A 57,197-nucleotide genomic window follows, 5' to 3' on the forward strand; every position below is an offset into this window, starting at 1 on the left:
TCCGTCGGCCGCCTGCTCGAGCGCGACCCCCAGCTCGCCGAGCCCTGCAGTGAGGCCGTCGAGGTAGCGCGCCGTGATGCTCGCCCCGAACTGCTGGGCGAGCCCGCTGCCGACCGCCTGCACCACCGAGCCAGCCAGGTAGCTGTGGGCGTCGTCGGTCTCGATCGAGAGCCGCGCCTGCACCGGATCGGGGGTGCCGATCGTCAAGAGCGACTCTGAGAAGGTCGGCGGAATCGTCAGCACCGCGTACACGTCGCCCCGCGCGAGAGCATCAGCAGCCTCATCGGCGCTCGTCACCCGCCACGAGAAGCCGTCGTTGCCCGGGGCGGTCAGCTCGGTGACCAGTTGGCGACCGGCGAAGACGAACTGCTCGTCGCCGTTGTCGTCGACGATCGTGAGGAGGGTGTCGTCGTTGACGACGGCTGCGGGGATGCGCTCGAGCGCGGCCGAGTCGTTGCCGACGGCCGCGAGCGCGAGGCCCACGAGGGCCAGCGGCACGGTCACCGCTGCGGCGAGGGTCAGCCAGCGGCGCACACCGCGCAGGCGAGGGCGGGTGAGTGTCGACGTCATGAGAGGTCGCTCCTGTCAGCAAAGGCGGGTCGAGGCTCGAGCACCACGGTCGTGGTCTCGGCAGCGGTGTCAGAGCCGGGCTCACGACCCCACACCCGCACGACCGCGGGTGGCGCGAGCCGCTGCACGAGGGCGTCGGCGAGGTCGATATCGGCGGCGGTGAGGGCATCATCGCGATGGTCGAGCACGATCACGGCCGTGGCGTCGAGCGTCGCCACGGCAGCGAGCACGAGCGCGCGTCGGCGAGCGTCGAGCGAGACGACCGGCGTCTCGGCATCGCGCACAGCACCCGCATCGAGTCCGAGCGCGTCGATCGTCGCGGCGAGTCGCGACACCCAGCGCCGTGAGCGCCTCGGCGCGCGCGGGTATCCGGCGGCGAGCGCCATGCGCTCGCTCACGAGCGCGCCGATCGACACGGTCGAGGCGAGCCGGTCGCCGCTCACGTCGACGAGCGTGACGCGTCGCGAAGCGCGCCCCGCCTCAGAGGGCAGCACCGCATCGGCTACGACAGCGCGCCCCGTGGTGATCGGAAGATACCCCGCCAGGGCGGCGCCCATGAGTCGACGGGTCGCCGAGTCGCCGACGAGGTCGACGCGAGCACCCGCGGCGGCGACGAGGTCGAGCCGGGCATCCGACCCCGTGACGGTGACCGCCTCGGCGACGATGACAGAGTTCTCGTGACTGTCGGCCCACGCACGGTGGTCGCGGTGGTGTCGCAGCTTCTCGCCCTCGACGTCGAGGTCGGGCAGCAGTCGGTCGAGCCACCTCGGAAACCACCAGGCCGCGCGCCCGAACAGCGTCATGAGGGCCGGGCCGAGCGTCATGCGCACGACGAAGGCGTCGACCGCGATGCCGACGGCGAGCCCGAGCGCGATGGGCTTGATGAGCCCCGCGCCTTCTGGCACGAACGAGGCGAAGACGAAGAACATGATGAGCGCGGCGGCGGTGACCACGCGAGCACCGTTCGCGAAACCGTTGTCGATCGCGAGCCTCGCATCGTCGGTGCGCACGAACTCTTCGCGCATGCCAGACACCAAGAACACCTCGTAGTCCATCGCGAGGCCGAAGAGCACCGCCATCAGGATGATCGGCATGAAGCTCAGAATGGGGCCGGGTTCGGCGTGCAGCAGCTCGGCGCCCCACCCCCACTGGAAGACGGCCACGGCTACTCCCATGCCCGTGCCGACCGAGAGCACGAATCCGAGCGCCGCCTTGACGGGTACGAGCACCGAGCGGAAGACCGCCATGAGCAGCATCACCGAGAGCCCGACGACCACGAGGCCGAACGGCACGAGCGCGTTCGTCAAGCGGGTCGAGATGTCGATGCCGACGGCGGTGACCCCGGTCACGGCGAGCGGCGTGCCGAACTCTGCCTCGAGCTCGGGTGCGAGCTCGCGCAGCTCGGCGACGACCACCTTGGTCTGCGGGTCATCGGGCGCCGTCTCAGGGGCGACCTGGAAGATGGCTGTCTCGAGACCCGGTGACGGGATGCCCCGACTCACGCTCGCGACCCCCTCCACCTGCTCGAGCTCTGCCCTGATGGCCTCGAGGTCGTCGAGAATCTCGGTCGACTGGGTGATGTCGAGCGTCACCAGCAGCGGGCCGGCCGTGCCGGGGCCGAAGCCCTCGGCGATGAGGTCGTAGGCTTCGCGCTGCGTCGAGCCCGCCGGCTCGCTGCCGCCGTCTGGCAGGTTGAGGTCGAGCGACAGCGCCGGAATCGACAGCACCCCGAGCACGGCGACGACCGAGATGCTCGTGAGGATCGGGCGCTTCATGACGCCGCGCACCCAGCGACGGCCCATCGTGGGCGCCGAGGTGTCGGTCGGGTGCGCGCGCTTCCAGGCGCGCGAACCGGGCTTCGGCGCGAGCTTCGCACCCGCGATGCCGAGCAGCGCTGGCAGCAGCGTGACAGCGCCGATGATGGCGATGAGCACGGCGAACGCGGCACCGACCCCCATCACCGAGAGAAAGGGAACCCCGACGACGAGCAGCCCGAGCAGCGCGATGATGACGGTGACTCCCGCGAAGACGACCGCGCTGCCTGCGGTGCCGACCGCGACGGCGGCCGACTCGGCGGCGTCCATGCCGCGCGCCAGCTGCCCTCGATGCCGAGACAAGATGAACAGGGCATAGTCGATGCCGACGGCGAGCCCGATCATGACCGCGAGCAGGGGCGCAGAGCTCGAGACCGGCAGCACCGAGGCGAGGGCGAGAATGCCGCCTACGACGGTGCCGACGCCGATGAGTGCGGTCGCCAGCGGCATCCACGCCGGTCGAATCGACCCGAAGGTGATGATGAGCACTGCCCCGGCGAAGAGCACGCCGAGCACTTCGACGACGGTGAGACCCACCGTGGTCTCTTGAAAGACTTGGCCGCCGAACTCGACCCGCGGCTCGACAGTGTCTGCCGTGGCGACGAGAGCGTCGAGGGTCGCCTCGCTGACGTCGCGAGACGAGCCGATGAGCTGCACCCGGACGAGCGCGATCGACTCGTCGGCGCTCACCTGGCCGTCGGCGAACTCGTCGAAGGGGCCGAGCACCGACTCGACGCCGTCGACGGCGGCGATCTCGGCGACAAGCGCGTCGATCTCGTCGCGCACGGCCTCGTCGCTGATGAGCATGCCCTCGGGAGCCACCACGACGGCGTTCACGCTCGCGCCGGCGACGGCCGGAAAGAGCGCGTTCAACTGGTCGAGCGCGACCTGCGATTCTGTGCCGGGGATGCTGAAGGTCTCGTCTGTCTGCCCGCCCAGCCCGATTCCCGCACCGAGCGCCGCTGCGAACAGCACGAGCCAGGTGACGATGACGAGCCGCGCGCGGCGGTAGGCGTACCGGCCGAGCCGGTAGAGAAGCGTGGCCATCGAGAACGGCTCCTTAGCGAATGGTCGTGTCGGCGGGCACGAGCAAGTCGTGCAAGATCTCGAGCAGTGCAGAGCGCACCTCGTCGATCGGAATCTCGCCGTTGAGACCCAGTCGCTCGGCGGCCGCCAGGGTGTAGGCGACGCCACCGAATGCCACGCCGAAGCGCAGCTTGTCTTTCGTCGAACTGCTCGCGAGCCTGAAGAGCTCTGCCACTCGCAGCATGATCAGGGTTGCTCGGTGCATCACCGGCACATCGTCGAGGGTCGCGCCCTGGTTGATGACGAGGGGCACCACTTGGCGGTGCTGCAGCAGCAGGTCGACGAAGCGCTCGACGAAGTCTGAGCGACGCAGGCCGCCCGCGCTCTCGATGGTCTCGAGCAGGGTTTCGAGGTCATCGAGCGCGGGGCTGACGATGTCGGCGAGCAGCAGCTCTTTCGAGGCGAAGTGATACAAGACGCTCGCCTTCGAGGTGCCCGCGAGGTCGGCGATGCGCTGCAGCGAGGTCGCCGCATAGCCCGAGGTGGCGAACTCGGCGAGCGCTATGGCGCGAAGGTCATCGTGCAAGGGCATGCTCACACCGTAGTTGACCGATTGGTCAGTATCTGGCCGATCGGTCAGTTTCCTGGCGTGCTCTGGGAAGAGTCTCAGACTTCTGCGCCCCGCGCGCACAGCCGATACCGTTGACACTCGACACGGGAGGTCGCATGCGCAAGTTTCTCTTCAACGGAGCGGTACTCGGTGCCGCCTTCTCGGCCATCGGAGTGATCAACCAGACTCGCACCGGTCCGCGCGACTGGCGCCTCGCCCTCATGTGGGTCAGCTGGGGCATCAGCGTCGCGATCGCCGTCGGCTCGGTCATCGAAGAGAGCCGCGAGACCGATTTGCTCGAGCTCGACGACTGAGCCGCGGCGACCCACCGCACCCCGACGGGGACCAACGGCCCTAGGCAGCGCCGCTGACACTGCCTAGCCTGGAAGAGCGCCGGCACCGAAGCCGCGCGCACCTGGGGAGGGCCGCATGAGCACAGCAGCTGCCGCCGCCCGCCCCGTCTTCTTCGTCTCAGACGGCACGGCCATCACCGCCGAGACCCTCGGCAGCGCCCTGCTCGTGAGCTTTCCCGGCGTGCCGCTCGACCGGCACACGATCCCCTTCGTCGACACCGCCGACGCCGCCGCCGAAGCGGTCGCCACGATCACCGACGCCGCCCACGCTGCGGCGACAGATGCCCCTCCCCTGGTGTTCACGACCATTCGCGACCTCGCGGTGCGGCAGCGAGTGGCGGCGGCCCCCGCGATCGTCATCGATCTGCTCGGCGGCCACTTGCGCGAAGTCGAGGCAGCGCTCGGAGTCAGTGCGCAGCCCGGCCGCGGCACCGTGCACAGCCTCGGCGACCTCGACCGCTACCACGACCGCATGTGGGCGATCGAGTACGCCATCGAGCACGACGACGGCCAGAGCCTGCGCGCGCTCGACCGGGCGCAGGTGATTCTCATCGCACCCTCGCGGTGCGGCAAGACGCCGACCTCGATGTACCTCGCGCTGCAGCACGGCATCGTCGTCGCCAACTACCCCCTCACCGACGACGACCTGCCCGAGGGCAGGCTGCCGAGCGACGACCTGCCGCGGCCGCTGCGCCCCTACGCCGACCGGCTCTTCGGCCTCACTGCCAACCCGCAGCGGCTCGCCCAGGTGCGGGCGGCACGCCGACCCGAGTCGACCTACTCATCACTCGCGCAGTGCACTCGAGAGGTGCGCTGGGCCGAAGACCTCTACCGCCGTCACGGTGTGCCCTCGCTCGACTCGACCGACCGCTCGGTCGAAGAGATGGCCGCCGTGATTCTTGCCAGCTTGCGTCGCCGAACGGCGAGCGAAAGAGAAGGAGCACAACGATGACCGCCAACATTCTCTGGTTCGACGAACTCGGCATGGGTGACGTCGCCCAGGTCGGAGGCAAGAACGCGTCGCTGGGCGAGATGGTCAGCAAGCTCGAACCGCTCGGCGTGCGAGTGCCAGGAGGGTTCGCCACGACGGCGGATGCGTACCACCACTTTCTCGCCGGCGACGGCCTCTACGACCGCATCATGCAGCTCGTGCTGCCCCTCGACGTCGCCGACGTGACCGAGCTGGCCCGCGTCGGCTCGACCATTCGAGGGTGGATCGAGCAGCAGCCGTTTCCGGCCGAGCTCGAGGCGAGCATCCGTGAGGCATACCAGCGCCTCATCGACGGCGACCCAGACCCCGACAGCGTGTCGTGGGCGGTGCGGTCGAGCGCGACAGCCGAAGACCTGCCAGACGCATCGTTCGCCGGCCAGCAAGAGACCTACCTGAACATCAGCGGCATCGACAACCTGCTGCAGGCCGTGCGCAGCGTCTTCGCGTCGCTCTTCAACGACCGCGCCATCGCCTACCGCGTGCATCACGGCTTCGCCCACGACGAGGTCGCGCTGTCGGCGGGCGTGCAGCGCATGATCCGCAGCGACATCGGGGCCTCGGGGGTCATGTTCACGATCGACACCGAGTCTGGCTTCACCGACGCCGTGTTCATCACCTCGTCGTACGGCCTCGGCGAAGCAGTCGTGCAAGGCGCCGTGAACCCCGACGAGTTCTACGTCTACAAGCCCAGCCTGCGTGCCGGCAAGGCCGCGATACTCTCTCGCGCGCTCGGCGAGAAGGCCCTCAAGATGGTCTACGCCGAAGGGTCGAGCACCTCGACGAGCACCGTGTTCACCGACGTCGAGCCGGCAGAGCGCACGAGGTTCAGCATCACCGACGCCGAAGTCGAAGAGCTCGCGCGGCACGCGCTCACCATCGAAGAGCACTACGGGCGCCCCATGGATATCGAGTGGGCGCGCGACGGCGTCGACGGCAAGCTCTACATCTTGCAGGCGCGCCCCGAGACAGTGGTCTCGCGACGCGAAGGGCAGGTGCTGCGGCGGTACTCCCTCGACGGCACGGGGCCGCTCGTCATCGCCGGCCGCGCCATCGGCCAGAAGATCGGCGCCGGGCCCGTGCGCGTGCTCACCTCGATCGACCGCATGAGCGAGTTCAACGAAGGCGACGTGCTCGTCGCCGACATGACCGACCCCGACTGGGAGCCGATCATGAAGCGGGCGTCGGCGATCGTCACCAATCGCGGCGGTCGCACCTGCCACGCAGCGATCATCGCGCGCGAACTGGGTATACCGGCCGTGGTCGGCACGGGCACCGCGACGAGCGTCATGCGCGACGAGCAAGAGGTCACCGTCTCGTGCGCCGAAGGCGACGAAGGCCGGGTCTATGAGGGCATTCTGCCGTTCGAGATCATCGAGACCTCGCTCGAGGCGATGCCCCCGCTGCCGACGAAGATCATGATGAACGTCGGCACCCCCGACCAGGCGTTCGCGTTCTCGCACCTGCCGAACCGAGGGGTCGGGTTGGCGCGGCTCGAGTTCATCATCAACCGCCAGGTGGGCATCCACCCCCGTGCGCTGCTCGAGCGCGACGTGCTGCCGGCCGACCTGCAGAAGGTGGTCGACGAGCACTGCGCCGCCTACCCCTCGCCGCGCGCGTTCTTCGTCAGCCGCGTCGCCGAAGGCGTGGCGACGATCGCGGCGGCGTTCGCCCCCGAGCCGGTCATCGTGCGGTTGAGCGACTTTAAGTCGAACGAGTATGCCGGGCTCATCGGCGGCGAGCGCTATGAGCCGCGCGAAGAGAACCCGATGCTCGGGTATCGCGGCGCCTCGCGCTACGTCTCAGAAGACTTCGCCGAAGCCTTCGCCATGGAGTGCGAGGCGATGCGACACGTGCGCGACGACATGGGGCTCGCCAACGTCGAGATCATGGTGCCGTTCGTGCGCACAGTGGGTGAGCTCGAAGCCGTCATCGAGGTGCTCGCCGAGAACGGGCTGCGCCGCGCAGAGAACGGGCTGCGCGTCATCATGATGTGCGAGATACCGTCGAACGCGATCACCGCGGCCGCTTTTCTCGAGCACGTCGACGGGTTCTCGATCGGCTCGAACGACCTCACGCAGCTCACGCTCGGAGTCGACCGAGACTCGGCGCTCGTCGCCGGCTCGTTCGACGAGCGCGACCCCGCGGTGCTCGCACTGCTCGCCATGGCGATCGACGCCTGCCGCGCGGCGGGCAAGTATGTCGGCATCTGCGGCCAGGGGCCGAGCGACCACCCCGACCTCGCCGAATGGCTCGTCGATCAGGGCATCGAGTCGATGTCGCTCAACCCCGACACCGTCGTCGAGACCTGGTTGCGGCTCGCGAAGCGCACGTCGGCGTGAGCCGCGCCCGGTGCGCCTGAGCCGAGGTTGTGGTGCGCCCGGGCCGAGGGTGCGGTGTGCCTGAGCCGAGGGTGCGACGCCCGCGCCGGATGAAGGTTGCCCCTTCACGACGTTCCCGAACTGTAGGAACAGTTGCCGAGGGCGGGAGGCCCCGAACTGTAGGAACCCCTCGAGGACTCCCGAGGAGTAGGAAACCCTCGAGCATGCAGCCCCAGCAACGCCGCCCCCTCCTACAGTTCGGGAACGTTAACAAGGCGCACACAGCACCCTGCGCGCACCCCGGCCGGGCTTGCAGCGTCTAGAGCTGCCAGGGCAGCAGCACGCCGATGAGCACGAAGAACCCGCCCGTGACCCGGTTGAACCAGCGGCCGGCGCGCGCGAGCAAGGGCTGCAGCGACTGCGACAGCGCCGCGACGACGAGCTCGAACACGATCTCGATGACGATGAACGTCGCCGCCATGATCGCGAACTGCACCCCGAGGTCGCGCTGCGGGTCGATGAACTGCGGCAGGAAGGCGACGAAGAACAGGATGCCCTTCGGGTTCGTCACCGCGGCCAAGAAGCCCTGCTGCGCGAGTGACCACCACGCGGCACTCGGCCGCTCGACGCCCGGCGACACAGCGATCGCCGGAGCCCGCCACACCTGCACGCCGAGAAACACCAGATAGGCGCCGCCCACCCACTTGAGCACCGTGAGCACGTCGGGCACGGCCGTCAGCAGGGCCCCGATGCCGAACATCGAGATCGCGATGACGACGAGAAAGCCGAGGGCCCCGCCCAGCACCGTCGCCACCGTGCGTCGCACGCCGTAGATCGCGCCGTGCGTCAGCGCCAGCAGGCCGTTCGGCCCCGGCGTGAACGAGAGGCCGAGCGCGGCGAGGGCGAAGATCAGCCAGGTGTCGATGGTCACGGCATCATCCTGCCGTGCTGACAACCCTTCAGGGCACCATCCAGCCGAGAACGGGCGTCGACTGCAGCACGATGAGCAGCGTGATGAGGGCGAGCAGCCCGAGGCTCCACGGCAGCAGGCGCCGCAGCAGCGTCGGCTCTGACCCCACCTTGCCCACAGCGGCGGCCGCCACGGCGAGGTTCTGCACCGAGAGCATCTTGCCGAGCACCCCGGCCGACGAGTTTGCCGCGGCCATGAGCACGGGCGGCAGACCCACTTGCGCGGCCGCGGCCACCTGCACGGGGCCGAAGAGCACGTTCGACGAGGTGTCAGAGCCGGTGAGCGCCACACCGATCCAGCCGATGACGGGCGAGAGCACCACGAAGAACCCGCCGGCCGACGCCAGCGCTACCCCGAGCGAGGTCGCCTGACCCGACAGGTTCATGACGAACGAGAGGCCGAGCACGGCCGCGACCGTCACGATCGTCCACCGCAGCTGATGCAGGGTTGCACCGTACGCGGCGAGACCGGTGCGCGGCACGATGTGGTAGAGCGCGGCGGTGAGCAGACCAGAGATGAGCAGCAGGGTGCCGGTGGCCCCGATGGTGTCGAGGTGCATCGTCTGGGCTCCCGCCGGGGCACCCGCGGCCGTCACGACGTCGAGCCCCGGCCAGGCGAACGTCACACTGGCCGCGGCGAACCACTCTTTGACCACCACGATCTGGGCGATCGAGAACACCGTCATGATGATCAGGTAGGGCGCCACCGACATGAGCACCTCGCGCAGCGGCGGACGCTCGACCGCGGGCACCCCCACCTCGACCGCACCGCTCATGCCCACGAGCTCAGCCGGCTGCCACACCCGCAGCATGAGCAGCACGGCGGCGATCGTCGCCACCGCCGCGACCACATCGGTCAGCTCGACGGCGAAGAAGTTCGACGTGACGTACTGCGCGAGGCCGAACACCGCACCCGCAACCAGGGCGACTGGCCACGTCTGCCGGAGGCCACGGAGGCCATCCACCAAGAAGACCAAGATGAGCGGCACCAGCAGCGCCATGAACGGCGTCTGCCGACCCGCCATCGACGCGACCTCGTCGAGAGGCAGCCCCGTCACCCCCGCGAGCGCGATCACTGGGGCCGCGAGCGCACCGAACGCGACAGGCGCCGTGTTGGCGAGCAGCGACACGAGCGCCGCCTTCAACGGAGCCATGCCCGCCGCGAGCAGCATCGCCGCCGAGATCGCCACAGGCGCCCCGAATCCCGCCAACGATTCGAGCAGCGCGCCGAAGCAGAAGGCGATGAGAATCGAGAGGACGCGCAGATCGTCGCTCACCGAGCGGATCGTGCGGCCGAACACCTCGAACCACGGCGTCACCACCGTGAGGCGATAGACCCAGAGCGCGTTCACGAGAATCCACAGAATCGGAAAGAAGCCGTAGAACACGCCAGCCGCGGCGGCGCTGAGCGCCTGCACGGGCGGCATGTTCCAGCCGACGATCGCGAGTGTGATCGACAGCGCGAGGGCGGCGAGCGCGGCGAACGGCGCACGCACCTTGAACACGCCCAGCAGCACGAACAGCAGCAGCAGCGGCAGCCCCGCGGCGATCGCCGACAGCACCAGAGACCCGAAGACAGGGTCGATGTCTTGCTCGAACACGGGTGGTGGCTCCGCTCGCAGTGGTGGTCGCGCCTCAGCGGCGCGCCCTCATTCTGCGCGTGCGAGCGCCCCCGCGCACTAGCTGAGCGCTGATTGATGACCAAAGTCCCGCCGCGCGCCCGGCCCGAGCAAGCAAAAACCCCGGCTGCTGGCGAGAGCGAACCGGGGCTTTCGTACACCCCCCGGGACTTGAACCCGGAACCCACTGATTAAGAGTCAGTTGCTCTGCCAATTGAGCTAGAGGTGCGCGAGCCCGCGAACGGGCCGAGAAAGAACACTACCACTCAGCCAGCGCGGGCCTCTACTCGGCGGGCGCTCAGCCGGCGTCGGCCGAGCATCCATACACTGTTCAGACGTCGCCCGCTCTCGCCGGCCGAACCCTCTCACGACCGCAAAGGAGCCCTCATGGCCCAGCCCCGACTCGACGCCGGAACCCCCGCCCCCGCCTTCACGCTGCCCGACAAAGACGGAGCGCACGTCTCGCTCGCCGACTACGCCGGCAAGAAGGTCGTGCTCTACTTCTACCCGGCCGCGAGCACGCCCGGGTGCACGACGCAGGCCTGCGACTTCCGCGACAACCTGGCCTCGCTGCAGGCTGCCGGCTACGTCGTGCTCGGTGTGTCGAAAGACGCTCCGGATGCCCTCCAGAAGTTCGCTGCCGACGAGCACTTGCCCTTCCCGCTGCTGAGCGACCCCGAGCTCGAGGTGCACAATGCCTACGCCACCTACGGCGAGAAGTCGATGTACGGCAAGACCGTCATGGGGGTCATCCGCTCGACGTTCGTCATCGACGAGCACGGCGTCATCGAGCACGCGCTCTACAACGTGAAGGCCACGGGTCACGTCGCGAGCCTGCGCAAGAAGCTCGGCCTCGACTGAGGCTGGCCGAAGAGCGCGGCGCGCAGGCGCTACGAGGAGCGACTTCGTCGATCGGGTATCGACAGCTCACCATCGATGCGGCGGGGCAGACCGAGCGGGTTCGATTCCCACAGTTCAGGGGGCAACTGCGCCTCGGGGGCATCTTGAAAGGTGATCGGGCGCAAGAACCGACGAATGCCCGTCGCACCGACCGACGTGAATTGCGAGGTCGTGGCCGGCCACGGTCCGCCATGGTGCTGCGACCAGGTCACGGCGACCCCGGTCGGCCAGCCGTTGAAGACAATTCGCCCTGCTCGCCCGACGAATAGATCGGTGATCGAGGAGACATCTTCGTCGGGCTCCGCGTGAATCGTACCTGTCAGACTCCCCTCGAAATCTTCGAGCAATCGCGGCACGTCATTCACATCTCGATATCGCACCAACAGCGTTGTCGGCCCGAATACCTCTGCGAGCAGCGCGTCCGAGTCGGTTGTGAGACGCTCTGCATCGACGGCGAACACCATCGAGCGAACTGAGCCAGGCTCGTGAGTCATCTCGCCCGCGATCAGCTCGACCCCGGTCGATCGTTGCCAAGCGGTGACGCCTTCGACGAATCCGGCGCTGATCCGGTCGGTCAGCAGAGTCTCGTTGGCGCTTCGAACGTGTGCTCCCACGTGGCGCTCGACGTTGGAGTCGCGTGGCACGAGCACGACCCCCGGCTTCGTGCAGAATTGTCCGGCTCCGAGTTGAAAAGACTGCGCAAGACCCTCAGCGAGTTGTGCACCGCGAGCGCTATCTGCGCCCGGCGTGATCACAACTGGGTTGATGCTTCCGAGCTCGCCGAAGAACGGAATCGGATCAGGGCGCGACATAGCACGATCGAACAGCGCTCGACCTCCCGCAAGCGAGCCGGTGAATCCCACCGCGCGTATCACTGGATGCATCACCAGCGCAGCCCCTGCACCAGTTCCTTCGACGAGAGAGACCAGCCCGATGGGCGCTCCGACTTCGTCGAGGGCGCGATCGATGACGCTCGTGGTTCGACGTGAGAGCTGGGGATGCCCGGAGTGTGCCTTGACGACGACAGAGCATCCCGCAGCAATCGCCGACGCGGTATCACCGCCGGCGACAGAGAAGGCAAAGGGGAAGTTCGAGGCCGAGAAGACCGCTACGGGCCCGAGGGGAATCAGCATCCTTCGAAGGTCTGGAACCCGTGGCGCGACGGTATCGCGCGCGTGGTCGATCGACAACTCGAGAAACGATCCCTCTTCGATAACGCTTGCGAGGTGCCTCAATTGGCCGCTAGTGCGAGCGACCTCACCCTCGAGCCGCTCGAGACCGAGGTGAGTCTCAGCCGCAGCAATGTGCACGAGTTCGTCGACATTCGAGTCGAGGGCCGCCGCTATCGCCCGCAGCCACGAAGCGCGCTCGCGCGTCGTCGCACGACGTGCCACCTCCGACGCCGACTGCGCGGCGGCGCATCGCTCGTCGAGTTCGTCTGATGTGGTTTCAGTCATGCTGGCTTCCTACCCGTCTTTGGAGTCGCTCGCGTGTGGGCGCGCACACCGAGTGCGCGGGCAGGTGCATGCTGCAGCGCGAGCACGTGATTCATTATATGAAATACTAGTTCATTGAACGATGTAGCTTTCTCACCGATGAGCCTCCAGAGGAGGAGCCCGTGCCGCAACGGTTCTACTCGAACCCTGTCCTCAACGCCGACTGGTCTGATCCTGATGTGATCCGCGTCGACGGAGACTTCTACCTGACTGCGTCGAGCTTCAATCGCGTGCCGGGACTGCCGATTCTGCACTCACGAGATCTCGTCGAGTGGAACCTCATCGGTCACGCGCTCGAACGGTTGACGCCCGAGGATCACTTCGCGTTGCCGCGCCACGGCGCCGGCGTCTGGGCGCCGACGATCAGATACCGCGATGGCATCTTCTACATCTTCTATCCCGACCCCGACCACGGAATCTACGTCGTCACGGCGAGCGATCCTGCAGGGCCATGGAGCGCACCGCACCTGCTCTACGCCGGTCGCGGACTGATCGACCCGTGCCCGTTCTGGGACGACGACGGCAAGGCATACCTCGCTCATGCTTGGGCCAAGACGCGTGCAGGCTTCTGGAACCGCATCACAATGCTCGAGATGGCGCCGGATGCGTCGCGCATCATCGGCGCGCCGGCCACGCTCATCGAGGGTGAAGATCTGCCCGGCTTCATCGTGCTCGAGGGGCCCAAGATCTACAAGCGCGAGGGCTGGTATTGGGTCTTCGCGCCCGCCGGAACGGTGCCAATCGGTTGGCAGTCTGTCTTTCGGTCGCAACAGATCTGGGGCCCCTATGAAGAGAGAACTGTGCTTGCGCAAGGCACGTCCTCGGTCAATGGCCCGCACCAGGGAGCATGGGTGACAGACGTGGACGACCAAGACTGGTTCGTGCACTTTCAAGACCGGGGTGCGTTCGGCCGCGTCGTGCACCTGCAACCAATGGGCTGGGGTGATGACGGCTGGCCGAGAATGGGAACGAATGCCCAAGGAGCCCTCGGCACCAGGGCAGGAGAGCCGGTGCTGCGGCACCCGGTTCCCGCCGGTTCGACGCACCCAGAGCGGCCACCACGCCGATGGGGCGGTGCGCTTCCGCCTCACTGGCATTGGCAGGCGAACCCGGGCAGTGATTGGCTCGTCGAGCATGATGACAGAAACCTCGTGCTCTCCGCCTTGCCGAATGACACGGTAAACCTGCGAGAAATTCCTCAGGTTCTCGGGCACAGGGTGCCGGGCGTTGCATCCACCACGTGCGCGACGATCGGCATCGACAACCCGGTCGCGGGTACGCGCGCAGGCATTGTTGTACTGGGCAAGACCTACTTCTGGATCGGCGTGCGAAGCAGAGCGGGCGGCGTGCTCGCCCTCGAAGCGGCAACAGGAGGATTCGCTCGTGTTGAAGAAATTCATTCCTCAGTTGTCGTGGAGCCTGACGCTCGTGTAACGTGCCGCGTCAGCATCTCCGACGCCGGCATCGTCACAGCCTCGTGGCGTGTCGGCGAGTCTGCTTGGAACCACGTGGGACACGAGTTCACGATGACGCCCGGCATGTGGATTGGCGCAGAGGTGGGGCTCTTCGCGACGTCGCCTGTGGGCACCGAGGGCGACCTTCCGAAGGGCCTGTTCGAAGACGTCGACATCGTCGAGCGAGGAGAGCAGCCACGATGACGATGCCATCATCCGCCTCTACGCCTGCTCTGGGACGACTGCACGGCAAGGTTGCAGTTGTCACGGGGGGTGCGCAAGGTCAGGGTCGAGCCCACGTCGAGGCGATGGTGCGCGAAGGGGCGAACGTGATCATCGCCGACATCCTGGATGCAGAAGGAGAGTCTCTCGCCCGAGAACTCGGCGCTCGTGCCCTCTTCGCGCATCTCGATGTGCGCTCCGACGACGACTGGAACCGCGCGATCGAATTCGCCCTCGAGTCGTTCGGCGTCGTGAATGTCTTGGTCAACAACGCAGGCGTACTGGTGCGGGGGTCGATCGGCGACGTGAGTATCGACGAGTGGAACAGGGCACTTGACATCAACCTGACCGGATCGTTTCGCGGAATTCGTGCCGCATTGCCCGCCTTGCGAGACGCGAGGCCCAGCTCGATCATCAATGTGTCGTCGACGGCCGGGTTTCTCGGCTTTCCCGGCATGTCGGCCTACAACGCCTCGAAGTTCGCGCTTCGGGGACTTACGCGGGCCGCGGCGGTCGAGCTGGCCCCCGACGGCATCAGAGTGAATTCCATCCACCCTGGCAACGTGCAGACGGCGATGATCGAAGACTATGACGGAGGCTTCGATCAGGTCGCGCAGCGACGGGCTGCCAGGGCAGACGAGATCTCTCCCCTCGTCGTCTACCTCGCCTCAGATGAGAGTTCTTACTGCACGGGAAGCGAGTTCATCATCGACGGCGGCGAATCGGCGGGGCACCCCGTCGATCATGCTCGAGCGACGGAAAGGTCGTCCTTGAGCGGAACCGAGTAGACCGAGCTCGTGGCCGTAGCGATGAGGACAGGCCGCCCGCCCACTTCCGCGAAGCACAGGTTGGCAGCCGCTTCCGGAAGCACCACCGTGCCCAACAGTGCGCCTTCGGGCGAGTAGCACCGCACACCGTCTCCGGCTGCGCACCAGATCCGACCCTCGCGATCAACCCTGAGCCCATCCGGCCACCCGTGATCGATCGTGAACAGCACGCGAGACGACGTCACCGAGGCTTCCGGCCCCAGACCGAGCGCTCGCACGTGACGCGGAGCGGTTGCGTCTTCGGTATATGCGCTGTCGGCGACGTACAACACTGACTCGTCTGGGGAGAACGCCAAGCCGTTCGGCATCTCGAAATCGTCTGCGACGAGCGATACCGTCTCGCCATCGGGTGACACCCTGAAGACAAAGCATCCATCCTGCTCCCGCGCCGCGACTCCGCCCTGGTCCGGGCTCCGAATGCCGTAGTCGGGGTCGGTGAACCACAGGCTGCCGTCAGAGTGGCAGACCACATCGTTCGGAGAGTTCAACCGTCGCCCGTCGAAGTGCGAAGCGATCGTCGTTCGAGTGCCATCGTGCTCACGGCGCGTCACGCTGCGTGTGCGATGCTCGCAGGTGATGAGCCGCCCCGACCCATCAGTGGTGTGCCCATTCGCGAACTCGCTCGGCCTACGCGAGACCTCGACGCCGACCTCCGTCCAGCAGTACTCGGTGTTCGACGGCACGTCGCTGAAGTACAGCGCGCCTGAATCTCGCAAGAACGCCGGACCTTCAGCCCAAACGAGCCCCGAATACAACACTCGAGGCTGCCGATCGTCGTCAAACATTGCGGCGAATACCAGCTCGCGGGCTTCGAGGCGAACGCCTGCGCTCACGACGAGTCGACCTCTACCCAGGCTCTCGCCTCAGTTGACGCGATGATCGCGTCGACGATCGCGGCGGTGCGGTATCCGTCGACGAAGCTCGGGTCGGCGGGCCTGCCTTCAGTGAGAGCAGTGAAGAATTCGAAGCACTCGATAATCTTCGATTCTGCATAGCCGTTGCCGAGCGCCGGCCCCGGCCATAGAGCGTGGCCATATGGATGCGCCGGGCCGGTGTTGATCGTGCGAAAGCCCGACATTCGCGCGCCGTCGTCGGCGAGGGCGACTTTGAGCTGGTCGCGATGCTCGTAATCGAACACGAGGGTTCCACGGGTTCCATGCACTTCGAACCCGAGCAGATTGTTGCGACCGTGCGCGAGCCGAGACACTTCGATCGAGCCCCGCTGCCCTGTCTCGAACTCGAGCTGAATCGAAGCCCAGTCGTCGACGTCGACGCGGAGCAGGGCCCCCGCTGGCGACTCGGGATCAGGGCGCTCAGGAATGTAGGTCGACGAAACTGCATGCACCTGCCTGACCTCACCGACGAGATACCGAGCAAAGTCGATGACATGAGATCCGATATCGCCGATGGCACCGCTTCCCGCGCGACTCTTGTCGAATCGCCAGGTTGCAGGAAAGGTGGGGTCAGCAGACCAGTCCTGCAGATAGGTGCCGCGAAAGTCGAGCACGTCACCGATCGCCCCCTCGTCGATGAGCTGCCGGGCGAACACCACCGCTGGAATGCGCCGAAAGTTGAACGCAGTCGCATGCGTGATTCCCGCAGCTTCGGCTGCCTCCAGCATGCGACGAGCACTTGACGCATTGAGCGACAAAGGCTTTTCGCAGATGATGTGCTTGCCAGCCTGCGCTGCCGCGATGACCATCTCTTCATGCAGATCGTTAGGCGTGACGATGTCGACGACGTCGATCTGGGGATCGTCGATCACCGAACGCCAGTCAGACGACCAGTGAGCGAAGCCGAGCTGTTGCGCGGCATCCGCCGCCCTCTCGTTGGTCGCCTCCACGAGCGTCGCACGAACGGGAATCGCCGGTGCAGGCCAGAAGTACATGGGCATTGCGGCGTAGGCGATGGCATGTGCCTTTCCCATGAAGCCGCCGCCGACCATGGCGACATTCACACGAGGAGTCTCGGCTCGCGCGAACGAGCTCACTTGACGGCTCCCGCAGTGATGCCGCGAACGAGCGTGCGCTGGAAGATGAGAAAGAAGATGATCGCGGGCAAGACCCCCAGCAGCGATGCGGCGCTCGACGTCGTCGCATCTGTGAGGTGCTGGCCCTGCAGCACACCCAAGGCGACCGGCACTGTCTGGTTCGACGACGACGCCAAGAAGATGAGCGGCAAGAAGAACTCGTTCCAGGTCCAGATGAAGAAGAACACGAAGAGCACCATCAGAGTCGGCAGAGAAATCGGGGTTACCACTTGCACCAGCTGTCGCCATTTGCCCGCGCCGTCGACGCGTGCAGCTTCGAGTATCTCGCTCGGGAAGTGGGCAAGCACGGATGTCAACAAGTAGGTGCCGAATGCTGAGTGGATCACGATGAAGATGACGATGACGGGAATCGCTGTGTCATAGACCCCCACCGCTCGCGCCAGGTAGTAGAGCGGGTATGCCAGCGCCTCTTGCGGAAGCAGGTTGCCCATCAAGAAGATCACGAGCAGCCAGTTGCGGCCTCGAACACGCCCGATGCCGAGCGCAAAAGCGTTGAGCAGTGATAACGCGACGGCGCCCACTGCGACAGTCGTGCTGATGACGAGGCTGTTCCACAGCTTCTGATCAAAACTCGTCCTCTGCCAGAAGTCGATGATCGAGTCGATCTGCAGCTGCCCAGGCAGCCCAAGAGGTCCGCTGACCGCGTATTCGGCCGGACTCTTGAATGCGTTGATGCCCACGAGAAAGAACGGCACGAAGAACGCCGCCGCGGCAACAATGAGCAACCCGAGCACGACAAAGCGAGCTGCGGGTCGCCGCCCGACCCTGCCTGTTGAGCGACGCATGACCAAAGGTGTACTCATGAACTCACCAGCCCCGACTTTGCTTCGCTTCGTCGCTGCGCGTACAGGAAGACGATCGCGAACACGATCACGATCACCGCAAGGATCGTGGATATAGATGCGCCATAGCCGACGTTGGCTCTCTCGAAGAAGTTCTGGTACGCGAAATATGACGGCACGTTCGTCGAGTTCGCCGGTCCGCCTCGAGTCAGCACGTAGATCGGGCCGAACACCTTGAGCGCATAGATGGTGGACGTCAGCACAACGACGTAGATCTCAGGGCGAATCTGTGGCACCGTGACATGCCTGAAGCGCTGGAACCAGTTGGCGCCGTCAAGTTCTGCCGCCTCGTAGATCGACGGATCTACGCGCTGGAGACCCGCCATGAAGATGACGACTGGATACCCGAGCTGGAACCAGATCATCACGAACATCACCGAGATGAGCGCGATTGAGGAGTCGCCGAGCCAGTTTCGGGCGAGGTCATCAAGCCCGACACCCCGGAGTGCAGTGTTCAGGGCTCCCGTCGTCGGGTGAAGAATCCATCCCCACACGATGCCGGCGATCGCGATGGGCAGCACCTGCGGCAGGTAGAAGATTGCCCGGAACGCGCTGGCACTCCGTTGGCCAACGTGTCTTCCGACATAGTCGAACAGCACAGCCGCCAGCACGAGGCCGATGACCGTCGGTACGACTGCCATCGAGAAGATCATGGCGAGAATGTTGCGGAACGACATCCAGAAGACGTCATCATCAAGCAACCTGATGTAGTTCTCCAGCCCGATCCAGGATGGCTCTCCCACCCCCGTCCACCGTGTGAAGCTGAATGCGATGTTCGCGATGAACGGCATCACGATCAAGGCTGCGAACAGCACGATTCCGGGGATGAGGAAGACTGCGTAGTTCTCCTTCACGCTTCTGCGCTTGTGCACTTTCCTCCTCTATGAGCGGCGCCCGACAACCATAGTCGTCGGGCGCCGCTTCGTTACTCGAGCTCGCGACTGAGACGCGAGATCTTCGACGGTTGGGTCTACAGATTCAGCGTCGCGACGTGTGCGTCGTACGCCGACTGCAGCGCAGCGAGGAACTGCTCTGTCGTCAGCGACCCCTCCAGCAGCGCCTGGTTCTGCGCCACCAAGATGTCGTAGAAGCCCGACACCGGCCAGTCAGGATAGAAAGCGAGCCCGTCGCCTTCCGTAACCTCGTTGGCGATCTCGATCAGCGCTCGGCTCTTCGGGTCGGAAATCGCGTCGGTGTTCTCCGCGGCGATGGGGATGCCCCCGAGGTCGCCGAGCAGCTGCTGGATCTCTGGCCGCAATGTTGCGTCAATGAAGGCGTATGCGAGGTCTTTCTGCTGCGAGCCCTCAGGAACGATCCAGACATTGCCTCCCGAGCCGACGTGCATGTCGTTGCCCGGCAGTCGCTGCGCTTCCCACTCGAAGGGCAGGCTCTGGATGAACCCGCCATACCACCACGTACCGGAGATCATGATGGGAGACCTGCCCGAACTGAACTCCGCCGCCATGTCGTTCGCACGGAGGCCGACGCTATCGCTTGAGATGAAGCCACGCTCTACCCAGTCGCGGATCGTCTCTGTGGCGAAAGTGAACTCCGGCCCGCTGAAATCGACATCATCGGTGTACGTCTGGTACGCGGTCACGAAGTCGCGATCAGCCTGGCTGAGGGCCAGCTCGTACCACAAGTGCTGTGCCGGGTACTCGGCTCCGCTCAAGGCGAGCGGGGTGATGCCGGCGTCGACGAATGCCTGCATCGCTGCCTCGAGGCCGGCGAGGTCAGACGGAATCTCGACGCCCACCTCTTCGAACATGTCGAGGTTGTAGTACGTCAGCAAGAACTCAAGGTGGTTGGTGATGGCGTACCAGTCTCCGGAACCCATGATGCCGTTCGGCTGGTAGCGCTGAGTCGTGGCCAGGCTCGGTGACATCATGTCGTCCCACCCATACTCTTCAGCAACCTCGGTCAGGTTGGTGATGAGCCCCTGCTGCACCAGCAGGCCGGTGGACGATGTGCCCTTGTTGTATTCGAGCACGTCGGGCGCGGAAGCAGAATTGACGAACAAACTCCCGCTCTGCCGCATCTGCTCGAAGCTCTTCTCTTCGAACTCGACGCGCACGCCCGGGTTCTCGCGTTCAAAGATCTCGGCCGCTGCCTGATAGGCCTGGCCCATCGGGCCGTTCGGGTCTTGCTGGTACCACACTCGAAGCACTTGGCCTTCTTCGGCCTGTTGCGCAGTGCACGCCGAGAGCATCAGGGCTGCAGCTGCCGCGAAGGCGACAGACAGTGACAAGCCTCTCTTGAGCTTCATTGCATTCCTCTCGCTGTGTTGGTGTAATCAGTAGTCAATACTGACACGCTAGTTTGCTGAATGAAACATAGACGCAACGCGTTCGGCCGTCAACCCAAACGTGTAATCCCCTGAAACGTGCGCACTTGCCGGCTGCCTGAACGAAGTCTCATGCGACTCTTCGGCTTTGACTTTGCACCGCCGGCCTTCTAGGTTGAGTCGACAGATGACACATGAGTGCATCAAGCGGAGCAAGAAGGGCAACCACGTGGAGCAAATCGTTCGTTACCGCAGCACTGCAACGACCGGGATCGGCGTGCACGATGGTGACGTCATCAGACAGATTCCGGAGGTGGACTCGGTGGCAGAGCTTCTGAGACTCGGTCGCGCAGAGTTCCGGCGGGTCGTCGAGACGGCGACGAGGGCGGTCGGCGAGAGCGTCACCCTTCTGCCACCCATCGATGGCCGCACGGAGGTGTGGGGCGGCGGAGTGACCTACGACCGATCAAGAGTCGCACGCATAGAAGAGAGCGAGTCCGCTGACGTCTACGAGCGGGTCTACCGGGCGGATCGCCCTGAGCTCTTCTTCAAGTCGCCAGGGTGGCGCGTGCGAACCAATCATGACCCGATCGCCATACGTCGAGACTCAGCTCTCAACGTGCCCGAACCCGAACTCGCGCTGTGGATCAACGCAATGGGCGAAACGCTCGGTTACCTCGTGTGCAACGACATGACCTCGCGCAGTATCGAGGCAGACAATCCTCTGTACCTTCCGCAGGCGAAACTGTATACAGACAGTTGCGCGATCTCGACGGGAGTCGTTCCGTTCTGGGCCGTCGACGAGCCCGAAGCGCTCAGAATCACGATGTCGATCGATCGAGGTTCAACATCTGTATGGAAGGGGTCGACCTCGACCGCCAACATGGCCCGCAGCTTCGACGAGCTCGTGAGATGGCTGTTCGCAGACACCGACTTTCCTGACGGTGTCATTCTCGCTACCGGCACCGGAATCGTGCCCGAACTCGACTTCGTTGTCGAGTCGGGCGACCTCCTGACAATCGAGATCGATCAGGTCGGAACGCTCTCGAACCGTGTGGTGAGGCACGACGCAGCGAGACCCCGTGTCGATGAAGTGAGAGTTGCTCTCTAGAGCAGTGCGCGAATCGTCATCGCCGTGCCCTGACAGAGCCGGCCGAGCTCTTCGACACGACCCTCGACCGCATAGCTCGGCCCCGAGGCGCTGATCGCCCCGACAACCGCTCCCGTCGAGTCGATGAGAGGGCTCCCCACGCACGTGACCGAGTTCTCGTTCTCGCGATCGTCGACCGAGTATCCGCGAGCTTGCGTGAGCGCGATTTCTTCGCGCAGCCTGCGCAGGTCGGTGATCGTCCTGTCGGTTCTCCGTTCAAGCGTGAGCGTCGAGTACAACGCTTCTCGTTCGACCTCGGGCATTCCCGCCAAGATCGCCTTGCCCAGAGACGTCGTGTGCATCGGCATGCTCTGACCGATCGCTGAGGCGATCACCACCGACGCGGTCGACTCGAGCTTCAGGATGTAGACGACACGATTCAACTCGCGGATACCGAAATGGACCGTGTGGCCGGTTTCGTCGCGCAGCTGCTCGAGGAACGGGCGAATGCGCCGCGGCACATCGAGGTTCGATTGAAACGACTCGGAGAGACTGAGGAGTTTGCCCGTCAGCCGATAGCCCTTCGAATCTGGATCTTTGTAGGCATAGCCCAACGTACTCAGTGTCTGCAGCAACCGGTTGGTGGTTGCCTTGTCGAGATCAACGGCTGTCGCAACCTCTGTCACCCCGAGTCCCGAGTCACGCGACTCAGTAGCAAGGATCTCGAGAATCCGCAGACCCCGTTGCAACGTTCGGGTCGGTGCCGCCGCTGCCTTCGTGCCTTCGGTTGCCTGTGTCAACTGATGATCCTCCGTCCGACCTGCGAACCATATCAGTTTCGCCCCCACCTCGGTGCGATGATGGCACGAGCACAGCCTTTACGACGGGAATGGGCGCTCACCGCGCACGAAACTGTGTCATTCAGAGATACACTATGTCGACCAGCGACAATCTCAGAAGAGGAGCCCCGTGAGAATCACCAGTCTGACGCTTTCCGTCATTCACTACGAATCACCCGTAGGACGCGACGATGACGGAATGGTCTCGATCGGGACGATGACCGACTCACGAGCCATCATGCTCACGATCGGAACCGACGAAGGATTCGAGGGAAGATACATCGAAGACGATGTGATGGTTGTGGATCAGTTGTGTGCGGATCCGGCCATCTTGACCGACATCGTCGCCGCAGCCGTCTTAGGTGAAGATCCGACGTTCCGGGAGCGGATCTGGCAACGGCTCGCACGCCTGCAGAGACTGCACCTCACCAGATTTCATGACCGCATCCTGGCGGTCGTCGACGTGGCGCTGTGGGACCTCGCCGGGCACATCCACGCACAGCCCATCGCCCATCTCATCGGGGCATTCCGTGACGAGGTACCCGCATACGCGAGCACCATGATGGGTGAGGCAAAGGGGCCCCTGTCGACCCCGGAGGGTTTCGGGGAGTTCGCACTGCAATGCCGAGAACGAGGGTTCGGTGCGTTCAAACTCCACACCTGGGCGCCTCTGCTCACCGGCGACGTTGACTGGCGCCGCGACGCCGAGGCGTCGAGGGCGGTTCGAGAGATGGTCGGCAGCGAGATGAAGCTCATGCTCGACCCGTGGCACTTCTATGATCGCTACGAGGCGCTCTCACTGGGACGAGCAATCGAAGAGCTCGACTACTTCTGGTTCGAAGAACCCATGAGCGAAAGCTCGATGAGCAACTATGCATGGTTGTGCGAGAACCTGTCGATTCCGATCACCGGCCCCGAGATCGCCGATGGTCGCGTTCAAGCCAGGGCCGACTGGATCAGGCACGGTGCGTGCGACGTCGCCCGGGCGGGTGTGCTCGACATTGGGGGCATCACACCGCTGCTCAAGTTCACGGCAATGTGTGAAGCGCTCGCGGTGCCCTACACGCTGCACTTGGGGGGTATCGCGAGCCTCCATGTGCTCGCCACGAGCGCGATGAACGGCTGGTTCTACGAACGAGGTTTGCTGCATCCGAATCTCGACATCGACGCGGTTCCCGCATGGCTGGCTTCACCTCTCGAGATCATGGACTCGAGAGGCATGATGACGCTGCCTGTCGGCCCGGGCCTCGGATACGACCTCGACCAGGATTACATGAAGCAGCACGTCGAGGTGCTCCGAGAGACCTCCCTCGACTAGTCGCGCTCGCTCAAGTAGCGCGTGACGGGAGTGGTCAGCACCAGCACGAGGCCGAGCACGGCGGTGCCGATGACCCACCAGCCGATGTCGGGGCGCGGCACGAAGCCCTGGATGCTGCCGATGCCGATCGCGAGCTGCGAGAACTGGTAGACGAGCACGCTGCCGCGCGTCCAGGCGCGGCCCCGCCACACCCCTCGCGTCATGGCGATGAGCCAGAGCGCGACGAGCACCACGAGCACGGTGAGCGCGATCGCCGTCGGCGGAAAACGCGCCTCGGCGAGCAGCAGCTCGATCACGAGGTAGGCCGTGACCCCGAGAATGATGGCCGACTGCAGCGCGAGAAGTATGACCAGCAGGGTGACGAGCGGTGACCGTCGGGTGTCATCCATGCAAACCATCCCATGCGAACCTATTGATTTGACACCCAGCCTATGGGAACCTTATAGCGGTTGATGTGACGCCTACAGAGCGGTGGGCGACGTTCCCAGAACCTTCTCTCCACCGAAATCGTTGGTGCGAGTACCGACGATGTAGCGCGTCTGTCAACCTTCTCGACGCGCTGCCAGACCCACACCAAAGGAGCACTACCCCATGGACTGGCGCGACAAAGCAGCCTGCCTCACGGCCGACCCCGAACTGTTCTTTCCGGTCGGCAACACGGGCCCGGCTGTCGATCAGATCGAAAAAGCGAAGACCGTCTGCGGCCGGTGCTCGGTCACCGAGACCTGCCTGCAGTACGCCCTCGAGACGAACCAAGACTCGGGTGTCTGGGGTGGCCTCAGCGAAGACGAGCGCCGTGCCCTCAAGCGCCGCGCCGCTCGCGCACGCCGCGCCTCATAACTTCTTCACGCATCACCTGACACCGACCGCGCCCCGGTAGGGCATCCATTCGGATGCGACCGGGGCGTCGTCATGCCCGCTTCTTGCGCAAATACAGCAGCGGCACGTCGATGGTCACCTCGGTGCCTTCGCCTTCGAGCGTGTGCCAGTCGATGGTGCCGCCGAGCTCGCCCTGAATGAGCGTGCGCACGATCTGCGTGCCGAGCCCCGACCCGACCACCCCTTCGGGCATGCCGGCGCCGTTGTCGCGCACCTTCACCGACAGGGTGTCGTGCGTGCGCGTGGCGACGATCTCGACTTCGCCGTCTGGTCGACCCTCGAGACCGTGCTCGACGGCGTTGGTGACGAGTTCGGTGAGGGCGAGCGCGAGCGGCGTGGCGTATTCGCTGGGCAGCGTGCCGAAGCTTCCGGTCGACCGGGGGCGCACCACCGTGTTGTGGCTCGAGGCCACTTCGGCGATGAGCATGAGCACGCGCGAGAACACCACGTCGAAGTCGCCGTTCTGCGACAGCCCTTCGCTGAGGGTGTCGTGCACGACGGCGATCGCGGCCACGCGGCGCATGGCTTGCGTCAGGGCATCCTTCGTCGAATCAGAGTGGGCGCGTCGCGCCTGAATGCGCAGCAGCGAGGCGACCGTCTGCAGGTTGTTCTTCACCCGGTGGTGAATCTCGCGAATGGTGGCGTCTTTCGTGATGAGCTCGCGCTCTTGGTGCCGCACCTCGGTGACGTCGCGCACGAGAATGATCGCGCCGATGCGCTGGCCGTCGCGCACGAGCGGAATGGTGCGCAGCGTCACCGTCACCCCGCGCGACTCGATGTCGGTGCGCCACGGCGCGCGACCGGTGACGACGAGCGGCAGCGACTCGTCGACCTGCATGGTGCGCCCGGCGAGCAGCGAGGTGGTGACAGTGGCGAGCGATTCGCCTTCGAGCTCGCCGACGAAGCCCATGCGGTTGAACGCGCTCAGGCCGTTGGGGCTGGCGAAGGTGACGATGCCGTCGAGGTCGAGGCGCAGCAGGCCGTCTGAGGCTCGGGGTGCTCCGCGTCGGGGGCCGCTGGGTGCGCCCAGGTCAGGAAAGTCGCCGGCCGCGATCATCTGAAACAGGTCGTTGGCGCACTCGTTGAAGGTGAGCTCTTGCCTGCTGGGCATGCGCGCTTCGCTGAGGTTGGTGTGGCGGGTGATGATGGCGATGGGATGCTCGCTCACGCGCGCCCCGTCTCGCCCCGGGCGGCGCAGCACTGGCACCGCCCGCACTCGCGTCGGCGTCTCTTCATACCAATCGGGCGCCGAGGTGTCGACGATCGCCGCCGTCTCGAACGCTTGGGTGACCTGTTGGCGCCACTCGGGTTTGACCTCTCGGCCGACGAAGTCGCGGTAGAAGAGGGTGGCCGAGCTGCTGGGGCGCGCGTGCCCGACGGCGATGAAGCTGCCCGAGCGCGTCGGCACCCACAGCACGATGTCGGCGAAGGCGAGGTCGGCGATCAGCTGCCCGTCGGCGAGCAACAGGTGCAGCCACTCGATGTCGGTCTCGTCGGCATCGCAGTGCTCATGCACCAGGTCAGAGAGCGTCGACACGCACCCAGGCTAGCCCGTGCGCCGCCACCATCCGTTCGCGCGGGTCGACCTCGCGGCCGCAGCGGGGGCGACGAGGCGATCGGCGAGCTGGGCGATGCCGAGCGCGAGGGCGCTGCGCGGGGCGGCGTGCGTCACCGGCCGGGCGGTGAGCAGGGCGGCATCGGCGGCATCCGTGTCGTCATCGATCAGCACCGCGTCGCGAACGCGCACGAAGCGGTCGAGCGTCTGCCGCACCTGCCCGTGCGGGTCGATGCCGAGTACGGATGCCCGCACCCGGTTGATCACCACCTGCACCTCGCTGGTCTCGACCGTGTCGAGCAGATCGGCGTGCAGCCGCAAGAACCGTGCGAGCCCGAGCGGGTCGGCGGCGCCGACGGCGATGACCCGATCGGCCGCGCGCAGGGCGGCAATCGTGGCGGCATTGCGCCGAGGTGCGGCGATGTCGCTGCTGACCTCTTCGTCGGTCTCCAGGTTGAAGCCGGCGTCGACGACGACGATTGAGCGCCACTGCCGGCACATCGACAGCACCGCTTCGACGCGCGGCGTCGACAGCTCGGGCCAGCGGTGCGGCCGGCCGATGCCGGTGAGCACCGCGAACTCTCCGTGGCCGGGTCGACCGACCGACTGGCTCACGCGGTCGAGCTCGGTGAAGTCGAGCGAGTCTGCGCCCGCGAGGCGACACGCTGCCGCGAAGCCGGGGGCTTCGTCGAGCAGCCCCAGCGCCGGCGCCACCGTGCCGCCGTAGGTGTCAGCGTCGATGAGGCACACCGAGTGGCCCCGTGCCGAGAGCTCGGCCGCGATGCCGATGGCGATCGTGGTGCGCCCCGGTGCTCCGGTCGGCCCCCACACGGTGATGATCAGCGGGCGCGCTGCAGCCGGCGGGGCGAACCTCTGGTGGCGTTCGTCGTGCGCGGCACCTGCGCGGGTGCTGGTGTCGAGGGCGTGCGGTTGATTCGCGGGCCGAATGTCGGCGACCACCGGCGCGCTGTCAGTCGAGGGTGCGTCTGCCGGCGGGGCCGGGTGCGCACCTGGCGAGCTGTCGGCCGGAGGCGCGGGGGGAGCGTCGAGCGCCCCCAGGTCGAGTGAGCCGTCAGCGCCCAGCCGCATCACGTCAGAGAGCTCGAGTCGTGCCGCGCCGACCGAGAGGGGCCGATCGTCGACCACGAGGCAGCTGCGCACGCCGAGCAGGTCGCAGGCTCCGACGACGGTCGGGGTCGCAACCGCCGGGTGATCTGACAGCAGCAGCGCCTGCGGAGCGACGTGAGCCATCTGGGTGAGCACTTCGTCGTGGTCGGAGGCGCGCCACGCGACCTGGTGCCCCGCTCGCAGCACCGCGAGCTCGACGACGTCGGAATCGAGACCGGGAACAGCCAGTGCGACGAGCACGTCACCCTCCGATCGCGAGCGAGGCGGGAATCGCCGACAAGGCGTCACCGTTCGCCAGAGCATGAAGGATGCGCGCGACATCTCGGCGTGGAATGAGCAGCTCGACCCGGCCCGCTTCGCTCGCCGAGACGATGCCCTCTGCAGCGATCGTGCGCACGAGCTGCGTGCCTGACGCGATCACCACGGGTGCCCCGAACCTGCCGGCGTCGAGCGCGGGCGCCGCCCACAGATCGAGCCGGTCACCAGGCCGCACCGTCGCGCCGAGAGCCGTAGAGAGCCTGACGACCACGGTCGTGGAGCGCGGGCCACGCTCGTCGCCGACTGCCGACAGCGGAACCAGCTCTCCCTGACCGACGGTGCGAGTGACCACCAGACCGGCGTCGGGCACATCTGCCGCGGTGAGGTAGCCGTGCCCTTCGACGCCGAGCACGACGCGTCGCGGCTCGAGCTCGGCAAGCTGCACTCGTTCGCCTTCGACGAGCAGACGCGGGGCAGCGAGCACTTCGTGCCCTTCGTCGGCAAACGACACGATGCCCACCACGGCCGCCACTGAGACGGTGACGAGGGCGAGCCCGATGACGAGCCTCGGGTCGCGATACCGACGAGCGCGATCGGCGGGCGTCGACGACGCGTGCTGAGCGGCTGTCGCGGCTGGTGTCTGTGTCATGGGGGCTCCTCGCATGGTGACGCGCACGATACTGACGAAGGGGCAGCAATCTCGCCGCCAGTTATCCACACGAGCAGTGCGGTCGAGCCTCGCTCGCGCGATAATTGCCGCATGACCAGCGATCGACGTGCCACGTTCGGGCGATTCTTGTCGCTCACTGATGTCGCCGACGTGCTCAGCCTCACGGCAAGCGAAGTGCTCGCTCTCGTGAGCTCGGGCGAGCTGCCCGCGATTCGCCTCGGGTCGATCGGGCAATGGCGCGTCGACCAAGAGGTTCTCGAGTCGTTCATCGCTGACAAGTACGACGAGAGCCGGCGTCTCGCGCTGTGGCACGAGGCGCAGTACGCCGATGTCGCCGAACTGTTCGACGAGCGACGCACTCAGAGGCGCACGAGCAACAACTGATCGAAGGGCACCACCTGCACGTGCTGCACTTCGCTCGCTCGTCGAGGGCGATCGGGTTCGTGCACCGCGAGATCGAGGTAGTCGCGGCCCACTCGATCGATCGTGCCGGTGGTCGACGCGGTCGCCGTGACGAGCGTGACCGTCGAGCGACGGCGGCACAGGTCTCGCAAGAGGAATGCGATGCCGAGGCGCTCGGCGAGCTCTGAACGCGGGCCTCGTGCCTCGAGCGACTCAGTCGCCTGCGACGGCGTGAGCACCACCCCCTCGATGGCCGAGAACGGGATGATCGCCTGCTGGTTGCTCGGCGGGCCCTGCAGGTCTCCGGCAACCCAGTCGCGGCCGACGGTCACCACCCGCACCCCGTGAGTCTCACCTGAGCGCACGCGCAGGCGCACGTGCGCCAGAGACGGGTCAGGCGCAGACTTCAGGGCGGTGAGCCGGTCGCGCAGCGCAAGCCGGCCGAGCCTGAGACGCTCTTCTTCGAACTGCAGGTCAGACTCCTCTGACTGCAGCTCGTGCTCGAGCTGGCCAGCGAGGTCGTCGAAGAGGTGATCCCAGCGCATGGCCACGACCGTAGCGACGGGCACCGACGCTCTCGACCGAGTTCTCCACAGTTCGAGGATTCCTCTTTACGCGTGAGGAAAAATTTGGTTAAGTGAGTCTGCCCCGGTGGGGCATGAGAAAAGGTCTGCTGTCGGGGGTGCGACGAGGCCACACGACTGCCCTTGGGGAAGAGGAGCCGACCGTGCCCAGTGCCGCACAGCGCATCATCGAGACCGAATCGCCGACTGAACCGCGGCCCCCTGTGGCCCCGCGAGGGCGTACGACGCAAGCGCGCATCGCCTACGAAGAGTACTTCGACTACCAGCCGACCTCGACCGCCGAGCTTCCTGACCCGCGCCCGCTCATCGAGAATCTGGCACGCTGCGTCATCGAGATTCTCGCGGGTGCGCGTGACCTCGAGCAGGTCGCACGCTGGGTCACAGACGACGTCTACCGCACGCTACTCGCCAGAGCGAGCATCAGCGCTCGCGCCCGAGCCGCGCGCGGCGCGCCCGTCGTGCGCCCCACCTTCCGGGTGGGCGAGCCGCGCATCTCAGAGCCGCGCGACGGCGCCATCGAGGCGGTCGTGGTCATCACGAGTCGTGCGCGCGCTCGCGCGGTCGCGATTCGGCTCGAGGGGCTCGACCGCCGTTGGCGCGCGAGCGCGATCAGCGTTCTCTGAGCACACCTCGCACGACCCGCTGCCCCTGGCGATTCCCTCGCCACACTTGTGGCCGGCCCTGGCGACTCCCTCGAAACATTTGTGGCCGTTTGTGGCATGAGTGCCCGAAAGTTCGGGCCCTTGTGCCACAAACGTCCCCAATCGCGGGGCGAGGCTGCAGCGGCGCGCGGCCGAGCGGGGCGCGGCCCTGCGGCGCGCGGCCCTGCGGCCCGTGGCAGTCGCCGTTTGTGGCATGAGTGCCGCAAAGTTCGGCAACTCATGCCACAGAGCGCGACTCTCAGCGAACAGCGGTCGAGCAGCGGTGCTCAACACATGCCGGTGCCCGGCGCCATGCGGTGTGGGGCGCGCGAGCGCAGCGCGGCCTAGCGGCCTTTATTGCGCTTCTCTTGCGCGCGACGCTGGGCTCGGTTGACGGGCGCGGCGCCGGAAGGCGCCGCGGGGGTCTTTTGGCCGAAAGCACCCGTCGCCTGCGCACCACCCTGGCCCTGCCCGCTTTGGGGCTGGCCTGCGGGGGCTCGACGTGTTGGTGCGGCTCCCGGGGCGGCGGCAGGGCCACCGAACGCGGCGGAGACCTGGGGGGCGGCCTGGCGGGCCGCATCCGTCGGCGCCTGCAGCACCTGGCCACGCTGGTTGCGCACCTCGACGTCGCCGTCTGCCGACGGAGCCGTGTAGCTGAGGTTCTGCGGAGTCTGCGGCTGGTTGAGGCCCTTGGCCGTCACCTGCGCGGTGCCCTGGCTGCCCGTCACCTCGACCTCGAGGTTGAAGAGGAAGCCGACGGCGTCTTCACGGATAGCGCTCATCATCGACTGGAAGAGCGCGAAGCCCTCACGCTGATACTCGACGAGGGGGTCGCGCTGCGCCATCGCGCGCAGGCCGATGCCGTCTTTCAAGTAGTCCATCTCGTAGAGGTGGTCGCGCCAGCGGCGGTCGACCACGCTCAGCACAACGCGGCGCTCGAGCTCGCGCATGGCCGTGTGGCCCAGGCTCTCTTCGCGACGCTCGTAGGCGAGCTTGGCGTCGCTGAGAATCTCGCGCACCAAGAAGGCGGGCGTCAGCTTGGTGCCGCCCTCGCTGATGACCTCGTCGATCGTGAGGCTGATCGGGTAGAGGGTCTTCAGATCTGTCCACAGCTGGTCGAAATCCCAGTCGTCGCTGTGACCGACCGAGGTGTGGGTGTCGACGATCTCGGTGATGACCTTCTCCAAGAAGGTCTGCACGCGGTCGTTGAGGTCGTCGCCCTCGAGAATGTGGCGGCGGTCGGTGTAGATCGCCTCGCGCTGACGGTTCAAGACGTCGTCGTACTTCAGCACGTTCTTGCGAATCTCGGCGTTGCGGGCCTCGACCTGCGACTGCGCCGAGCGAATGGCGCGGCTGACGACCTTCGACTCGATCGCGAGATCGTCTGGCACGTTCGAGCGGCCCATGAGAGCTTCGGCGGCGCCAGCGTTGAACAAGCGCATGAGGTCGTCTTGCAGCGAGAGGTAGAAGCGGCTCTCGCCCGGGTCGCCCTGACGGCCAGAACGACCGCGCAGCTGGTTGTCGATGCGGCGCGACTCGTGGCGCTCAGTGCCGAGCACATAGAGCCCGCCCACCTCGATCACCTTGGCTGCCTCTTCGGCCACTTGCGCCTTGACGCGGTCGAACACGGCATCCCACGCGGCCTCGTACTCTTCGGGAGTGTCAATCGGCGAGAGGCCCTTGCTGTTCATCTCAGACACGGCCAAGAACTCGGCGTTGCCGCCGAGCATGATGTCGGTGCCGCGGCCCGCCATGTTGGTGGCCACCGTGACGGCGCCGAGACGGCCGGCCTGCGCGATGATCGACGCCTCGCGGGCGTGGTTCTTGGCGTTGAGTACTTCGTGCTTGACGCCGCGCTTCGCGAGCAGTCGCGACAGCAGCTCGCTCTTCTCGACGCTCGTGGTGCCGACGAGCACCGGCTGGCCGGTGGCGTGGCGCTGCACGATGTCTTCGGCGGCCTGCTCGAACTTGGCCTGCTCGTTCTTGTAGACGAGGTCTGGCTGGTCGATGCGCTTCATGGGCAGGTTGGTCGGAATCGCGACGACACCCAGCTTGTAGGTGCCCATGAACTCGGCCGCTTCGGTCTCGGCCGTACCCGTCATGCCCGAGAGCTTCGTGTAGAGCCTGAAGTAGTTCTGCAGCGTGACGGTGGCGAGCGTCTGGTTCTCGGCCTTGATGGTGACGCCCTCTTTGGCCTCGATGGCCTGGTGGATGCCCTCGTTGTAGCGCCGCCCGGCGAGGATGCGGCCGGTGTGCTCGTCGACGATGAGCACCTCGCCGTTCATCACCACATAATCTTTGTCGCGCTTGAACAGCGCCGACGCCTTGATCGAGTTGTTCAAGAACGAGATGAGGGGCGTGTTGGCCGACTCGTAGAGGTTGTCGATGCCGAGGTGGTCTTCGACCTTCTCGATGCCGGGCTCGAGCACGCCGACGGTGCGCTTCTTCTCGTCGACCTCGTAGTCGACGCCGGGAATGAGCCGCTGCGCGATGCGCGCGAACTCGCCGAACCACCGGTTCGCCTCGCCCGACGAGGGGCCCGAGATGATGAGCGGGGTGCGGGCCTCGTCGATGAGAATCGAGTCGACCTCGTCGACGATGGCGAAGAAGTGGCCGCGCTGCACCATGTCGGCCGACTGCCACGCCATGTTGTCGCGCAAGTAGTCGAAGCCGAACTCGTTGTTGGTGCCGTAGGTGATGTCGGCGGCGTACTGCTCGCGGCGCACCTCGGGGGTCTGGCCCGAGAGGATGCAGCCGGTGGTCATGCCGAGGGCGCGGAAGATGCGCCCCATGAGCTCGCTCTGGTAGCTGGCGAGGTAGTCGTTGACGGTGACGATGTGCACTCCGCGCGACGGGATCGCGTTGAGGTAGGCGGCCAGGGTGGCCACGAGGGTCTTGCCTTCACCGGTCTTCATCTCGGCGATGTTGCCGAGGTGCAGCGCCGCACCACCCATGAGCTGCACGTCGAAGTGCCGCATGCCGAGGGTGCGCTTCGAGGCCTCGCGCACGGCGGCGAACGCCTCGGGCAGCAGGTCGTCGAGCGATTCGCCGTTGACGTAGCGCTCGCGCAGCTCGACGGTCTCGTTCTTGAGCTCGTCGTCGGTGAGGTCGCTGAAGTCGTCTTCCAACTGGTTGATCGCTGAGGCGTAGGCCTTCAACCGCCGCAGGGTGCGGCCTTCGCCGACTCGCAGTACTCGCTCGAGAACATTCGCCACTGGGGTCACTCCACTCGTCAGGCCACCGCTCGCTGCGGGTCAGCCGGGTCGCGGCACGCCGCAGACCACCGCGAAACACGGCGCGCCCATGCTAGCAACTGCAGCATGGGCGAGAGGCGTGTGTGCGCCTCCCGCCCACTGCTGTCAGCCCCTGCGACGCAGCTTCGCGGGCGCTTCTGCCTCGCTCTCGAGGCTGATGACGCCGTAGTTCCATCCGGTGCGCCGGTAGACGACGCTCGGTCGGTCGGTGGCGGCATCGATGAAGAGGAAGAAGTCGTGCCCGACGAGTTCCATGTGATCGACCGCCTCGTCGACGGTCATGAGCGACGACGGAAACACCTTCTGCCGGATGACGACGGGGCTGTACTCGTCGTCGTCACCCGCGGCGCCCTCACTGTCGGGCAGCGGAATCGAGCCCGTCGCCACCTTCTCGAGCACCTCGGGGCTCGCGGGCGTGATGTCGACCACGCTGAAGCCATCTGCCGAGGCCTCGTGCAGCGACACCGGCCGGTGCTTGCCCCGATGCACCTTCTTGCGGTCTTTGGCGCGACGCAATCGCTCCATGAGCTTGTCGATGGCGAGATCGAAGGCCACGTATTTGTCGCTGCCTGACGATTCGGCGCGAATCACCGGACCCGGCCCGACGAGGGTCATCTCTACTCGATCGTCACCGGGGCGGCCGTTCTTCTCGTGGTGCCTCGAGACCTTGATCTCGAGCACGAGGGCTCGGTCGGCGAGATGCTCGACCTTCTCCGCTTTTTCGGTGGCGTAGTCGCGAAACCGGTCGGTGATTCCGATGTTGCGACCGGTGAGAGTGATGTCCACGTCGACCTCCTGAGCCGTCAGCGTGTCGCCCGTCGGTCAGGCGATTGGTCACGCCTCCTTTCCCTCACGGTAGTCCTCTCGGGGGTGCTTGTCACCGTGACTTTCGTCCTTGTCGCCCAAGAATCTCCAGGGGATGCTCGACTCACCCACCCGACGCGGCGTCGCGGCGATGACGGCACACCCTGCAACCTCGGCTCCGGCTGCGCGCAGGGCCAGTGCGGCGGCTCGCAACGTGGCACCGCTCGTGGCGACGTCGTCGACGAGCACGACGCGTCGCCCCCGCACGCGAGGGCTCACGTGCCAGCGCGGGGCGGCCTGACGCGCGTCGGTCGCAAGGCGTTCGGCGAGGGTCAGCGTCTTCTGGGCGGCGGTCGTGACGAGCCCGGGGGTGGGGCGGCGCGTGCGCAGCGCCGCGGTCGTGACGAGCCCGGCGCGTCGGGCGATGAGCCCGACGGGCTGGTAGCCGCGCCGGGCAGTGGCCGCCCACGAACCCGGCACGGGCACGAGCGCGTCGGCGCCCGAGAAGCGCCACGCCTCGTCGACGGCGACGGCGAGCGGTGCGGCGAGGTGCCGCGCGAGTTCGGTGCGGCCGTCTTCTTTGAGTGCGAGCAGCACCTGCCGCGCGACGCCCTCGTAGGTCAGCCCGGCGACGATCGGCAGCGGGTGACCCGGCACGCCGAGGTCGAGCTCGCCGCGCAGTGGCCGCGATCGCAGCTGCGAGGCGCACGTCGGGCAGAGCGCGCGGTCGTGAGCACCGCATCCGGCGCAGTCGACCGGTGCGATGAGTGCCCACGCGTCGGCGAGCGCGCCGCGCACGACACCGTCGCGCGCCAGCAGAGCGGTCGGGTCGAGAGCGGTCGAGAGCAGTGCGGCAGAGCGCCGGGCGGGGGCGGGCATCGCGGCAGTCTGCCGCGCTGCTGCCCTCGGCACGCACGCGAGCCCGAACCGGTGGAGCGCCGCCTACTGCTGCGTGGCCAGGAAGGAGGCGCGAAGGCCGGTGTTCTGCCACCCAGACCCGCGCGGCTCGAAGACCACGCCGTTCTGCCCGAGCACGCGAATGCCGTCGGTGCCACCGTTGCCTCCGACGATCTGCGTCGCCTCGGGGGGCAGGCCGAGCGGGCGGCTGCGGCCCCCGATCTCGTGCAGTTCGACGAGGGTCTGGTCGTCGGTGCGCGTGATCGAGGCGACGCGCACTTCGTCGACCCAGGCCGCGTCGACGGCGACATCGCCGTTGAGGGGCAGGTCGCGAAACTCTCCGAGGCGAATCGGCACACCCGAACCGGCGTCGCGGATGACGGCCGTGTAGACCAAGCGCGGGCCGCCCGCGCCGTCGAGCATGATGAGCGCCCGTGCGTCGTCGCGCGAGAGGTCGAACGACACAATGCGCACGTCGTCGGGCAGCGAGGCTTCGACCAGGTGCACGGTGCCCCCCAGCTCGGTGGCGTGAATGGCGCCGCCTTGCGCTGGCACGCTCCACACGAACTGGTACGCGTCGATGCTCGGGGCGATGAGGCCGGGCCGAGTGTCGAGCAGCACCGAGGGGGCATCGCCCGTGCGCACCGCCCACACGCCGTCGGCGTTGAGCACGGTCGCGAGCGTCAGGGTCGGTGCGAGTGCCGCGGCGGTCGCCTCGAGGGCGATCACTTTGGCGCTCAGCGTGCCGAGCGGCGCGATCTCGTCGCCGCGCGCGAAGCCGAACGCCCCCTCGCTCTGCACGAGCACTCGAGGGTCGACCTGCGGCACGATGTCGGGCGACCCCGATGTCCAGTCAGGAATCGTCACGACGTTCTGCTCGACCGTGACCTGCACGCCGATGACGCCGCTCACCGAGCGCAGGCTCGCGGCGAGCTGCAGCCGCAGTCGCTGCCGTTCGCGGTCGTTGAGCGCGAGCACTTCGCTCGTGAGGTCGACCTGCGCCTGCCCGCCGATGACGCTCACCGGGGCGAGCGCCAACTGGGTTCCTTCAGGAATCGCCGACACCGTCGCCCCTTGCCCGAGCCAGCTCGAGGGCGCGTCGAGCAGCGCGCGCACGATGCGGGTCGCCACCTCTGAGCGGCTCGGAAACCACCGCAGGTCGGGCACGAGGTTTCTGAACCCGGCATCCCAGAAATAGATGGTGTGCTGGCTGAAGACGCTGGGAAAGGCCTGTTGCGAGATCAGGATGCCGTCGCCGAGCTCGGCGATGCGCCACTCGCCCTCTTCTTGCACGAAGCCGAACGTGGGCAGGGTCTGCGCTGTGGTGCTGTCTGACACGGCATAGCGCCCGACCGCGTCGACCGAGGCCGTGATGGGCACGGTGTAGCTGAGGGTGTTGTCATCGAGCCGCTCGACGATGCCTTCGCGACTGCGCACGAGCGTGATGGCGTAGGGGTTCCAGGTGTCGGCGACATCTGCGGCGAGGTATGACCGTGCGATGCGGTAGTTGTTCTGCGACGCCGTCGCAGCGGCGAAGAAGCCCGCGAGCAATTCTTCTTGGCTGGCTCCTTCGCTCGGCCCCGAGGGCAAGAAGTCGAAGGCGACGTCGACCTCGGTGTCGACCGGGCCGCCTGCTTCGATGCCGCCCGAGAACGGCACCGAGACGCAGGCGCTCAGCAGCAGGGCGGGCAGGGCCACAAGGCCGGCCAGCAGGCGCAGGCGGCTCATCGCTCGTCCTCCCCCGCCGTGGCGTCGTCGAGCACCGTGTCGATGGCCTCGACGGGCGGCAGGTCGAGCGGCGAGTGGTCGACGACGGTGCCGCGCGTGCGCGGCAGCGTGATTCTGAAGCACGTGCCTTCGTCGCGCACCGACCAGACGTCGATGTGGCCGCCGTGCACTTGCGCGTCTTCGCTCGCGATCGCGAGGCCCAGCCCGGTGCCGCCCGTGGTGCGCTGGCGGCTCGGGTCGGCCCGCCAAAAACGATCGAACACCCGCTCGAGCTGCCCGGCATCCATGCCGACGCCGTAGTCGCGCACGGCGATCGCGATCGCGGTCGCGTCGCTGTCGACATAGACCACGATGGGGCGGCCTTCGCCATGATCGACGGCGTTGCCGAGCAGGTTCTGCAGAATGCGACGGATGCGGCGCGCATCGACTTCTGCCTCGAAGTAGCCCCCGGGGGCGACGAGGCGCAGCTCGCTGCCCTTGTCGTCGGCGAGCGGCCTGATCGCCTCGATCGACTCTTCGACGAGGCGCACGAGGTTGGTGGGCTCGGTGTCGAGCTCGACGGCTCCGGCGTCGTAGCGGCTCATCTCGAGCAGGTCGGCGAGCATCGACTCGAACCGGGCTACCTGGTCGTGCAGCAGCTCGGCGGTGCGCGCCGTCGTGGGGGTGAACTGATCGCGCTGCTCGTAGAGCACGTCGCCGGCGAGTCTGATGGTGGTGAGGGGCGTGCGCAGCTCGTGGCTGACGTCGCTCACGAACCGCTGCTGCACGCGCGACAGCGTGGCGAGCTGCGTGATCTGCCGCTGCAGGCTGTCTGCCATGCGGTTGAACGATCGGGCGAGCGTGGCGATGACGTCTTCGCCCCGCTCGGGAATCCGTCGGTCGAGCTCGCCGTCGGCGAGCTTCTCGGCCGTCTCGGCTGCGATGCGCACGGGGTTGATGGCGAGTCTCGTGACGAGGAAGGTGACGAGGCCGATCGTGGCGATGAGCAACAGCGAGCCGATGACGAGCGTCTGCTGCACGAAGTCGAGGGTTTGCTGCACATCTCGCACGTTGTAGACCAGATAGAGCTCGTACTGCCCGGCGGTGGGCACTTCGACGGCACCGCCGACGACGATGCCGGGGTCGATGCGGTCGAGGCTCTCGAGGGTCACCGCCTGCGAATACAGCTGACCGTCGTCGCGGGCGACGGCCTCACGCAGTTCGGCAGAGATCACGCTGATGTCGAGTTCGCGCGTCGAGAACGGCGTCATGACCTGCTGCGTCGACTGGCCGGGGGTGCGCTGCAGTGCGATCTGCGTGCCGCCGGGGTTCGAGATGGCGTTGCGCACGGTGGTCTGCGCCGTGAAGCTCGCCGTGTTGACGTCGATCGTGCCGTCTGACGACACCGAGGTGTCGAAGAGCAGCTGCGTGCTGGCGGTGGCCTGCCGGGCTTCGGCCAGCACCTGGTTCTTGCGCGCCTCGTAGAGGTTGGTGGCGATGCTGATCGACATGTAGCCGCTGATGATGGTGACGGCGATGGTCGAGAAGAACACGGTGATGGCGACCGTGCGCAGCTGCAGCGAGGTGCGCCACAGCTGCCGCGCACGCTCGACGAGGCTGCGCCAGGTGACCCTCAGCATGAGCGGTTGCGCACTCGCTCAGCGAGCCGCGCCGGCCCGATAGCCCACACCGCGCACGGTCATGACAATGCTGGGGTTGTCGGGGTCGAGTTCGACCTTGGCGCGCAGCCGCTGCACGTGCACGTTCACGAGCCGGGTGTCTGCCTTGTACTGGTAGCCCCACACCTGCTCGAGCAGCATCTCGCGCGTGAACACCTGGTTGGGCTTCATGGCGAGGGCGAGCAGCAGGTCGAATTCGAGCGGAGTGAGCGAGATGGGCGTGCCGTCGCGCGTCACCTCGTGGCCGGTGACGTCGATGATGAGGTCACCGATGGGCAGCGTCTCGACCGACGACTGCGGCGTCGGCCGCAATCGGGTGCGGATGCGCGCGACGAGCTCTTTCGGATTGAACGGCTTCACGACGTAGTCGTCTGCACCGCTCTCGAGCCCGCGCACGACGTCGGTCGAGTCGCTGCGGGCGGTGAGCATGATGATGGGGGTTCCGCTGGTCTCGCGAATGCGCGTGCAGACCTGAATGCCGTCGATGCCGGGCAGCATGACGTCGAGCAGCACGAGGTCGGGCTTGACGCTCGCGAACATCTCGATCGCCGAGGCACCGTCATACGAGAAGTGCGGGTCGAAGCCTTCGCCCCGCAGCACGATGCCGATCATCTCGGCGATCGCGGTGTCGTCGTCGACGACGAGGATTCGCGCGGTCATCTGCAGCCTCCTCTTGCACTGGTCGCACAGCCCGGCGCCTTTGCCGCGAACTCGACCATTGTTCGCACCAGCCTAGACGAGTGTGACACCATACGTTTCGAGCAGACCGTGAGTGATGTGAAGGGCGAGACCGTGAGCGATTCAACCTCTTGGGCGTCGCCCGGATGGCGACCTGACGACCAGGAGGGCACGCGACCCGCTGGCGACACCGGCACCGCCGCGAGCCAGGGCGCATCCGGCACCACCGCCTCACCGGGCGGCTATGCGCCCGCTGGCGGCCCGCCCCCTCCTCAGCCGGCAGCCGGCTGGACTCCCCCGCCCAAGCCAGGGCTCATTCCGCTGCGGCCGCTCGACTTCGGCGCGCTGCTGGGGGCCACCTTTCAGGTGCTGCGGCGCAACCCGCGGCCCACGTTCGGTGCGGCCCTGCTGCTGAATGCGCTCGTCGTGATCGTGGCCTTCGGCCTCACCTTCGGGGTGACGTTCTGGGCCCTCGACCGCGCGGAGCGCGCGTCGAGTGCTGACGCCGCCGCCATCGAGGCGGGAGCCGTAGGGCTCGTCATCGTCATGGCCATTCTCGCCATCGCGATCTCGCTCGTGGCGCAAGCCCTGCTGCAGGGGGTCATCGTGCTCGAGGTGTCGCGGGCGACCGTGGGCGAGAAGCTCACCCTGCGCCAGCTGCTCGACCTCGGCCGCGGCCGCTGGTGGGCCCTCATCGGCTGGACGGTGTTGCTCTCGGGCGCCCTCATCGTCGGCATGACCCTGTTCTTCATCGTCATCGTCTTGATGGTGGCGATCGGAAGCGTGGCCGGTGAGGTGGCGGGAACGATTGTCGCCATTCTGTTTGCTATCTTCGGCGGGCTCGCCTTCGCGGCATTCGCCTGCTGGTTGTGGATCAAGCTCGCCCTCGTGCCCGCCGCCATCATGCTTGAGCGCCTGACACTCGGAGCGGCGGTCAGGAGGGCATGGACTCTCGTCATCGGCCACTTCTGGCGCACCTTCGGCATCTTGCTGCTCATCACCGTCATGGTGCAGGTGGCCTCGAGCGTCGTCTCGACCCCTTTCAGCATCGCCGCGAGCTTCGGCGGCGTGCTCGCGAACCCCGCCGGCGACGACCTCACCTCGCTCTCGGTGCTGCTCGGGGCGAACGTGCTGACGATCGCGATCACCGTGGTGGTCGGCGCCATCGGGGCCGTGCTGCTCTCGGCTGCGACGGCGCTCATCTACCTCGACCTGCGCATGCGCAAAGAGGGGCTCGACCTCGAACTGCAGCGGTTCGTCGAGCTGCGCGCGAGCGGCGCGACCGCACCCGACCCGTACCAGCCCGCGGCGCGGTGATGGTGGGGGTTCCGGTCGAGCCCGATGCTGAGGATGCCCGCGAGCTGCTGCTCGACGAACTCAGCGACCCGGCCTATGCCGAGAGCCAGCCGACCTGGTTCGACCTGCTCTCGCAAGCGGTGCTCGACTGGCTCGGCAGCCTTCGCTTCGGCGAGGGTGGAGCCCCGTCGCCGGTGATTCTCGTCGTGCTCGGTGTGCTGCTCGCGGCAGCCGTGCTCGCCGCCCTGCTGATCTATGGGCTGCCGCGCTGGGGCCGTCGCAGTCGGCGCGACGCCGAGCTGTTCGGCGAGCGCGACCGCCGCACGGCGCGCGAACTGCGCCGCGATGCCGAGAAGGCCGCGAGTGCGGGCGACTGGGCCACGGCGATCGCCGAGCGCTTTCGCGCCATCGCGCGGGGCCTCGACGAGCGCACGATCGTCACGGTGCTGCCCGGCACCACCGGGCACGGCTTCGCCCGCGCTGCCGGCCGCCACTTCGCCGAGCACGCGGCGCAGCTGCAGCTCGCCGCCGACCGCTTCGACGACGTGCGATACCTCGGCCGAGATGGCACCGCCGAAGGGTATGCCCTCGTGCGCGAGCTCGACGAGGCCATCGACCGCGCGCCGTCGCCGCTGCCGCCGGTGGCACACTTCGCGGGTGCGGGGGTCGCGCCGCGATGACCACGACCGAAGCCACGATCGTCACCCCGACCGTGCGGCGCGCCGTGCGTCGCAGCCTCTACTGGGGCGTGGCCGTCGTGGCCCTGCTGGTCTTCGCCGTGATCATGGTCGTGCTCAACGGCGCGGGGCGCATCGCCGAGCGGTGGGGGGCAGACGAGACGGCACCGCTCGGGTCGCGCGCGGTCGTGAACGTGCTCAAGGATCAGGGCGTCGAGGTGATCGTCACGAACAGCCTCGACCGCACGCTCGCCGAGCTCGAGGGTCGCAGTCTTGCCGACGGCGGCGCAGGTGCGACGCTGTTCGTCGGCGACACCCGGCGCATTCTGACCGACGAGCAGTGGCCCGAGCTGCTCGGCATCGCCGACCACCTCGTCATCGCCGAGCCTCCGCCCGTGGCGCTCGACGGCATGCGCATCGACGCGCTCGGGGCGGGCCCGCTCGACGGCGGCGACCCCGGTGCGGGCAGCCCCCAGGGTGACGGCCAGGGGCGCGTCACGCTCGAGGCTGGGTGCCGGGTGCCCGCCGCGCTGCGGGCCGAGAGCATCAGCGCCGCCGGGCAGGGCTACAGCACGCTCAGCGGCACAACGTGCTTCGACGCCGGTCAGGCGGGCGCCGCGCTCGTGCAGCTCGACGTCGACGGTCGGCTCGTGACCGTGCTCGGCGCCGGCACCGCGCTGCAGAACAACGACATCACGCGCGCCGGCAACGCTGCGCTCGTGCTCGGGCTGCTCGGAGAGCATCCTGACCTCGTCTGGTACCAGCCCTCCCCCGCCGATTTCGGCTCGCCCACCCTGCCCGAGCTGACGCCCGGCTGGGTGAACCCGGTGGCGTGGCTCGCCCTGCTCGTCGGCCTCGCCGCCGCGTTCTGGCGCGGCCGGCGCCTCGGGCCGGTCGTCATCGAGAACCTGCCGGTGGTCGTGAAGACCACCGAGACGATGGAGGGCCGCGCGCGGCTGTATGCGCGCGAAGGCTCGCGGCTGCGCGCACTCGACGCCTTGCGCGTCGCCACCCTGCGGCGACTGTCAGAGGGCCTCGCCCTCGGGCGCGCGGCCGGCGTCGACGACATCATCGCCGCGGTCACCGGCATCACCGGCCGCGACCAGCGGGCACTGCGCGCCCTGCTCGTCGACATCGAACCGGCCGACGACCGCGCCCTCGTGCAGCTGAGCGACCGGCTGCTCGACCTCGAACGCGAGGTGGCCCGCCGGGTCGCCCTCGACGACCCCACGACAGCGACAGAGAGAATAGACGCATGAACGAGATGCAGTTGCGTGACGCCTTCGGGCAGGTTCGCACCGAAGTCGGCAAAGCCGTCGTCGGTCAAGACGGAGCCGTGAGCGGCCTCATCGTGGCCCTGCTCACCGGGGGGCACGTGCTGCTCGAAGGGGTTCCGGGTGTGGCGAAGACCCTGCTCGTGCGCTCGCTCAGCGCCGCCCTCGACCTGCGCACCACGCGCGTGCAGTTCACGCCAGACCTCATGCCGGGAGACGTCACCGGCTCAGTGGTCTACGACGCCAAGGCCGGCGACTTCGAGTTTCGGCGCGGGCCGGTGTTCACCAACATCTTGCTCGCCGACGAGATCAACCGCACTCCCCCCAAGACCCAGTCGGCGCTGCTCGAAGCGATGGAAGAACGGCAGGTCACCGTCGACGGCGAGACCCACGCGCTGCCCCACCCCTTCTTGGTGGCGGCCACCCAGAACCCCGTCGAATATGAGGGCACCTACACGCTGCCCGAAGCCCAACTCGACCGCTTTCTGCTCAAGCTCGTGCTCGACCTGCCCCCGCGCGAGGTCGAGCTCGAAGTGATGCAGCGTCACGCCGACGGCTTCAACCCGCGCGACCTCGGTGCGGCCGGCGTCACCGCGGTCGTCAGCGGCGACGACATCACGGCCGCCCGCGGGTATGTCGGCGACGTGCGAGCCTCGGCCGAACTGCTCGGCTACCTCGTCGACCTCGCGCGCGCCACCCGCCAGAGCCCCTCGGTGAAGCTCGGCGTGAGCCCGCGCGGCACGACCGCCCTGCTCGCAGCCGCCAAGGCCTGGGCCTGGCTGCAGGGCCAGAGCGCCATCACGCCAGATCACGTGCAGGCGATGCTGCTGCCCGTGTGGCGTCACCGCATCGGGCTGCGCCCCGAAGCCGAGCTCGAAGGCGTCTCGGCCGACACCATTCTGCGCTCGATCGTGCAGCAGGTGCAGGTGCCGCTGTGATCGTGACAGCGCCCTAGCGATGGCCGTCACCGGCTGGTTCGTGCTGCTCGTCGCCCTTGGCGTCGTGCCCGTCGTCGCGCTCTCGAGCGTGGTGCCCGCGGGCGAGGTGCTGCTCGGGTGGGTGGTGGTGTGCCTGCTGCTCGCGGCCGTCGATCTCGTGCTCGCCGCGTCGCCCCGCGCCATGCGACTCGAACGGCAGACGGATGCTCGCGTGCGCCTCACCGAGACCGCGAGCGCCACGCTCTACGTCACCAACCCCACTCGGCGCACGCTGCGCGGCATCATCAGAGACGCGTGGGAGCCGTCGGCCGGCGCCACGCCCACCCGCCAGCGCGTGCTCGTGCCCGCAGCCGAGCGGCGCGCCGTCACCACCGCGCTCACACCGTGGCGTCGCGGAGAGCGCCGAGCCGTCATGGTCACCATCAGGGCGATCGGGCCGCTGCGGCTCGCCGCGCGTCAGGCGAGCATCCGAGTGCCGGCAGAGATCACCGTGCTGCCCGAATTCGCCTCGCGAAAGCACCTGCCCTCGCGGCTGGCGCGGCTGCGCGAGCTCGACGGGCGCACGAGCGTCATGGTGCGCGGCCAAGGCACCGAGTTCGACAGCCTGCGCGAGTATGTGCGCGGCGACGACGTGCGCTCGATCGACTGGAGGGCCACCGCCCGGCGCTCGGGAGGGCCCGGGCCAGACGGCGCACCCGCCCAGACGCTCATGGTGCGCACGTGGCGGCCCGAGCGCGACCGGCACGTCGTCGTCATCATCGACTCGGGCCGCACCGCTGCCGCGCGCATCGCCGACGAGACCCGCATCGACACCGCATTCGAGTCGACGCTGCTCCTCTCGGCCCTCGCCGACCGCGCCGGAGACCGCGTCGACGTCGCCGTCTTCGACCGCCGCGTTCGCGGGCGCGTGCAGGGCTCGCGCGGCGCAGACCTGCTCACCAAGCTCGTCGAGATGATGGCGCCCGTCGACCCCGAACTGCTCGAGACCGACTGGACGGCCGTGCCGGCGCTCGTGCGCTCGATGACGGCGCAGCGGTCGCTCGTGGTGCTCGCGACTCCGCTCGAGTCGCCCGGCGCGACGCGCGGGCTGCTGACGATGCTGCCGCAGCTCACCACGAAGCACCTCGTGCTCGTCGCCGCCGTCACCGACCCGGCGCTCATCGAGGCCGGGAGTGCGCGCGACAACCGCGCCTCGGTGTATCGCGCTGCCGCCGCCGAGCGCGCCCTGCTCGACGCCGAGCGGGTCGCCGCCGCCGTGCGGCGCCTCGGTGGCGACGTGGTCAGTGCCGCGCCGCTCGACCTGCCGCCCGCCGTCGCCGACCGGTATCTCGCCTACAAGGCGGCCGGGCGCCTCTAGTCGGCCGGGCGCAGCGCGGGGTGGCCACGGCGACGCCGCGCTTCGCTAGGGTGCTCTCGACGCCTCGTCACACCCCGCACCGAAGGAGCTGCCTCATGGCGAAAGAGATTCCCACCCCGTCATCACCCTCGATGACCGCCCGACTCGTCGCCGAAGTGTTCGGCACCTTCTTGCTGGTCTTCGGCGTCATCGGCACCGCCTTCTTCTCGTCGGCGAACACCGGGCTGCTCGGCCCCGCCCTCGCCGTCGGCCTCGCGGTCATGGCCGGCGCCTATGCCGTCGGGCACATCTCGGGCGCCCACTTCAACCCCGCTGTGACGATCGGCGCCGCCGTCGCCGGGCGCTTCGCGTGGCGAGACACTCCGGCCTACATCGCCGCGCAGGCGCTGGGCGGGCTGCTCGCGAGCGGAGCCCTCGTGCTCATCGGCTCGTTCGGCCCCGCCGGTGCACTCGCCGACGCGCAAGCCGACGGCTTCTTCTCGAACGGCTTCGACGAGGGCTCGCCCGCGGGCTACGGCCTCGTCGCCGTCATCGTGGCCGAGCTCGTGCTCACCGCACTCTTTCTCGTCGTCATTCTCGGCGTCACCGACGACCGCGCGTTCGCCGGGTTCGCTCCGCTCGCGATCGGCCTCATGCTGACGGTCATGCACCTGGTGGCGATTCCGGTGAGCAACGCCTCGTTCAACCCGGCGCGCTCACTGGCGACGGCCGTCTTCGGCGGGACGGATGCTCTCGCACAGTTGTGGGTCTTCATCGTGATCCCCGTCATCGGTGCGGCACTCGGCGCACTGCTCTACCGCGCCGTGTTCGCCGGCAAGCGCTGACGCACCTCAGTCACCGACGACGACGCGGGCGCCTCGACTGATCGGGTCGAGGTCGCCCGTCTCGCCGTCGCGGAAGGCGCGTCGGCCGAGCATCCACTGATAGAGCAGAAACGCCACCAGCGCCACAGTGCCGATGCCGATGCGCACGACGTCAGGCCACTCTTGGCGGGTGACATAGCCCTCGATGATGCCGCTCACGAGCAGTGCGGCGACGAGGCCGCCGATGATCGCGAACAGTGCTCGGCCGTCGTCGGCGAGCGCCTGCAGCCGCGTGCGGGGGCCCGGAGACACCCACGCCCAGAAGATCATGAGCCCGCCGGCCGCGGCGACGAAGATCGCATAGATCTCGAGCTGGCCGTGCGGAAGGATGTTGAGAAAGAACACGTCGAGCCGGTCGAACTCGGCCATGATGCCGGCGCTGAGCCCCAAGCCCTGCGCGTTCTGGAAGAGCACGAACGGCACGTAGACGCCCGTGATGCCGAAGGCCACCGACTGCGTGGCGATCCAGGCGTTGTTGCTGAACACCTGCAGGCCGAACACGGCCTCACTCGACTCGCTGTAGTAGCCGACGAAGTCTTGCTCGGCGTAGCGGCGCAGATCGTCGTAGTCGCCGAGCGCGGCGATGACCCCCGGGTTCGTCGCCACCCACACGGCGTAGAGCGTGGCCACGACGATGAACGATGCGGCGACGGCGAGCGTCAGATAGCGGATGCGGTAGAGCGCCGCCGGCACCTCGCGCGTCGCGTAGCGCGCCAGCTGCGCCAGCGGCTCTGTGGTGGCGCCCGTGAAGCGCAGGCGGGCGCGCGACAGCAGCACGCTGAGGGTGGCGGCCTGCGGCACCTGCCCGGCACTCGTCGTGATCGCCGACAGGTGGGTGGCCCCCGCCTGGTAGTGCTCGATGAGCTCGTCGGCGTCGCGACCGGCGAAGCGGCGTCGGCGCGAGAGCTCGCGCAGCCGATCCCATTCGGCGGCGTGGGCTGAAGAGTATGCGTCGAGATCCATCTGTTTAGATGATGTCATGTCTGGCGCGGCGGCAACCCTGAGCTCTCACGACAGCGAGCGCGAACTGCTCACCGGCGAGGCCGTCGCCCTCGAGCTGCGGGCGACGAGCGTCATTCTGCGCATGGCGGGCGGCATCATCGACTACCTCGTCTACATCAGCGCAACGCTGCTGCTCGCCTGGGGCGCCTTCTCACTCGCGTTCGACACCGGGCTGCCCGAGGCGCTGTACGGCACCGTCGTCATCGCGTGCATGGTCGTGGGCCTCGTGCTCGTGCCCGCCACGGTCGAGACGGCGAGCCAGGGCAAGTCGCTCGGCCGCCTCGCCCTCGGCGACCGCATCGTGCGCGACGACGGCGGAGCGATCTCGTTTCGGCACGCCTTCATCCGCTCGCTCGTCGGAGTGTTCGAGATCGTCATGACCGCCGGCGGTCTCGCGGTGGTGGTCGCCATGCTCAACTCTCGCGCCAAGCGCCTGGGCGACCTGCTCGCCGGCACCTACAGCCAGTACGAGCGGGTCTCGAGTGTGACGCCGCCCGTGTTCGGGGTTCCGGTCGAGCTGGTGGAATGGGCATCCACCGCCGACGTCGCCCGAATGCCCGATGCGCTGTCGCGCCGCATCGCCCAGTTTCTGCGGCAGGCAGCCGGCCACACTGCGGCGACGCGCGAGCGGCTCGCCCGCGACCTCGCGACCGAAGCCGCCCTCTACGTCTCGCCCGTTCCGGGCGGCGACCCCGAGCTGTTTCTCGCCGGCGTGTCAGTGCTGCGACGCGAGCGCGAGGCCACGGCGCTCAGGCTCGAGCGGGCGCGACTCGACGAGCTGCAGCCGACGCTCGCCGCGCTGCCGCACGGTTTTCCTGACCGGGGGTAATCAGTAGCGGTAGTGGTCGACCTTGAACGCGCGATCGCGGACGAGCGATCGCGAGAGAGCCGTGCTAGTAGCGGTAGTGATCAACCTTGTAAGGGCCGTCAGCACTGACCCCGATGTAGGCGGCCTGCCGCGGCGTGAGCTGCGTGAGGCGAACCCCCAGGGCGTCGAGGTGCAGGCGCGCCACCTTCTCGTCGAGCAGCTTCGGCAGCACGTAGACGCCGATCGGGTACTCGTCGCGCCTGGTGGCGAGTTCGAGCTGAGCGAGCACCTGGTTGGTGAACGAGGCGCTCATGACGAAGCTCGGGTGCCCCGTGGCGTTGCCGAGGTTCATGAGCCGACCCTCGCTCAGCACGAGAATCGAGCGCCCGGTCGGCAGGCGCCACTCGTGCACCTGCGGCTTGATCTCGACCTTCTCGACGCCGGGCAGGCTCTCGAGCCCCGCCATGTCGATCTCGTTGTCGAAGTGGCCGACGTTGGCGACGATCGCGAGGTGCTTGAGCGACTGCAGCTGCTCGACCGTGACGACGTTTTCGTTGCCGGTCGCGGTGACGAGAATGTCGATGTCGCCGATGACGTCGTCGAGTCGAGCCACCTGGTAGCCGTCCATCGCGGCTTGCAGAGCATTGATGGGGTCGATCTCGCTCACGATGACTCGGGCGCCCTGCCCGCGCAGGGCATCCGCCGAGCCCTTGCCCACGTCTCCATAGCCGCACACGAAGACGGTCTTGCCGCCCATGAGCACGTCGGTGGCGCGGTTGAGGCCGTCGGGCAGCGAGTGGCGAATGCCGTATTTGTTGTCGAACTTGCTCTTGGTGACCGAGTCGTTGACGTTGATGGCCGGAAAGAGCAGCCTTCCCTCGCGGTGCAGCTCATAGAGGCGGTGCACGCCTGTCGTCGTCTCTTCGGTGACGCCCTGGATGCCCTGACTCACGACCGTCCACCGCTGCGGGTCGCTCTGCAGCGAGTCGCGCAGCACGCTCAGCACGACGCGCCACTCGTGGCTGTCGCCCTCAGCCGCCTCAGGCACTGCGCCCGCTGCCTCGAACTCGACGCCCTTGTGCACGAGCATCGTGGCGTCGCCGCCGTCGTCGAGAATCATCGTCGGGCCGAGGCCGTCGCCGAAGTCGAAGATCTGCTGCGTCGCCCACCAGTACTCGTCGAGCGTCTCGCCCTTCCAGGCGAAGACCGGAGTGCCCGCGGGCCGCTCGACTGTGCCCGTCGTGCCGACGACGACCGCGGCGGCCGCCTCGTCTTGCGTCGAGAAGATGTTGCAGCTCGCCCAGCGCACCTCGGCGCCGAGGGCCACGAGCGTCTCGATGAGCACCGCGGTCTGCACCGTCATGTGCAGCGAACCGGCGATGCGGTGGCCGGCGAGCGGCTGGTGCGGGCCGAACTCGTCGCGCAGCGCCATGAGGCCCGGCATCTCGTGCTCGGCGAGCCGAATCTGGTGGCGGCCGGCTTCAGCGAGCGCGAGGTCGCGCACCTTGTGGGCGATGCCGTTCACGATGTCGACGGCGAGCGCGGGGCGCGCCGGGGTGTGGATGCTCATGCCCGCCATTCTCGCAGGCTCGACCCGAGCATCCGCTCGTCTCACCCGGGTCGTTCGGCGGAGTCTCTCAGACGTTCCAGCGCGGCTAAGACGAGGTCGAGCCCGAAGGTGAACTCCCCCGCCGGGTCGTAGCCGGCAGCGACGAGCGCCGCGGCGGATTCGTTGAGGTACGGAAACTCGTCGGGAGGGAGCTGGGGCAGGAACACTTCTTGAGTCATGTCTGCCAGCGCATCGGCGGTGTCGGGCAAGCTCGCTTCTTGCAGCGCGAATCCGTAGACATAGCTGTCGAGCAGCCAGTTGGCGTGCGTCGCCATCGCGACCGAGAACCCTGCCTTCCGCAGGCAGGCCGTGACCGCCTCGCGGTGACGAAGGTTTGCCGGGCCGGGCGTTGTGCGCGATTCCATCAGGCCGATGGCCCACGGGTGGCGAGCGAGCACCTCTCGAGCAGAAATGGCTCGCCGACGCATCGCCGCCTGCCAGTCGGTGTCGGCGAGCGGAAGCTCGATCTCGCCGAACACGACGTCGATCATGGCGTCGAGCAACTCGTCTCTGCTCGCCACGTAGTGGTAGAGCGACATCGCGCCCGCGCCGAGCGCGCTCGCAAGCCGGCGCATGCTCACCCCATCGACGTCCTCGCTGTCGGCAAGCCGTACCGCTTCGATCACGATTCGGTGCGTGCTCAGCCCCGCGCCTGGCGCTGACTCACGTTGGTGCTTGTCGCGCACGGATTACCTCGCCTTCCCGACCGACTTGACAAGCGTACAGTGTACGAGCAATAGTACGGCGTACGACGTACGGTGTACGAGATTGTCACTGTTCGTCGTGACCGGCCGCGACTCCCGGGGTCGGACCGTTCTCGACGAAAGAAGAACCGATGTCACGCGAATCACGAACCCCGACGTTGCTCGATAACCCGCCGATCTCGGTACACACCAAGCTCGCGGCAGCGTGGACAGGCTTCATGTTTCTCTACGTCTACGTCGACGTACTCGGCTTCTACAAGCCCGGCGTCATCGACGGCCTGCTGAATGGCCTCATTTGGGAGTTCGAGGTCAGCGCGACGCTGCTCACGATCTTCCTCGTCTCCGTGTCGGTACCGGCGGTGATGATTGTGCTCTCTGCGACGCTGCCTGCCCGAGCGAACCGCGCCACGAACCTCGTCGTGGCGTTGCTCCTCATTCCGTATTCGCTGTTCAACGCGGTCGGCGAGACCTTGGAGTGGTCCGCCTTCTACGGCATCGCCATCGCCGTTGAGGTGCTGATCCTGGCGTTCATCCTGCGCACCGCATGGGCCTGGCCCCGAGTGCCCGCCTCCGAGAATGCGAGCGCGAGCGGGGCAACAGCCGCGGCATCGCCCAGTGCAACGATCGAGTGAAGAGCGGTTGGCCTGCAGTCACAGGCCTCTTGCTTCTCAGTGCGCTGCCCGTGCTCGGGGGCCTACTTCGCCTCATGGAAGGGCGGGGTGACCGCGAGGGCGAGCTTGTCGTGGCCTCACTGGTGGCGATCGTCTCGCACATCGTGGCGATGAGCGTGCTCTGCATTCTCGGCGCCTTCCAGTTCTCTCCAGCGCTGCGGATGTGGCGCGGATGGCACCGCACCGCCGGTCGAGTGCTGATTCCAGCCGGTGTCATCGCGGCGCTGTCGAGCATCTGGCTCGCGGTCTTCTTCGGCGGTCCCGCTGCGGAGTTTCCGCTCGCGATGGTTCGACTGGTCTTCGCCGTGCCCATGCTGGTGTTTCTCGTGCTGGCCACAACCGCCATCGCGCGGCGCAGATTCGTCGCGCACGGAGCATGGATGACGCGCGCCTACGCGATCGCTGTCTCTGGCGGAACCCAAGCGCTCGTCAGCGTGCTGTGGTCGATACCCTTCGGCGAAGCCGATGCCGTCGGTGAGATCTGGGTCGTCGCCGCGGGCTTTGCGATCAATACCCTCGTGGCAGAGGTGCTGATCCGCCGACGCGCGCGCCGACGAGTGCCCGCTACCGTGATCAGGCGCGAATGAGGGCGAGCACTTCGTCGCGGATGCGCGCCATGGTCTGAGCCGTGCGCCCCTCGGCGTTGAGGCGCAGCAGCGGCTCGGTGTTTGAGGGGCGCACGCTGAACCACCACCAGTCGCCATCATCGGTCGTGCCGGCGTAGGTGAGGCCGTCGAGCTCGTCGACCTCTCCGCGCCCCTGAAACGCCTCGACGATGCGCGTGTACGCGGCGGGAACGTCGTCGACGGTCGAGTTGATCTCACCGCTCGCCGTGTACGGCGTGAACTCGGCGGCGAGCGCCGAGAGCGGCCCGTCGTACTCGCCGAACTGGGCGATGAGGTGCATGGCGGCGAGCATGCCGTTGTCTGCGCCCCAGAAGTCGCGAAAGTAGTAGTGCGCCGAGTGCTCGCCGCCGAAGATCGCACCCGTCTCATGCATGACGTCTTTGATGAGCGAGTGGCCCACCTTCGTGCGCACGGCGATCGCGCCCGCCGCCTCGATGGTCTCGGGCACGACGCGCGAGGTGATGAGGTTGTGCACGACGCGGATGTCGCCGGTCTCGCCGGCAGCCCGCACGCGCGTGATCTCGCGCAGCGCCACGATCGCGGCGACAGCGCTCGGGGTCACCGGCTGACCGAGCTCGTCGATGACGAAGCACCGGTCGGCGTCGCCGTCGAACGCCAGCCCCAGGTCGGCACCGTGCTCGAGCACGGCGGCCTGCAGGTCGACGAGGTTCGCGGGCTCGAGGGGGTTCGCCTCGTGGTTCGGAAAGGTTCCGTCGAGCTCGAAGTAGAGCGGCACGATGTCGAGCGGCAGCGCCGGCAGCCCGGCCGCCGTGCCGAGCACCGCGGGCACTGTCAGGCCGCCCATGCCGTTGCCGGCATCCACCACCACACGCAGCGGGCGCACACTCGTCAGGTCGACGAGCTCGCGCAGGTAGGTGGCGTAGTCGGCGAGAACGTCGCGGTGCGAGATCGTGCCGGGAGCATCCGTCGCCGTGATTCCGCTCGCGAGGTAGGCCTGTGCGCGATCGCGGATGCCCGCCAGCCCCGTGTCGAGGCTGATGCCTTGCGCGCCCGCACGACAGAACTTGATGCCGTTGTAGGTGGCCGGGTTGTGGCTCGCGGTGAACATCGCCGCCGGCACGCCGTAGTGGCCGCTCGCGAAGTAGGTCTGATCGGTCGAGCACAGCCCGAGCATGATGACCGAGGCGCCCCGAGCGGTCGCACCTCGGGCGAAGGCGGCGGCGAAACCGGGCGAACTGTCGCGCATGTCGTGCCCCACGGCGATCTCGAGGCTCTCCGCGCCGATTTCGTCGACGAAACCGGCGCCGAGCGCTTCGACGACCTGCTCGGTGAGCTGAGTGCCGACGAGGCCGCGAACGTCGTAGGCCTTGATGAACGAGCTGAGATCAGGCGTGGTGGTCACGAGTTCAGGGTAGTGCCGAGACGCTCAGCCGACCTCGCCGAGCGCGCTGTATCGCACGATCTGCCAGCCGTTGGGGGCCGAGAGCCGTTCAGAGTGCCGGTCGCACAAGTCGTAGCTGTGCGGCTCGGGTCGAGCGCTCAGGGGCCCGAGCACCGCCATCGAGTCGGCGTACACGTAGGTGAGGGTGCGCACTGCTGCCTCGCTGCACGCCACCTTGCTGCACGGTCGACCGTTCATCGTCATGCCAGCATACGGCGGGCTGCCGACCTGGCCGCGTTAGGCTGGCAGCGTGGCACGAGCAGGCAAGACTCCGGGTGGCCCGGCACACGGTCAGCCCAGCGCCCGAGCCCGCGCCCGGCATGGCCGCCACGGCCGCTCGCCCGTCACCGGGCCGCACCTGCCCCTCGCGCACACGCGCCGCGACCTCTTCGAGACCACCGTGCAGGCGACGGCCGAATACCTGGTCGACCAGTGGCCAGACGAGTTGGCACGGCTGCGCATCCAGGTGCAGCCGATGCCCGATCAGCCGAACGCCGTCAACGGGGTGGCCCGCTGGCGCGTCGTGCCCGAGCGCGACCTCGTGGTGCTCTACCGCATTCCGATCGAGCGCATGAGTCGGCTGCACCGCGACGACGCGTGGCACCGGCGGCTCATGGTCGAGAGCTGCGTGTTTCGGGCGGTCGGCGAGCTCATCGGCAAAGATCCGTGGGATCTCGCGCCCGAGCGCTTTCGCCACTGGTGAGCGGCGTCTAGTACGGCAGCACCGTCACCGGTCTGGCTGCGGCGGGCGGGGGCAGGATGCGTGAACTCGCGAGCAGCGAATCGCCTCGGTAGCTCACACTCGCGTGCAGGGGTGCCGTCGTGCTCAACTGCACCGCCGCGTTCGTGGCCGACTCGAGCACGAGGCCGGTGCCGGCGGGCACGTCGACGGTGCGGCCGTCGACGGTGACCGTGGCGTCGGCGTCGGGCGCGAACACGTGGATGAAGGCCGTGACGCTCTGCCCCACGGGCGCGACGGCGGCGAGCACCTCGGTGCCGGGCTCGATCTCGGCCACTGGAGTGAACCACTCGAGGTCGATGCCCGACGTGCCCGCGGTGCTCGTGCGCGCTGCCACGACGGTCGGAGCCGACGACTCGACCACGATCGAGTAGTCGCCGTCGAGCAGGTCGGTGAAGGGCAGGTCGAGCACGGCCTGCGGCTCGAGGGTGGTCGTCAGTGCGACGCCGGCGTCGCCGCTCTGCGGGATGAGCCTCACCGTGACGTCGACGGGCGAGTCACCTGGGGCGAGCATCCGCAGGGCCGTCAATGCGTCTGCGTTGCCTTCGTCGCTCGCCCGCTCGAGCACCGCCTGGCCGCCGATGACGGGCATCGCCGGAATGACGTGGCGCGTCGCCGCCGCCTCGAGCGGGGTGACGATGCTGATGCCGCTCGCGTCGAGCCCGCGCACGATCGAATGCTGCAGCGTCGCCGCGACCGAGCCGCCCTCGCTGCGCACTTCGACGACCGGAGACTCGGCGCCCACGACGATGCCGCTGAGCGGCAGCACGCGCTGAGTGCCGGCAGCGACCACGATGCCGCTCAAGCCGGGGGCGGTGACCGGCCCGTTCTCGGTGAAGACGCGCAGGCTGACGGTGGCGTCGACCGCGCCCGCGTTGGTCAGCACGATCCAGGTGGTGCGGCCTGTCGTCGTCGAGCCGGCCACGAGCCACGCCGATCGGCCCGGAGTGAGGCACTCTGAGGCGGCGAGTCCGGCGACGTCGCTCGTGCGGGCGCGCACCGACTCGCTGGCCGCGAGCGCCTCTGCGGGAGCCTCTTTCGGCAGCGTCACCACCACGGCGCCGCCGTCGAGGGCGTCGCTCTGCACGATCGTCGACTCGCCGAGCCCGGTGCCGGCGCTGCGACGCTGAGGGTCGGCGACGGCGGCGACCTGAGGGTTCTCGCCGCGCGTGAGGCCCAGCACCGAGCCCGCGCAGACGAGGGTCTGGTCGGCACGGTCAGGAGTCACCGTGATCGCGAGCGCGTCGGGGGCCAGTGCGGGGCTCGGCACGAACAGCACGCCGGCGACGAGCGCCGCGGCGGCGGCTGCGGCGCCGAGTGCGAGGGTGGCGCGGCCTGAGGCGACGAGCAGGGCGCGAGTCGTGCCGGGTGCGCGCGGGGGTTTCGCTGCGTGCTCGGGGTGCGCGGCGTGCTCGGGTTGCGCGGCGTGGTGGCGTCGCGCGGCGCGACCTTCGCGAGAGTGCTCGTTTGTGGCAAGAGTCGCAGAACTTTCAGCGACCGATGCCACATTCGGCCCATCTCGCGGCGGCTCGGGCGACGTGGGCGACTCGGCGGCGGGCGACGCGGGCGACTCGGGGGCGGGCGACGTCGGCGGCAGGGCCGACGACTCGGGGTGCTCGGGCGACTGCGGGTCACTCATCGTCATCACCTGCCTCGAAGGTCGTGGCGGGTCCCTCGTCGACCGCCGAGTCGGTGCGGGCTCGCCTCGGCCCCAGACTGGTCGGCACGGCGAGCAGCAGGGTGAGGGCCAGGATGCCCAGCTGAACCCCGAGAATCGCCGCGGTCGAGGCGGGGCGAGCTGGGTCGCCCGCCCGGCTCGTGTCGTCGGCGACGACGCGGTAGAGGCGGCCGGCGTCGGTGTCTCCGACGGGCACGAGCTGGGCGTTGCCGTCGAGCGCAGCGACGGCGGTGTCGGCGGCCGCCGACGCCGCCGGCGCGCTCTCGAGCAGCACGAAGCGCACGTCGAGGGCGTCGAGCTCGGCAGTCAGGTCTCGGCCGCTGGGGGCGACGAGGTTGGCGACGATCTCGGCGACGGTGGTCGACTCGGCGATGCCCTGCAGCACGGACGCGTCGCTCGAGCCCGAGCCGGCGACGGCGGCGAGGTCGCCGCCGCTCGTGCCGGGCAGCCCGCTGCCGACGAGCGCGCGGGTGGCGACGATGGTGCGCTGCTCGATGAGGGTGCGCCCGGCTCCGTGGTCGATGCGGGCCGCCACCCGCGAGTCGATCGGGGTCAGCACGAGCGTCGCGACTCCGGGGTCGGTGGCCGCTTCGGCGGCGACGAGGGCGGGCAGGGTGCGCGCGTCGGTGCTCGTGACGGCGGCAGTGCCGGTGAGCACGGCGATGGCGGCAGGCGCGGCGACGAGGGCTGCGGCGATGACGGCCAGGGTGGCGAGAGCGGCAGCCAGCACGCGGGGCCGGCGCGGCGTGGTGCGCACGGTGGCTGGCCGGGCTGCGAGCCCGTCGATGCCGATCGCGGCGGCAAGCGCGAGGCCGAGGGCGGCGAGGCTCACTGCGGGCCCGACATCGAGCGGCACGGGCTGCCCGGCGGCGGTCACGACTGAGACGCTCGAGATCGCCCAGGCGGTGGCGATGCCGAGCGCGGCGAGGGCGAGCGGCACGATGCTGCGGCGTGCGTCTGGCAGAGCCAGCCCGAGCAGCGCGAGGGCGACGACGGGCAGCATGAGCATGGCCAGCACGAACGGCAGCAGCAGCCCCTCGGCTGGCATGAGCGCGGCGAGGGGGCCGAGCAGGGGCCCGAGGTCGGGCCACCCGAGCACGATGCCCGTCGGCGAGCTGGGGCCAGGAGCCACCTGCAGACCTGGGTCGGCGAGCAGCCCCAGGGGCGTGCCGCGCATCACCTGGTCGATGACGAGCGGCGTGAACAGTGCCAGTGCCGGAACCGGCAGCGTCAGCAGTCGGCCGATGCGGCGAGGGTGGGCGAGCATCCACAGCACCCAGGCGATGACGAGCGGAAAGACGAGCGTAGGTGCGGCGGCAGTGACGGCGGCGCCGAGCAGTCCGGCGACGGCAGTGGCGCTCCACGAATGCGGGGCACGGGCCGCGGCGACGACGAGCCACGGCAGGGCCACGTGGGCGACGAGGGCTGCCGGGCGCCCTTCGGTGATGGCGACGAGCAGCGCAGGCGCGAGCGCCCACAGCACGGCGGCGACGACGGCGGGGGCAGTGCGGCGCACCAGTTCGGCGGCCGCCCACCACGCCCCGAGAGCCGAGAGCGGCATGGCCACGATGACGAGCACGGCGAGCGAGAGCGAGGGTTGCCACGGCGTGAGCAGGCCGAGCAGGGCGAGAACGAACGCGAAGGGGTCTGCCGCCCCGAGAGCCGTGCGCTCGATGCCGGCCAGCAGCGACGGCACGTCGGCCGCGAGCGGAACGAACGCCCCACCCACGATCGCCGACGCCGCCCCCAAGGGCGCGAACAGTGCGGCGCCGAGCAGGCCGAAGAGGGCGACCACGAGGGCTCCGCCCGGGGTGAACGGCGGCCGCGGCGGCCGAAGGTCGGGGGCCGCACTCAGCCGGGCATCGCGTTCGATCGCGCGACGCTGACGCACTTCGTCGCGCGGCAGGCGCAGCGGTGCGATCGCCGCCCACCCCATGGTGCGGCCGCGCGAGAGCCGACGGCGGGCGTTCGGCACGGCCGAGCCCGAAAACGCCACCGCGAGCGCCGCCGCGAACTCGCCCGTCACGAGGGCGGGCCGCTTGGCGAGCAAGTGCCCGAGGGCGCGCACGACGGCGAGCGGCAGCAGGCTGAGCCAGTGCAACGCCACGACGAGGGCGGGGGCGTAGACGAGTCGCCGGTGCAGTTGCGCCGTGCGCCGCACGCGGGCGATGGTGCGCTGCGAGACGCGCGGGCGCGGCCCGGGGCGTGCGGCGAGCGAGGTGCCCTCGTGCACGAACACCCGCGCCTGCGGCACGCCGATGACCCGATGACCGGCAAGACGGATGCGCACGCACAGATCGAGCGCGGCGTCGACCGTCGGCAGCGCAGGGTCGAAGCCTTCGACCTGGTTGTAGACCGCGCGCCGCACGAGCAGCCCGGCTTCGCTCATGGCGAGCACGTCGCTCGTGCGGTCGTGCTGGGCCTGGTCGAGCTCGCGCTGCGCGAACGCGATGGAGGCCCCGTATTCGGTGAGTGTCTCGCCGTAGCCGACGATCATGGTCGGATGCGCGGCGTCGAGCTGCTTGGGGCCCGCGGCTGCGACCGACGGCGCGATCTCGACGGCGGCGAGCAGCCGCTCGAGCGCACGTGGGTCTGGAGTGGTGTCGTGGCGCAGCAGCCACAGCCACTCGTCGACTCCGCCGTAGGGCGACTGGGTCTGCTCGATGACCGGCAGGGCGCCGAGCCCGCGGTGCACGAGCTCACCGAACGACACTGCCGCACCCGCCGTGACGAACTGGGTGGGGGCGATGGCGGTGAGCTGGGCCGTGGCCGCGTCGTCGCCGGCGGCGTCGACGACCACGAGCAGGTCGGGGTGGCGGGTCTGG

General features: G+C 68.0%; 51 protein-coding genes and 1 tRNA gene (2 of these 52 only partly in view). 21 read left to right on the top strand and 31 right to left on the bottom strand.

From position 1 onward, the window contains the following. The 3 genes in view from KIT89_RS06980 to KIT89_RS06990 are tightly spaced (at most 13 nt apart) and all read right to left on the bottom strand, a layout consistent with a single transcriptional unit that may run on beyond the window. On the bottom strand, window positions 1-570 hold the start of the coding sequence (locus KIT89_RS06980) for a YhgE/Pip family protein (protein ID WP_297599620.1). Its footprint begins 1,272 nt before the window's first position; only the first 570 of its 1,842 coding nucleotides appear in the window; it begins with the start codon at window positions 568-570; its stop codon lies beyond the left edge, outside the window. Beyond that, window positions 567-3,431 carry an MMPL family transporter gene (locus tag KIT89_RS06985; protein WP_297599622.1) on the bottom strand — a complete coding sequence of 955 codons (2,865 nt, stop codon included), beginning with the start codon at window positions 3,429-3,431 and terminating at the stop codon, window positions 567-569. The genes KIT89_RS06980 and KIT89_RS06985 overlap by 4 nt, the downstream gene beginning before the upstream one ends. A 13-nt stretch (window positions 3,432-3,444) precedes the next feature. Further along, window positions 3,445-4,002, bottom strand: a complete 558-nt coding sequence (locus tag KIT89_RS06990) for a TetR/AcrR family transcriptional regulator (protein ID WP_297599624.1) — start codon at window positions 4,000-4,002, stop codon at window positions 3,445-3,447. Window positions 4,003-4,136: 134 nt separating this feature from the next. Here KIT89_RS06990 and KIT89_RS06995 point away from each other — a divergent pair, with 134 nt between their 5' ends. The 3 genes from KIT89_RS06995 (at window position 4,137) to ppsA (ending at window position 7,703) form a co-directional block, all read left to right on the top strand. Further along, complete coding sequence (locus KIT89_RS06995) at window positions 4,137-4,334, top strand: hypothetical protein (protein ID WP_297599626.1); 198 nt, start codon at window positions 4,137-4,139, stop codon at window positions 4,332-4,334. Window positions 4,335-4,449: 115 nt separating this feature from the next. After that, window positions 4,450-5,325 carry a pyruvate, phosphate dikinase/phosphoenolpyruvate synthase regulator gene (ppsR, locus tag KIT89_RS07000; RefSeq protein WP_297599628.1) on the top strand — a complete coding sequence of 292 codons (876 nt, stop codon included), beginning with the start codon at window positions 4,450-4,452 and terminating at the stop codon, window positions 5,323-5,325. After that, window positions 5,322-7,703 (top strand): phosphoenolpyruvate synthase, encoded by a 2,382-nt coding sequence (gene ppsA, locus KIT89_RS07005; RefSeq protein WP_297599630.1) that lies wholly within the window; start codon window positions 5,322-5,324, stop codon window positions 7,701-7,703. Before ppsR ends, ppsA begins: the two co-directional genes overlap by 4 nt. Window positions 7,704-8,001: 298 nt before the next feature. On the opposite strand, the gene KIT89_RS07010 is transcribed toward ppsA, so the two are convergent. From KIT89_RS07010 to KIT89_RS07020, 3 genes are all read right to left on the bottom strand, one after another. Further along, entirely contained in the window at window positions 8,002-8,613 is a 612-nt protein-coding gene (locus tag KIT89_RS07010; RefSeq protein WP_297599631.1) for a LysE family translocator, read from the bottom strand. Between the two features lie 28 nt (window positions 8,614-8,641). Continuing rightward, the gene (locus KIT89_RS07015; RefSeq protein WP_297599633.1) at window positions 8,642-10,252 is read right to left on the bottom strand and encodes an L-lactate permease; all 1,611 of its coding nucleotides are present in this window, start codon (window positions 10,250-10,252) and stop codon (window positions 8,642-8,644) included. Between the two features lie 174 nt (window positions 10,253-10,426). Beyond that, window positions 10,427-10,499 (bottom strand) — tRNA-Lys (locus tag KIT89_RS07020). A 158-nt stretch (window positions 10,500-10,657) separates the two neighbouring features. Here KIT89_RS07020 and bcp point away from each other — a divergent pair. Next, on the top strand, window positions 10,658-11,131 hold the full coding sequence (bcp, locus tag KIT89_RS07025) for a thioredoxin-dependent thiol peroxidase (protein ID WP_297599635.1): 474 nt from the start codon (window positions 10,658-10,660) through the stop codon (window positions 11,129-11,131). 29 nt (window positions 11,132-11,160) lie between these two features. On the opposite strand, the gene KIT89_RS07030 is transcribed toward bcp, so the two are convergent. Then, window positions 11,161-12,627 (bottom strand): aldehyde dehydrogenase (NADP(+)), encoded by a 1,467-nt coding sequence (locus KIT89_RS07030; RefSeq protein ID WP_297599637.1) that lies wholly within the window; start codon window positions 12,625-12,627, stop codon window positions 11,161-11,163. Between the two features lie 161 nt (window positions 12,628-12,788). Between KIT89_RS07030 and KIT89_RS07035 the strand changes: the two genes are divergently transcribed. Continuing rightward, entirely contained in the window at window positions 12,789-14,324 is a 1,536-nt protein-coding gene (locus tag KIT89_RS07035; protein ID WP_297599639.1) for a glycoside hydrolase 43 family protein, read from the top strand. Beyond that, window positions 14,321-15,130 (top strand): SDR family oxidoreductase, encoded by an 810-nt coding sequence (locus KIT89_RS07040; protein WP_297599641.1) that lies wholly within the window; start codon window positions 14,321-14,323, stop codon window positions 15,128-15,130. Before KIT89_RS07035 ends, KIT89_RS07040 begins: the two co-directional genes overlap by 4 nt. On the opposite strand, the gene KIT89_RS07045 is transcribed toward KIT89_RS07040, so the two are convergent. From KIT89_RS07045 to KIT89_RS07065, 5 genes are all read right to left on the bottom strand, one after another. Beyond that, complete coding sequence (locus KIT89_RS07045; protein WP_297603930.1) at window positions 15,085-15,954, bottom strand: SMP-30/gluconolactonase/LRE family protein; 870 nt, start codon at window positions 15,952-15,954, stop codon at window positions 15,085-15,087. The genes KIT89_RS07040 and KIT89_RS07045 overlap by 46 nt on opposite strands. Window positions 15,955-15,998: 44 nt before the next feature. After that, entirely contained in the window at window positions 15,999-17,126 is a 1,128-nt protein-coding gene (locus KIT89_RS07050) for a Gfo/Idh/MocA family oxidoreductase (protein WP_297599643.1), read from the bottom strand. 29 nt (window positions 17,127-17,155) lie between these two features. Then, window positions 17,156-18,004 carry a carbohydrate ABC transporter permease gene (locus KIT89_RS07055; protein WP_297599645.1) on the bottom strand — a complete coding sequence of 283 codons (849 nt, stop codon included), beginning with the start codon at window positions 18,002-18,004 and terminating at the stop codon, window positions 17,156-17,158. Between the two features lie 14 nt (window positions 18,005-18,018). After that, entirely contained in the window at window positions 18,019-18,933 is a 915-nt protein-coding gene (locus KIT89_RS07060; protein ID WP_297599646.1) for a carbohydrate ABC transporter permease, read from the bottom strand. A 98-nt stretch (window positions 18,934-19,031) separates the two neighbouring features. Then, on the bottom strand, window positions 19,032-20,327 hold the full coding sequence (locus tag KIT89_RS07065) for an extracellular solute-binding protein (protein WP_297599647.1): 1,296 nt from the start codon (window positions 20,325-20,327) through the stop codon (window positions 19,032-19,034). A gap of 340 nt (window positions 20,328-20,667) precedes the next feature. On the opposite strand from KIT89_RS07065, the gene KIT89_RS07070 reads away from it, so the two are divergent. Beyond that, the gene (locus tag KIT89_RS07070) at window positions 20,668-21,456 is read left to right on the top strand and encodes a fumarylacetoacetate hydrolase family protein (RefSeq protein WP_297599648.1); all 789 of its coding nucleotides are present in this window, start codon (window positions 20,668-20,670) and stop codon (window positions 21,454-21,456) included. On the opposite strand, the gene KIT89_RS07075 is transcribed toward KIT89_RS07070, so the two are convergent. Beyond that, window positions 21,453-22,235 (bottom strand): IclR family transcriptional regulator, encoded by a 783-nt coding sequence (locus KIT89_RS07075; protein ID WP_297599649.1) that lies wholly within the window; start codon window positions 22,233-22,235, stop codon window positions 21,453-21,455. The two genes, KIT89_RS07070 and KIT89_RS07075, sit on opposite strands and share 4 nt — an antisense overlap. Window positions 22,236-22,473: 238 nt before the next feature. Between KIT89_RS07075 and KIT89_RS07080 the strand changes: the two genes are divergently transcribed. Beyond that, window positions 22,474-23,592: an enolase C-terminal domain-like protein gene (locus tag KIT89_RS07080; RefSeq protein WP_297599650.1), complete on the top strand. Its 1,119-nt coding sequence runs from the start codon at window positions 22,474-22,476 to the stop codon at window positions 23,590-23,592. Here KIT89_RS07080 and KIT89_RS07085 read toward each other — a convergent pair. Continuing rightward, complete coding sequence (locus KIT89_RS07085) at window positions 23,589-23,981, bottom strand: hypothetical protein (protein WP_297599651.1); 393 nt, start codon at window positions 23,979-23,981, stop codon at window positions 23,589-23,591. The two genes, KIT89_RS07080 and KIT89_RS07085, sit on opposite strands and share 4 nt — an antisense overlap. A 202-nt stretch (window positions 23,982-24,183) precedes the next feature. Here KIT89_RS07085 and KIT89_RS07090 point away from each other — a divergent pair, with 202 nt between their 5' ends. Next, entirely contained in the window at window positions 24,184-24,432 is a 249-nt protein-coding gene (locus KIT89_RS07090; RefSeq protein WP_055859575.1) for a WhiB family transcriptional regulator, read from the top strand. A gap of 70 nt (window positions 24,433-24,502) precedes the next feature. Here KIT89_RS07090 and KIT89_RS07095 read toward each other — a convergent pair whose 3' ends face one another. From KIT89_RS07095 to KIT89_RS07105, 3 genes are read right to left on the bottom strand one after another with little or no spacing between them, the layout of a single operon-like run. Next, on the bottom strand, window positions 24,503-26,008 hold the full coding sequence (locus KIT89_RS07095; protein WP_297599652.1) for a sensor histidine kinase: 1,506 nt from the start codon (window positions 26,006-26,008) through the stop codon (window positions 24,503-24,505). A gap of 9 nt (window positions 26,009-26,017) precedes the next feature. Continuing rightward, window positions 26,018-27,394 (bottom strand): regulator, encoded by a 1,377-nt coding sequence (locus KIT89_RS07100; protein WP_297599653.1) that lies wholly within the window; start codon window positions 27,392-27,394, stop codon window positions 26,018-26,020. Between the two features lies 1 nt (window position 27,395). Continuing rightward, window positions 27,396-28,061, bottom strand: a complete 666-nt coding sequence (locus tag KIT89_RS07105) for a hypothetical protein (RefSeq protein WP_297599654.1) — start codon at window positions 28,059-28,061, stop codon at window positions 27,396-27,398. Between the two features lie 111 nt (window positions 28,062-28,172). Here KIT89_RS07105 and KIT89_RS07110 point away from each other — a divergent pair, with 111 nt between their 5' ends. Continuing rightward, window positions 28,173-28,466 carry a helix-turn-helix domain-containing protein gene (locus tag KIT89_RS07110; protein WP_297599656.1) on the top strand — a complete coding sequence of 98 codons (294 nt, stop codon included), beginning with the start codon at window positions 28,173-28,175 and terminating at the stop codon, window positions 28,464-28,466. On the opposite strand, the gene KIT89_RS07115 is transcribed toward KIT89_RS07110, so the two are convergent. Beyond that, complete coding sequence (locus KIT89_RS07115) at window positions 28,442-29,029, bottom strand: hypothetical protein (protein WP_297599658.1); 588 nt, start codon at window positions 29,027-29,029, stop codon at window positions 28,442-28,444. The two genes, KIT89_RS07110 and KIT89_RS07115, sit on opposite strands and share 25 nt — an antisense overlap. 182 nt (window positions 29,030-29,211) lie before the next feature. Here KIT89_RS07115 and KIT89_RS07120 point away from each other — a divergent pair, with 182 nt between their 5' ends. Further along, a complete protein-coding gene (locus tag KIT89_RS07120) occupies window positions 29,212-29,691 on the top strand; it encodes an Rv3235 family protein (RefSeq protein WP_297599660.1) in 480 nt (159 codons plus the stop codon). A gap of 362 nt (window positions 29,692-30,053) precedes the next feature. Here the strand turns inward: KIT89_RS07120 and secA are convergent, their stop codons facing one another. From secA to mtrA, 6 genes are all read right to left on the bottom strand, one after another. Continuing rightward, on the bottom strand, window positions 30,054-32,924 hold the full coding sequence (secA, locus tag KIT89_RS07125) for a preprotein translocase subunit SecA (RefSeq protein ID WP_297603931.1): 2,871 nt from the start codon (window positions 32,922-32,924) through the stop codon (window positions 30,054-30,056). A gap of 144 nt (window positions 32,925-33,068) precedes the next feature. After that, a complete protein-coding gene (gene raiA, locus KIT89_RS07130; protein WP_297599661.1) occupies window positions 33,069-33,749 on the bottom strand; it encodes a ribosome-associated translation inhibitor RaiA in 681 nt (226 codons plus the stop codon). Between the two features lie 48 nt (window positions 33,750-33,797). Next, complete coding sequence (locus KIT89_RS07135) at window positions 33,798-34,646, bottom strand: ComF family protein (RefSeq protein ID WP_297599663.1); 849 nt, start codon at window positions 34,644-34,646, stop codon at window positions 33,798-33,800. A 63-nt stretch (window positions 34,647-34,709) separates the two neighbouring features. Beyond that, window positions 34,710-36,392: a GerMN domain-containing protein gene (locus tag KIT89_RS07140; RefSeq protein WP_297599665.1), complete on the bottom strand. Its 1,683-nt coding sequence runs from the start codon at window positions 36,390-36,392 to the stop codon at window positions 34,710-34,712. Further along, on the bottom strand, window positions 36,389-38,011 hold the full coding sequence (mtrB, locus tag KIT89_RS07145; RefSeq protein WP_297599667.1) for an MtrAB system histidine kinase MtrB: 1,623 nt from the start codon (window positions 38,009-38,011) through the stop codon (window positions 36,389-36,391). The genes KIT89_RS07140 and mtrB overlap by 4 nt, the downstream gene beginning before the upstream one ends. Before the next feature lie 18 nt (window positions 38,012-38,029). Next, a complete protein-coding gene (gene mtrA, locus KIT89_RS07150; protein WP_297599669.1) occupies window positions 38,030-38,710 on the bottom strand; it encodes an MtrAB system response regulator MtrA in 681 nt (226 codons plus the stop codon). A 132-nt stretch (window positions 38,711-38,842) separates the two neighbouring features. Between mtrA and KIT89_RS07155 the strand changes: the two genes are divergently transcribed. The 6 genes from KIT89_RS07155 to KIT89_RS07180 all read left to right on the top strand — a co-directional run bounded on the left by KIT89_RS07155 (window position 38,843) and on the right by KIT89_RS07180 (window position 45,094). Next, the gene (locus tag KIT89_RS07155; RefSeq protein WP_297599672.1) at window positions 38,843-40,045 is read left to right on the top strand and encodes a hypothetical protein; all 1,203 of its coding nucleotides are present in this window, start codon (window positions 38,843-38,845) and stop codon (window positions 40,043-40,045) included. Then, the gene (locus tag KIT89_RS07160; RefSeq protein WP_297599673.1) at window positions 40,045-40,704 is read left to right on the top strand and encodes a DUF4129 domain-containing protein; all 660 of its coding nucleotides are present in this window, start codon (window positions 40,045-40,047) and stop codon (window positions 40,702-40,704) included. Before KIT89_RS07155 ends, KIT89_RS07160 begins: the two co-directional genes overlap by 1 nt. Beyond that, window positions 40,701-41,960: a DUF4350 domain-containing protein gene (locus tag KIT89_RS07165; protein ID WP_297599675.1), complete on the top strand. Its 1,260-nt coding sequence runs from the start codon at window positions 40,701-40,703 to the stop codon at window positions 41,958-41,960. Before KIT89_RS07160 ends, KIT89_RS07165 begins: the two co-directional genes overlap by 4 nt. Then, window positions 41,957-42,913 (top strand): MoxR family ATPase, encoded by a 957-nt coding sequence (locus tag KIT89_RS07170; RefSeq protein ID WP_297599677.1) that lies wholly within the window; start codon window positions 41,957-41,959, stop codon window positions 42,911-42,913. The genes KIT89_RS07165 and KIT89_RS07170 overlap by 4 nt, the downstream gene beginning before the upstream one ends. 19 nt (window positions 42,914-42,932) lie before the next feature. Then, entirely contained in the window at window positions 42,933-44,270 is a 1,338-nt protein-coding gene (locus KIT89_RS07175) for a DUF58 domain-containing protein (protein ID WP_297599679.1), read from the top strand. A 95-nt stretch (window positions 44,271-44,365) separates the two neighbouring features. Then, a complete protein-coding gene (locus KIT89_RS07180; protein WP_297599681.1) occupies window positions 44,366-45,094 on the top strand; it encodes an aquaporin in 729 nt (242 codons plus the stop codon). 6 nt (window positions 45,095-45,100) lie between these two features. Here the strand turns inward: KIT89_RS07180 and KIT89_RS07185 are convergent, their stop codons facing one another. Continuing rightward, on the bottom strand, window positions 45,101-46,096 hold the full coding sequence (locus tag KIT89_RS07185; protein ID WP_297599683.1) for a stage II sporulation protein M: 996 nt from the start codon (window positions 46,094-46,096) through the stop codon (window positions 45,101-45,103). 16 nt (window positions 46,097-46,112) lie between these two features. Here KIT89_RS07185 and KIT89_RS07190 point away from each other — a divergent pair, with 16 nt between their 5' ends. Next, window positions 46,113-46,964, top strand: a complete 852-nt coding sequence (locus KIT89_RS07190) for an RDD family protein (protein WP_297599685.1) — start codon at window positions 46,113-46,115, stop codon at window positions 46,962-46,964. Between the two features lie 64 nt (window positions 46,965-47,028). On the opposite strand, the gene ahcY is transcribed toward KIT89_RS07190, so the two are convergent. Beyond that, window positions 47,029-48,513 (bottom strand): adenosylhomocysteinase, encoded by a 1,485-nt coding sequence (gene ahcY / locus KIT89_RS07195; protein WP_297599687.1) that lies wholly within the window; start codon window positions 48,511-48,513, stop codon window positions 47,029-47,031. Window positions 48,514-48,554: 41 nt separating this feature from the next. Beyond that, window positions 48,555-49,178: a TetR/AcrR family transcriptional regulator gene (locus tag KIT89_RS07200; RefSeq protein WP_297599689.1), complete on the bottom strand. Its 624-nt coding sequence runs from the start codon at window positions 49,176-49,178 to the stop codon at window positions 48,555-48,557. A gap of 209 nt (window positions 49,179-49,387) precedes the next feature. Between KIT89_RS07200 and KIT89_RS07205 the strand changes: the two genes are divergently transcribed. Together KIT89_RS07205 and KIT89_RS07210 are read left to right on the top strand one after the other, a co-directional pair. Next, window positions 49,388-49,888, top strand: a complete 501-nt coding sequence (locus KIT89_RS07205; protein WP_297599691.1) for a DUF6326 family protein — start codon at window positions 49,388-49,390, stop codon at window positions 49,886-49,888. 29 nt (window positions 49,889-49,917) lie between these two features. Then, entirely contained in the window at window positions 49,918-50,514 is a 597-nt protein-coding gene (locus KIT89_RS07210) for a DUF2306 domain-containing protein (RefSeq protein WP_297599692.1), read from the top strand. Here KIT89_RS07210 and KIT89_RS07215 read toward each other — a convergent pair. Continuing rightward, window positions 50,501-51,916, bottom strand: coding sequence for a phosphomannomutase/phosphoglucomutase (locus tag KIT89_RS07215; protein WP_297599694.1), 1,416 nt, complete (start codon window positions 51,914-51,916; stop codon window positions 50,501-50,503). The genes KIT89_RS07210 and KIT89_RS07215 overlap by 14 nt on opposite strands. Window positions 51,917-51,940: 24 nt before the next feature. Next, a complete protein-coding gene (locus KIT89_RS07220) occupies window positions 51,941-52,153 on the bottom strand; it encodes a DUF3499 family protein (protein WP_297599696.1) in 213 nt (70 codons plus the stop codon). 52 nt (window positions 52,154-52,205) lie between these two features. Between KIT89_RS07220 and KIT89_RS07225 the strand changes: the two genes are divergently transcribed. Then, window positions 52,206-52,658: a metallopeptidase family protein gene (locus KIT89_RS07225; protein WP_297599698.1), complete on the top strand. Its 453-nt coding sequence runs from the start codon at window positions 52,206-52,208 to the stop codon at window positions 52,656-52,658. Window positions 52,659-52,665: 7 nt separating this feature from the next. On the opposite strand, the gene KIT89_RS07230 is transcribed toward KIT89_RS07225, so the two are convergent. Next, window positions 52,666-54,333 (bottom strand): DUF5719 family protein, encoded by a 1,668-nt coding sequence (locus KIT89_RS07230; protein WP_297599700.1) that lies wholly within the window; start codon window positions 54,331-54,333, stop codon window positions 52,666-52,668. Next, window positions 54,326-57,197, bottom strand: the 3' portion of a protein-coding gene (locus KIT89_RS07235; protein ID WP_297599702.1) for a glycosyltransferase. The gene runs 80 nt beyond the window's last position; 2,872 of the gene's 2,952 nt are visible here — the last part of the coding sequence; its start codon lies beyond the right edge, outside the window; its stop codon occupies window positions 54,326-54,328. Before KIT89_RS07235 ends, KIT89_RS07230 begins: the two co-directional genes overlap by 8 nt.

The organism is Microcella sp. (assembly GCF_025808395.1).
GTDB lineage: Bacteria > Actinomycetota > Actinomycetes > Actinomycetales > Microbacteriaceae > Microcella.

Coding starts and splice junctions, on each gene's coding strand:
- KIT89_RS06985 (WP_297599622.1), bottom strand. CDS start 3,431: ATGGCCACGCTTCTCTACCGGCTCGGCCGGTACGCCTACCGCCGCGCG.
- KIT89_RS06990 (WP_297599624.1), bottom strand. CDS start 4,002: ATGCCCTTGCACGATGACCTTCGCGCCATAGCGCTCGCCGAGTTCGCC.
- KIT89_RS06995 (WP_297599626.1), top strand. CDS start 4,137: ATGCGCAAGTTTCTCTTCAACGGAGCGGTACTCGGTGCCGCCTTCTCG.
- ppsR (WP_297599628.1), top strand. CDS start 4,450: ATGAGCACAGCAGCTGCCGCCGCCCGCCCCGTCTTCTTCGTCTCAGAC.
- ppsA (WP_297599630.1), top strand. CDS start 5,322: ATGACCGCCAACATTCTCTGGTTCGACGAACTCGGCATGGGTGACGTC.
- bcp (WP_297599635.1), top strand. CDS start 10,658: ATGGCCCAGCCCCGACTCGACGCCGGAACCCCCGCCCCCGCCTTCACG.
- KIT89_RS07030 (WP_297599637.1), bottom strand. CDS start 12,627: ATGACTGAAACCACATCAGACGAACTCGACGAGCGATGCGCCGCCGCG.
- KIT89_RS07040 (WP_297599641.1), top strand. CDS start 14,321: ATGACGATGCCATCATCCGCCTCTACGCCTGCTCTGGGACGACTGCAC.
- KIT89_RS07045 (WP_297603930.1), bottom strand. CDS start 15,954: ATGTTTGACGACGATCGGCAGCCTCGAGTGTTGTATTCGGGGCTCGTT.
- KIT89_RS07055 (WP_297599645.1), bottom strand. CDS start 18,004: ATGCGTCGCTCAACAGGCAGGGTCGGGCGGCGACCCGCAGCTCGCTTT.
- KIT89_RS07065 (WP_297599647.1), bottom strand. CDS start 20,327: ATGAAGCTCAAGAGAGGCTTGTCACTGTCTGTCGCCTTCGCGGCAGCT.
- KIT89_RS07080 (WP_297599650.1), top strand. CDS start 22,474: ATGGTCTCGATCGGGACGATGACCGACTCACGAGCCATCATGCTCACG.
- KIT89_RS07085 (WP_297599651.1), bottom strand. CDS start 23,981: ATGGATGACACCCGACGGTCACCGCTCGTCACCCTGCTGGTCATACTT.
- KIT89_RS07090 (WP_055859575.1), top strand. CDS start 24,184: ATGGACTGGCGCGACAAAGCAGCCTGCCTCACGGCCGACCCCGAACTG.
- KIT89_RS07105 (WP_297599654.1), bottom strand. CDS start 28,061: ATGACACAGACACCAGCCGCGACAGCCGCTCAGCACGCGTCGTCGACG.
- KIT89_RS07110 (WP_297599656.1), top strand. CDS start 28,173: ATGACCAGCGATCGACGTGCCACGTTCGGGCGATTCTTGTCGCTCACT.
- KIT89_RS07115 (WP_297599658.1), bottom strand. CDS start 29,029: ATGCGCTGGGATCACCTCTTCGACGACCTCGCTGGCCAGCTCGAGCAC.
- KIT89_RS07135 (WP_297599663.1), bottom strand. CDS start 34,646: ATGCCCGCCCCCGCCCGGCGCTCTGCCGCACTGCTCTCGACCGCTCTC.
- KIT89_RS07140 (WP_297599665.1), bottom strand. CDS start 36,392: ATGAGCCGCCTGCGCCTGCTGGCCGGCCTTGTGGCCCTGCCCGCCCTG.
- mtrB (WP_297599667.1), bottom strand. CDS start 38,011: ATGCTGAGGGTCACCTGGCGCAGCCTCGTCGAGCGTGCGCGGCAGCTG.
- mtrA (WP_297599669.1), bottom strand. CDS start 38,710: ATGACCGCGCGAATCCTCGTCGTCGACGACGACACCGCGATCGCCGAG.
- KIT89_RS07160 (WP_297599673.1), top strand. CDS start 40,045: ATGGTGGGGGTTCCGGTCGAGCCCGATGCTGAGGATGCCCGCGAGCTG.
- KIT89_RS07165 (WP_297599675.1), top strand. CDS start 40,701: ATGACCACGACCGAAGCCACGATCGTCACCCCGACCGTGCGGCGCGCC.
- KIT89_RS07170 (WP_297599677.1), top strand. CDS start 41,957: ATGAACGAGATGCAGTTGCGTGACGCCTTCGGGCAGGTTCGCACCGAA.
- KIT89_RS07175 (WP_297599679.1), top strand. CDS start 42,933: ATGGCCGTCACCGGCTGGTTCGTGCTGCTCGTCGCCCTTGGCGTCGTG.
- KIT89_RS07180 (WP_297599681.1), top strand. CDS start 44,366: ATGGCGAAAGAGATTCCCACCCCGTCATCACCCTCGATGACCGCCCGA.
- KIT89_RS07185 (WP_297599683.1), bottom strand. CDS start 46,096: ATGGATCTCGACGCATACTCTTCAGCCCACGCCGCCGAATGGGATCGG.
- KIT89_RS07190 (WP_297599685.1), top strand. CDS start 46,113: ATGTCTGGCGCGGCGGCAACCCTGAGCTCTCACGACAGCGAGCGCGAA.
- ahcY (WP_297599687.1), bottom strand. CDS start 48,513: ATGAGCATCCACACCCCGGCGCGCCCCGCGCTCGCCGTCGACATCGTG.
- KIT89_RS07205 (WP_297599691.1), top strand. CDS start 49,388: ATGTCACGCGAATCACGAACCCCGACGTTGCTCGATAACCCGCCGATC.
- KIT89_RS07220 (WP_297599696.1), bottom strand. CDS start 52,153: ATGAACGGTCGACCGTGCAGCAAGGTGGCGTGCAGCGAGGCAGCAGTG.
- KIT89_RS07230 (WP_297599700.1), bottom strand. CDS start 54,333: ATGAGTGACCCGCAGTCGCCCGAGCACCCCGAGTCGTCGGCCCTGCCG.